The organism is Micromonospora endophytica, from assembly GCF_003236305.1.
Taxonomy (GTDB): domain Bacteria; phylum Actinomycetota; class Actinomycetes; order Mycobacteriales; family Micromonosporaceae; genus Micromonospora; species Micromonospora endophytica.
In genome coordinates this window covers 1-56,760 of sequence record NZ_POTX01000007.1, presented here as the reverse complement: position 1 = coordinate 56,760, position 56,760 = coordinate 1, and the positions used below count along the sequence as shown (strand labels likewise).

Sequence of the window (56,760 nt, the reverse complement as noted above, 5' to 3'; positions counted from 1 at the left end):
GGGCGGGACACCGGCCGGTCGAGGCGACGGAGTTGTTCATCCCGTTCCTCGAACGCAGCGGATACGCGGTACGGGTGGAGGGGTCGACGGATATCTACGCCGACGCCGCCGAACTGGCCGAGACCGACCTCATCGTGCAGTGCACGACGATGTCGCAGATCACCGCGGAGCAGGTGGCGGGTCTGGCGGCGGCGGTCGCCGCCGGGACGGGATTCACCGGCTGGCATGGCGGCATCGTCGACTCGTTCCGCGCCTGCGCGGAATACCTGCACCTGGTGGGCGGGCAGTTCGCCACCCATCCGGGCATCGAACCGGGTGACCGTAGCGGCGGGGAGGAGGACAACTTCCTGCCCCACTCGATCACGATCACCGAACTCGGCCGGGCGCATCCGATCACCGCCGGGATCGAGGATTTCGACCTGGTCACCGAGCAGTACTGGGTGCTGCACGACGACCTGATCGACGTGCTGGCCACCACCACCCACCCGACGCGGGCGTGGCACCCGTGGCACCGGCCGGTCACCTCGCCGGCGATCTGGACCCGGAACTGGGGTGCCGGGCGGATCGTGGTGACGACTCCTGGACACAGCCTCGACGTGCTGGAGCACCGAAGCGTCCGTACCGTCATCGAGAGGGGGATGGTGTGGGCGACCCGCACGGCGTCGGCGTCGTAGGGCTCGGGGTCATCTCCCGCGCGTACCTGAACATGCTTGCCCACCATCGCGCGGTGCGCGTCGTCGCGGTGGCCGACCTGGACGCGGCCCGGGCCGTCGCCGCCGCCACCATGATTCCCGGCGCCGAGGCGGTGAGTGTCGAGCGACTGCTCCACCACCCCGACGTGACCACGGTGCTCAACCTGACGATCCCGGCGGCGCACGCCGAGATCTCGGGCGCGGCGATCGACGCCGGCCGGAACGTCTACGTCGAGAAGCCGCTCACCGTCACGTTCCCGGAGGGCCTGTCGATCATCGACCGGGCGGCGGCGGCCGGAGTCCGCGTCGGGTGCGCGCCGGACACCGTCCTGGGCACCGGTACGCAGACCGCCCGAGCGGCGATCGACAGTGGACTGATCGGCCGCCCGCTGGCCGCGTCGGCCGTCATGGTCACCCCGGGACACGAGCGCTGGCACCCCAACCCTGACTTCTACTACGCCCCGGGCGGCGGCCCGCTGCTGGACATGGGGCCGTACTACATTTCCGCGCTGGTCCACCTGCTCGGGGGAGTCCGTGCGGTGACCGGGGCGGCGAGCCGGCTGCGTGACGCCCGAGTCATCGGCTCGGGCCCCCGCCTCGGGCAGCGGATCCCGGTCGAGGTGCCGACTCACGTGACAGGTGTGCTGGAACACGCGGATGGCGCCCTGTCCACTCTCACCACCAGCTTCGACGGTGTCGCGACGACGGCCGCGCCGATCGAGGTGCAGGGGGAGCACGGGACCATCGCCGTACCCGATCCGAACACCTTCGACGGCGAGGTCCGCCATCTCGCGCTCGACGGCCCCGGGTGGCGCGCCCTCGAACCGCGGGCCGGTTACGTCGCCGCCTCTCGGGGGGTCGGCCTGATCGACCTGGTCCGGGCCGACGAGAGACGTCCGCCACGCGCCAGCGGAGCGGTGGCGCTGCACGTACTCGACATCATGACCGCCCTGCTCCGCTCGGCCGCCGAAGGTCGTCGGGTCGAGCTGACGACGGCTGTCGAACGCCCCGCACCGGTCCCGCTCACCCCGGCGGAGGAGTGGCTGTCAGCCCTCGGGCCCGGTCTCCCGGCAGGCGGGTCGGATCGGACGAGCGCGCGTTCGTAAGCCGCATGCTACGTCCTGCTGCGTTCGCTGCCGGACATGTCAGCTTCGCTGCCGGACATGTCAGCCTCGCTGCCGGGCCGGGCGGACGATGATCTCGTTGACGTCGACCTCCGCCGGCTGGGCGATCGCGAAGGCGATCGCGCGGGCGATCGCCTCGGGCGGGATCGAGTTCCTGCGGTACTCCTTCATCGCGGCGCGGGCGCCCGGGTCGCTGATCGTCTCGGCCAGCTCGGACTCGACCACACCCGGAGAGATCGTGGTGACCCGCAGGCTCGGGTCAGCCTCCAGGCGCAGGCCCTCGGTGATCGCCCACGCGGCGAACTTCGTCGCCGAGTAGACCGCCGACGTCGGCACCACCTCGTGCGCGCCGACCGAGGCGACGGTCACCACGTGGCCGCTGCGCTGCTGCGCAAAGAGGGGGAGGACGGCGGCGATGCCGTGCAACAGCCCGCGCACGTTGACGTCGAGCATCCGGTCCCACTCGTCCACCAGCAGCGCGTCGAGCCGGGACAACGGCATCAGGCCGGCGTTGTTGACGAGCACGTCGACCCGGCCGAACTCGTCGACGGCGCTGCCGATGAACCTCGTGACGTCGGCGCGGTCGGTGACATCGAGTCGTCGTACGCGAATGTTGGGGTGGCGTTGTGCGAGGGCGTCCAACCGATCCTGGCGCCGGGCGCCTGCGACGATCCGATGTCCCTGCTCGGCGAGGTGCAGCGCGACGGCCTCTCCGATGCCGCTGCTCGCGCCGGTGACCAGAACGACCTTGCTTGTGGGTGTCATGCGTTCCACCCTCCGGGTCGGGCAGGCGGCCAACCAGGGTGCGATACGCCCTGGATACCGCGCCGAGCGGCGAGGCGGAACCTGACCCGGGCTAAGTTGGGAGGTATGAGCAGCGGCAACCCGCTCGGCGAATACCTGCGTGCCCGGCGTGAAGTGACCAGCCCGAAGCGACTGGGAGTGACCTCGTCGGGGCGTCGCCGGACGCCGGGGCTGCGGCGGGAGGAGGTTGCTCAGCTGTCCGGGATCAGCACCGACTACTACACCCGGCTGGAGCAGGGACGAGAACAGCACCCCTCGGGCCAGGTGCTGGACGCCGTGGCCAGAACCCTGGGGCTCGATCCGGAGGAGACGCGGCACCTGCACCTGCTGGGCCGGACCGGTCATGGTCCTGCTCGACCGGTGGTCCGGGCCACCGTACGGCCGAGCCTGCTCCGGCTGATGGACGGCTGGGCGCACACGCCCGCGCTGATCATCGACCGCACGATGGATGTGCTGGCCGGAAACCGGCTGGGGCGTGCGCTCTTCGCGGAGGTGTTCGCGCAGGAGGAACCCAATCTCGTGCGCTTCGTCTTCCTCCACCCGGCGGCCCGGTCCTTCTACCCCGAGTGGGACCAGGTCGCGCAGTCCAGCCTCAGCGCGCTACGTGCCGCCACCGGTAATGTGCCCGACGACCCCCGGCTCAAGGAACTCGTCGGCGAGCTTTCCCTCAAGAGTCCGGAGTTCCGCCGGCTGTGGGCACGACACGACGTACGGGGAAAGTCCCACGATGTGAAGCTCTTCCGTCACCCCGAGGCCGGGGAACTGACCCTGACATACGAGTCGTTCACCGTCGACGGCGCGTCAGGCCAGCAACTCGTCGTCTACCAGGCCGACCCGGGCAGCCCTTCGGCGCAGGCCCTGGCAACGACCCGATGGTCTGGTCTCGGCGATCACGCACTCTGCCGCAGGTAGGTCCGCACGCCGAGCAGCACCGACAGGGCGCTGATCGCCAGGGCGACCAGGACCGTCGTGAGTACGGTCGTGGTGAACACCTCGCCCTGAAACGCACTGCGCATGCCGTCCACGATGTACCGGAACGGAGTGAGCCGGGAAACCAGGTCCAACCAGCGTGGGGCGAACGACATCGGCAGCAACACCCCGGAGAGCAGCAGCAGCGGCATCAGGCCGGTGTTGAGCGTGGGCCCCAGGGTGTCCTCGCTCTTCACGGTCAGCGCGAGCGCGCAGGAGAGACAGGCCAGGCCCAGCGACAGCAGCGTGACCACGCCGAGGGCCGCCAGCACCCCCGGCACCGAGGCGCGCAGGCCCAGCGGCAGCGCTACCACGATCAGCAGCACCGCCTGGACCACCAGCAGCGCGACGTCCCGCAGTACCCGGCCGAGCAGCAACGCCGCCCGGCTCACCGGGGTGACCCGCAGCCGCTCGATCACCCCGCCGCGCCACTCGGCGATCACGCCGAACCCCACGAAGGCGGAGCCGAAGAGGCAGAGCTGCACGAGCACCCCCGGCACGTACGTCTGCCAGGCGCGCTCCGGCGCGACGCCGGTGACCAACAGGGTGCTTGTCATCAACGGGCCGTAGAGCACCAGAAAGGCCACCGGCTGGGAGAGTCCGATGACGATCCAGAGTGGGTTGCGCAGTGAGATGCGCAGGTGGCGCTGAAACACCAGCATGATGTCAACGAGCAGGGACATGCTCGGTCCCCTCGGTGGTCGGGATGGGTGCGGACGGGTGGCGCGGGTCGTCGCGCAGCTCGCGGCCGGTCAGGTTGAGGAAGACGTCGTCCAGGCTGGGCCGCGCCAGTTGCAGGGCGCGGACGCCGAAGCCCGCGCCGGACAGGGCGGTGATCACATCCGTGATCCCCTGTTCGCCGTCGGCCAGGGTGACCTGGATGTCGCCCGTGCTCGTCACCGCCGCTTGCCGCACGCCCGGCAATCCGGCCAGCAGCCGCTGGGCGGCGTCCGGATCACCGACCACCGCCACGGTCAGCACGTCCGCGGCCAGTTGACGTTTGAGGTTCGCGGGGGTGTCCTCGGCGACGATCCGCCCATGGTCGATCACGAGGATCCGGTCGCAGAGCGCGTCGGCCTCGTCGAGGTAGTGGGTGGTCAGGAAGACGGTGGTGCCGTTGTCGTCGCGTAGCCGGCGGGTGTGCTCCCACAGGTTGTTGCGGCTGTGCGGGTCCAGACCGGCGGTGGGTTCGTCGAGGAAGACCACCGGCGGCTCGTGGACCAGGCCGAGCGCGATGTCCAGGCGGCGGCGCTGCCCGCCGGAGAGTGAGCCGACCGGCCGGGCACCCAACCCGCCGAGGTCCAACTCCTCGAGCAGGGCGGCCACCCGGCGTCGAGCCGGGGCGGCCGCGATCCGGTAGAGGCGCGCCTGGAGGAACAGTTCCTCCTCCACCAGGGCGTTGGGGTCGGTACCGCCGTACTGGGCCACGTACCCGATCCGGCGGCGCACCTCGCGGGAAGCCGTGGCCAGGTCCGCGCCGGCGATGCGGGCCGTGCCGCTGGTCGGGCGCAGCAGCGTGGTGAGCATCCGCAGGGTGGTGGTCTTGCCGGCGCCGTTCGGCCCGAGGAACCCGACGATCTCGCCGGCTTCGACCCGCAGGTCGACCCCCCGGACCGCCGCGATGCTCTGCCGGCCGGCCCGGAAGGTACGGGTCAGCCCGTTCGCCTCGATGATTGTCATGGTCCTACCTCGCTTTTCGCCGCCGTGGACCGGCCGTCGCCTTCGGCCAGCACCGGCAGTTCCCGCCACGCCTGCGGGTCGGCTGGATCGGCGGGGGCGTCCGGGTGCAGGACGTACCGGTGTGGGGCGATCGCCGTGTGCGAGTCGGCGAGCCGTCGTACGCAGGCCGAGTGCGCCCGCGCGGGGTCGGTGATCTCGTCCCCGGCGACCAGGTGGGCGGTGATCGTCGCGCCGCTGGGTTCGTCGCCGAGCACGAAGGCCCGGGCCGTCCCGGGCAGTGCCGCCCGCAGCACCCGGTTGACCTCGCTGAGCTGGACCCAGCTGTGGTCGATGAAGTGCCAGTCACCGTCGGGGGCGAACGCCTCGATGCCGGCGATGTCGGCGACGTCGTCCAGCGGGACGTTGCCGGTGGCCGCTGCGGCGAGCACCCGGTCGGTGCCGAGCAGCAGCGCCTCGATCTCCGCGTCGGGAAGGTACCGGTTGTCCCCGGTGATGAATTCCAGGATCAGCGCCTGCTCGGTCCGTACCAGGTGGAACAGGAGCAGGTTGGTGAAGCCGGTCGGGGTCCACCAGTCGATGAACGTCTCCGCCGTGGCCACTCTCGGCAGGTCCGGCGGGGCGTTGCCGGAGATGTTGTTGAACACGCCGTCCCGGCTCATCGGCATGCCCCGCTCGTGCGCGATGCGGTCGTGCTCGCGCTGCAGTGCCTCGGCGTCGAAGACACTGTTTCGGTTGGCCCGCAGCAGCGCGGTCCCGGCGTGCCGCACCAGCGTGTCGTAGTCGGGCTGGTCGACCTCGATGCTGAGCAGGCCGTCCTGCGACGCGGTGCCGACATAGTCCCGCAGTCGTACGCCGAGCCGGTTTGCGGCGGGGGAGTAGAGCACCACGTGCCGTTGGCCGGACCGGGTGGCGAGCACGGCGGCGAGCGCGGCGAGCACCGCCATGGCCCGGCTCGCGCCGGTGCGGGCGGTGATCCGGTCCAGCGCGGCGGCCGCCCGTGGCGAGTGCAGGTCGGCGCTGCGTGGGGTACGCGGCGGCCCGCCGTCCAGTGCCTCGACATCTGTGGCGCGCCGGGGCAGCACGCAGCGGGGCCGCCGGCCCAGGATGCCCGACCAGTACCGCAGTGCCGCGTCGGCCTGCCGCAGACCCTGCGGCGAGCGCTCCCGCGCGGCCCGGTCCAGCGGCTGGTGGGGCGGCTCGTCCTCGTCGCTCGCGGATCCGGCGAGCAGCGCGGTGAAGCGCTCGCCCAGCACGGTCAGGCTCACGTAGTCGGCGGCCAGGTGCGAGACGACCGCGACCACCGCGTGTACCAGGTCGGCCTCGACCGCCACGGCGAAGCGCAGCGGAAGATCCCGGGCCAGGTCGAACGGGCGTTCGCGGAGTTGACCGATCAACTCCCGGGCCAGCGCCGTGCTCTCCGGTTGGGCCGGTCGATGGTGCACCTCGATCGGCAGCTCGACGGTGCGCGCCACGCGCTGCACCGGACCGTCCGGCCCGTCGTGGTACGTGGTACGCAGCGACTCGTACCGCCGGACCAGTGCGGCCAGGGCGGCGCAGGCGCGCTCCAGCGAGGTCCCGGCCGGCACCGTGAAGATCCACTGCACCAGGCTGAGGAAGTGGTCGTCGGTGAGCGTGGAGATCCATTGCCGGGCGTTGGCCTGACCCAACGTCAGCGGGCCCTGTGCCTCGCGGTCGCCGTCGACCCGCAGGTGGACGATCCGGACGGTGTCGCTCGGTGCTGTCATCGGTCATCCTCCGTGGTCGCGCGGCCGTCCCCGCAGGCCAGCACCGGCCGGGTACGCCAGGCCGCCAGGTCGGTGAGGTCGGCCGGAGCCGAGTCGTGCAGGACGTAACGGTGCGGAGCGGCCACGGCGTACCGGCCGCCGAGGTGCGCCATGCAGGCCGCGTGCGCCTGGTGCGGGGTCCGGATGCCGTCGGCGGCGACGAGGTGCGCGGTCAGTCGGTGCCCGGCACCGTCCGGCTCGGCGGTGGCGAGTGCCGGGGTGTCCAGCGCCTCGCGCAGCAGTTCCTGGACTCCACTGAGTTGCACCCAGCTGACTCCCACCCGCACCCAGTCGCTGTCGCGCGCCACCGGGGTCACCCCGCTGAGGTCGGGCACCTCCGCCAGGCGTACCGGCCCGGCACCGGCGGCGACCAGGACACGTTCCACGCCCCGCAGCAGTCCGGTGATCTCGGTCCGCGGCACGTGCCGGGTGTCACCGGTGCTCAGGCCGAGCACCACGGCCGGCGCGACGGCGATCAACTGGAGCACCAGGCGGTTGGGAAAGGGCGGTGCCGGTGTCCAGGTGAGACTGCTCTCCGCGTCCCCGGGCCCGGGTGACCAGCTCAGGTCGGCGGGATCCAACGCCGGCAACTGCACGTTCGCCGCCTCGCCGGCACCGGCGGGCAGGTGGGCGCTGATGTTGTTGAAGACGCAGTCCCGGCTGAAGTCGAGGCCCTGTTCGTGGTTGATCCGGACCGCCTGGGTCACCAGATCGGCGACGTCGAAGATGCTGTTGCGGTTGGCGCGCAGCATCGCCGCGCCGGTCTGCCGCACCAGATCGTCGAAGTCCGGCCCGGCCACGTCCACCACCACCAGACCGTCCTGGGCCAGGGTGCCGACGTAGTCGCGCAGGCGGGAGGTGAACCGGTTGCTGGACAGCGAAGCGAACACGCAGCGGGACTGGTCGACCCGTACCGACACCACGGCGGAGAAGGCGGCCAGTACGGCGGCGGCCGGGCTGGCCTGGGTCCGGGCGGCGATCCGGCCGAGGGCGGCGGTGGCGGCGGGAGAGCGCAGGGCCGCGCTGGCCGGGCCGGTGTCGCCGTCGTCGGCCGGCGGCAACGCCATCAGGCACTGGGGCGTCCGGCGCAGTTGGTCGGTCCAGTACCGCAGGGCCGCAGCGGCCCGGCGCTGCCCGCGCGGCGACGCCTCCTCGGCTGCCTGGTCGAGCGGCTGGTGCCGGGCCACCCCGACCAGCCGGTCGCCGGCGGCCTCGACCGGTCGGTCGCCGGCGGTGCCGACCAGCTCGCCGAACTCCCGGCCCAGAATGGCCATGCTTCCATAGTCGACAGCCATGTGCGAATAGACGGCAACAACTGCAAGTGCGCTATCGCCAGCCACCGCGATCGCCAGCCTCACCGGCAATTCATCGGCCAGGGCGAACGGTTTCTCGCGGAGCTGGTCAATCATCCGTTGGGCTGTCAGGTTCAGGTCGGCGGAGGTATTGACGTGGTGAATTTCGGCCGCGAGGACCCCGCTGCCCAGGATGCGTTGACGCAACTGGCCGTCGTGCTCCTGAAACGTCGTACGCAGCGACTCGTGCCGGGCCAGCAGGGTGGCCAGGGCGGCCACCACGTCGGCCACGGGAGTGCCGGGCGGTAGCGGCAGCCGCCACTGCAGCGTCGCCATCGGGTTGGACACGTCTGTTCGCATCCACTGCCAGGTGTTCCTCTGGCCGCAGGTCAGAGGCCCTTCGCCGGCCCGGTGACCCACGAACGCGATCTCCATCCGGTCGGCCAGCGTGGGACTGGACATCGTGCCTCCGGTTCGTCGGCGAGCGAGCTACGTGACTGTCGCCCACCCTCGCCCGCGCGGTGTCGTCGCCGGTAGTCGGGAAAACCCCACTGTTGGCCGTCCCTCGGGGTGAACCCGGCCCGTACGTCCCGTTCGGTATGGATTGCCGTTGGTTTGGCGATGAATGGTCGACAAAGCGAGTGAATTGTCTGCTCTGGATGAATATCGAGCCTGTTCGTCTTTTCGCCTGCCCGATTTACCGGTTTTCGAGATCCTGGGGATTACCCCATTGCTAGCCCTGTGATCGACTTTTAACGTAGTGGCGTCTGACGATCAAAAATGACCGGAAGGGATGCCCCATGACCTCGCTGGCGCCGACCCGGTCCGACGTCGTGCTGCGCCGCGTGGAGGCGTACGCGCCGGAGCGCTCGGTCACCGTGGAGGAGATCGCGGCGGGGCTGGGGCTCAATCGCTACCAGACCCGGTTGTTCCGCCGCATCCGCGGGCTGGACCGGCTGCGCATCGATCCCGACCTCGGGCTTCTCGACCTCGTCTGCCCGCCGGCCGAGGCCCTGCTGGCAGAGGTCGGTGACCGTGACCGGATCCGATACCTGATCTTCGCGCACACCGCGCAGGACCTCACCCCGACCACCCTGGTCGCGGCGGACGCGCTGCGGGAACGGCTCGGCCTCCCCGACGCCGAGGCGTTCGCGGTGACCCAGCACGCCTGCGCCAGCGGCCTGCTCGCCATCGAGGTCGCCGGCGAACTGTTGCGCGCCGCCGACGATCCGGACGCCCTCGCCCTGGTGCTCACCGGCGAGCAGCCGTTCACCCGGGCGATCCAGGTGCTCTGGAACACCTCGATCATCGGCGAGGCGTCCTCCGCCTGCCTGGTCGGGCTGGGTGGTGCGGGCACCCGGGTGCTGTCGTACGCGGCCCGCACGGTGGGCGAGTTCTTCGACGGATACCAGCTCGCCGGAGCGGCACTGCACCGCTTCGGCAGCACCTACCACACCTACCTGGTCGAGGTGATCCGGGAGGCGTTGGCCGCCGCCGAGCTGGAGTTGGCCGACCTCACCATGGTCATCCCGCACAACGTGAACATCTCCTCCTGGGTCACCATCTGCGCCACCCTCGGGCTGGACCGGGACCGGGTCTTCCTGGACAACGTCGGCGAGTACTCGCACTGCTCCTGTTCGGACCCCTTCCTCAACCTGGCGACGCTCGCCAGCCGGGGCGCGCTGGTCGCCGGGGGCCGCTACCTGGTCACCGCCGTCGGCCTGGGCGCCACCTACTCCGCAATGGTCGTCGAATGCGCAGGGAGTTGAGCATGTCCACCCGATACCTGCGCCGGCTGAAGCGCGCCCTGACGGGCTCGGCGGACACGCCGCTGGTGCTGCTGTGCAACTTCGAGGCCGAGGCCCAGTGGGCCCGTGGCCACGTGGGGCTGCCCGCACCGCCGGCGGGCGCCACCCGCCCCCTCGTCGCCGCCATGGAGGAGCTTGGCGCGCTGCTCGCCGGGGCGGATGACACCATTGTGCTCAGCCGCCCACTCGACCCTGCCTACCGGGACTACCTGACGCACCAGGGCCTGGCGTTACCCACCGTGCTGGTGCCCGAGAACTGCCGTCCCGAGCGCTCCACCACGGCGAACGCCATGGATTCGCCGCTGCTGCTCGATCGGCTCCGCCGGCTCGGCGCGGCCGGTGCCCACCTGCTGCCGATGGGCACCACCGTGGACGAGGAGAAGTTGGCCCGACGCTGCGGCCTGGCACTGGCCACCCCGGCGGCCACCGTGGTCGAGCGGGTCAACAGCAAGATCTACGGCCGGCGGTTGGCCGAGGCCGCCGGCCTGCGACCGGTGCCCGGCACCTGCTGCGAGACCCGGCAGGAGCTGACCGAGGTGCTGACCCGCTACCGGCACCGGCTGGAGTCGGGGGAACCACTCGTCGTCAAGGATGCCTACGGCGTCTCCGGCAAGGGACTGCTGGTGCTGGAGAACCCCACCCGGGCGGCGCAGTTGCTGCGCATGGTGGACCGCCGGGCCGCCCGTACCGGGGACGACCGGATCCACGTGGTCGTCGAGGAGTGGCTGCCCAAACGATGCGACCTCAACTACCAGATCACCATTGCCCGGGACGGGCGCTCCGGGCTCGACTTCGTCAAGCAGGCGCTCACCGCGCAGGGCGTGCACCAGGGCCACCTCATGCCGGCCGAGTTGAGCGCCGAGCAGTACCGGCAGATCGAGTACGCCGCCGGTGAGGTCGCCACCCGGCTGTACGCCGACGGCTACCACGGCGTGGTGGGGGTGGACGCCATCGTCGGCGTCGACGAGACGGTCTACCCGGTGCTGGAGATCAACGCGCGGCTGAACATGTCCACCTACCAGGGCGGGGTCACCGAGCTGTGCCAGCCGCCCGGGACCGTCGCACAGGCCCGGCACTACCCCCTGCGGCTCGCCGCGCCGCTGGAGTTCGACGCCGTACGGCGGGCACTGGCCACGGTGGCAGGCGACCGGGCCACGGAGCGGGTGCTGGTCACCTGCTTCGCCACCGTCAACGCCGACGCGCTGCTGCCGGTCGGCGCCGGTGGCCCGCCGGAGTCGTTCGACGGCCGGCTGTACGCCCTGCTGGTGGCCGTGGACCGCGACCGGCTCCGCGACCTCGACCGCGCGGTGCGGGCAACCGTGACCACCCTGTCCGTTCCGGAGGAGAGCCATGACTGAGCCGGCCATCGACTGCCACACCGTCCAGGGCGTACCCGTCGCCGAACTGGCCGACCGGTACGGCACCCCGCTGTATCTCTACGACGGCGAGGTCATCCGCGAGACGTACCAGCAGTTGCGCGGTCTGCTCGACGCGTCGGTCGAGATCTACTACTCGCTGAAGGCCAACCCCAACATCAGCATCTGTTCGTTGCTGCACTCCCTCGGCGCCGGCGCCGAGGTGTCGTCCCTGGCCGAACTGGTGACCGCCCGCCGAGCCGGGGTGCCGGCCGGCGACGTCATCTTCCTCGGGCCGGGCAAGTCGACGGCGGAGTTGGCCGCCTGCATCGAGCAGGGCATCGGTGCGATCGTCTGCGAGTCGCTCGACGAGGTGGTCACCGTCGACGCGATGGCGGGTACGCTGCGCCGCGCCACGAGCGAGCCGGTGCGGGTCGTGCTGCGGGTCAACCCGGCCTTCGTCACCAAGGGCTCCCGGCTGGCCATGGGGGGCAAACCCCGGCAGTTCGGCATCGACCAGGAACTGGTCGCCGACGCCGGGCCGACCCTGCGGGCGCTGCGCCAGGTACGGGTGATCGGCCTGCACGCCTACATGGGCACGCGCATCCTCGACGCCGCGGACATCGCGCACAACACCCACAGTGTGCTCACCGCGGCGGCGGACCTCGCCGCCGCGCTGGACCTGCGGCTGGACCTCGTCGACGTCGGTGGCGGCTTCGGCGTCCCCTACTTCGACAACGAGTCGTCGCTGGACATCGCGGCGGTGGCCGACGGCGTCAACTCCGCCGTGGCGCGATTCCGCGGCACGCACCCGGACACTCGGATCATCACCGAGCTGGGCCGCTACCTGGTCGGCTGGGCGGGGACCTACGTGGTCCGCGCGCGTTACGTCAAGGCGTCGCGCGGCGAGTGGTTCGTCGTCGCCGACGGCGGCACCAACCACCACATGGCGGCGGTCGGCATCGGCAGTTTCGTCAAGCGGAACTTCCCCATCCGGTCGCTGAGCCGACCCGCCGAACCAGCCGCGCGCGACTACACGGTCACCGGGCCGCTCTGCACACCCAACGACGTGATCGGCAAGAAGGTGCCGCTGCCCGAGGTCCGCCCGGGTGACCTGATCGGTGTCGAGCGCTCCGGCGCGTACGGGCCGAGCGCCTCGCCGGTGCTCTTCCTCAGCCACGGCCATCCCGCGGAGGTGCTCGTGCTCGACGGCGAGGCGCACCTGGTCCGCCGGGCGGACACCGTCGAGGATCTGCTCCGGCCGCAGCATCTCGTCGTTCCCGCCGCACCAGCGCCCGCCGCACCAGCGCCCGGGGTGCCGGTGCCCGCCGGGCCGGCGGCACCCTGACCCCCGCCCGCCGCCGTCGGTGCCGCCACCGCCGGCCCGAGCAGTCCACCCCCGTGTCACCCGGTCCGCGGACCGGGAATTTCGAGAGGAAGATCAGATGGAACGCCACGAGATCGTCGAGAAGATCCAGGCCGCGCTGGCCGAGGTGCTGATGCGTGACTTCGGCCCGCTGTCCGAGGGCACCCGGCTCTTCGAGGACATGCACCTGGATTCCACCGCCATCCTCGAACTGCTCATGGCCCTTGAGGACAACATCGGCATCGAGGTGGACCCCGAGAACCTGAACATGGACGACTTCCGCACGGTGGGCACCCTGACGGACTTCCTGGAGCGGGCCCGGAAGGTGAGTTCCTGACCGCCACGCCCACCGCCCCCCATCACGGAGGACGTGGCCATGTCCCTGACCCTGCGCGGCGCGGCAGCCCTCGTACGTCCCGACGGCAACGCGTACGAACGCGACGAGGCGCTGCTGGCCTACCAGCGGGATCTGCTCGCGCCGTACGGCATCGAGGTCGACGAGGACCTGATGAAGCAGTCCCGCAACATCGGGTTCCGCGAGCTGGCCGAGGAGCTGATGGACCGCTGTCCCAGCCCGTTCGGCACCCCCGACCTGTTGATCCTGGCCTACGGCCTGCCCGACCGCTATCCGCTGAAGACCGTCACCACACGGCTCAACGCGCTGTTCGGCGGCGGCAGCCGCAGCTTCGCCGTCTCGGAGAACGGCCTGCGGGCGCCGTTCACCGCGTTGCGGATCGCCGACGCGTACGCCCGGTCCGGCAAGGCGGCCAGCCTGGCCCTGTTCGTCTGCGAGCAGACCACGCTGCCGTACCGGGATCCGTTGGTGCACGACACCCCCCTGCTGGACAGCGCCGTCCTGCTCTACTTCGACACCGGCACGGACACCGGCTACCGCCTCATCGCCAGCCGGGCGGCAGGCTCGGACGTACCGCTGGGTGAACTGCTGGCCGGCCAGCGTCCGGCCCTGCCGCCCGGGCCGGCGCTGCTGGTCGCCGGTCCGTGGCCGACGGACGATCAGCTCGGCGGTCTCGACCTGCCGGTGCACCGGTGCCAGCCCGGCGGCTACTGCACGAGCGTCTGGCTGGACCTGGTGCGTCACCACGAGGAATGGGCCACCCAATACGCCAGCCTCGTCCTCTGTGACACCGATCCACGGACCGGCCGCAGCCAAGTCGCCGTCCTGTCGAACGCCGACGTGCCCGAGATCAGGAAGGCCCGACTGTGAACCCCGCACCCTCCGCGTCGCCGCCACCGGCGAGCACGCCGTACCCGCTCGTCCTGGACGCGCTGCACAGCCGGGCGGCACCCGGCCGGCTGGTCGCGTCTCCCACCGGCCATGTGCTCGCCTCCACCGTGACGCTGCCCGACGCGCCGCCCGGACCGCTGACCCGGTTCGGCCTCGCCGTCGCCGAGGCCACCCCCGAGTCCGCGTTCGGCGAAGGGCCAGCCGCCGACCGCTTCGCGGCGGCCCTGTTGACGGCGCACCGCGAACTGCTCGACGCCACCATCGCCCACGCGCTGCGGCACCTGGAAGGACGCACCTCGGGGGACACCACACTGCTGGCCAAGCAGCTCGTCGCCGGCCAGTTGGCCGACGTCGCGCTGCGGCTGGCCGAGGACGCGGCCGTTCCCGAGGCGCATCGGCACGCCGACCGGGACGCCCGGTGGCGCTGCCACCTGCGCCTGGTCGACATCGGCCGGGACCTGCTGCGGTTGCTGGGCGCCAGTGGCTTCCTCGCCGACGGACCCGCCGGTGACCTGCACCTCGCCGAGGTGCTGGGCAACGTCTACCTGCATCCCGACACGGAGTACGCCGATGACTGAGCTTCGCGAGGCCGCCCCGTCCGCCGGGACGGACCTGCTCGACGAGCGCACCCGGGAACTGGCCGACTACTGCGCGGCGATGACCGGCCGGTTACGCGTGATCGGGCAGCGGCTGGACCGGGATCCCGACGCCATCACCGAGTTCCTCCACGAGCCGCAGGTGCGGTTTCCGGTCCAGGGGATGCTGCCGCCGCAGTACCGGTCGGCGGGGGAGTTCCCGGCGCCGCTGGTGGCGGCGAGCAGCACCGTCCTCGGCCAGGTCGTCGCCACCGAGCAGGTGGCGTACGGCGATCCGAACGTGATCCTGGCTTCCCCCGGGCCGTCGCTCTCCGGCGGAGTGGTCCAGGCGCTCGCCGACGAGCAGCAACGGCAGCGCTACTTCGGCCGGCTGGCTGCCGCTCCCACCCACACCTTCTTCGCCCTGACCGAGCCGGCCAAGGGCTCCGCCGCCCTGGAACTGGAGACGACGCTGACCCCGGCACCGGGCGGCGGCTGGCTGCTCAACGGGGCGAAGTGCTACATCGGCAACGGCGCACGCGCCCAGCTCGGTGTGGTGTTCTGCCGCCGCGCACCCGGGCCGTGGGGCATCGAGGCGGTGCTGTTGGACACCAGCGCGCCGGGCTTCAGCGGCGAACTGCTGCCCACCGTCGGCCTGCGTGGCGCGCGGATCAGCCGGCTGCGCTTCCAGGACGTCGCGGTGGCCCCCGAGGACCTACTCGGCGCAGATCGCTCGCCCAGCCGGCGCGGGCTCTACGGCGCCACGTACATCCTCTACCGGTTCCGTCCGGGCATCGCGGCGATGGCGCTCGGCTGCGCCCAGGCCGCCTGCGACTACCTGCGTACGCACCGCGCGACGCTGCCCCGGCAGGACCGCCACCGACTCGACGGCGTGCTGGACCGCATCGCCGCGGTCCGGCACCGGACGTACGCGGTGGCCGCCGCGGTCGATGCCGGTGTCGTCGACGTGGCCGGCATCGGCGCGGTCAAGGCGCGGGCGGCGCGCGTCGCCGAGGACGCCACCCGGCTGGTGGCCGAACTCCTCGGTCCCGCCAGCCTGATCGAGCATCCCTGGCTGGAGAAGACCTACCGCGACGTGCGGGCGTTCGAACTGATGGAGGGGACGACGAACCTGCACACCATGGCGGCCTTCCAGAGCCTGCTGCGGAGCAGGACGGCCTTGCAGCCGGCGGCACAGCGGGCGGTCGACGGTGCGGCTCGGCATTGACCTCGTCGCCCTGGACGAACTGGACCGGCTGCTGGGCCGGGGCTGGTTCGTGCGCTATGTCTTCGCCGCCGAGGAACTGGCCCATGCCGAGACGCTGGGCGACAGCCGGCGCCGGGAGTACCTGGCGGGGCGGTTCGCCGCGAAGGAAGCGGTGCTCAAGGTCCTGGGCGCCGGCCTGTTCGAGGGGGTCACGCCCCGGGACATCGCGTTGCTGCGCCACCCCGACGGGTCGCCCAACGTCACGTTGCGGGGCAGCGCGGCCCAGGCAGCACGGTCGGCCTCGATCACCCACGTGACCGTCTCGGTCACCCACAAGCGGGACCTGGTCGCCGTGGTCGCCGCCGGATGGTGACCCGGCACCGCCCGTTCGGCGACCTCCGCTGGTGACCAGCACCGCAATCCCCCCGTACCGCCCCGAGGAGCACGAATTGACCCGATCCCTGATCAGCTCCGGCCCCCCGCACCATCGAAGAGCGGAGCTGTCCCGACCGGCAGGGTGGGAGCTGCCGTCCCGTCCGTCCAGCCCGCCGGCGGTCATCGACGGCCAGCGCCGGCCGCTGGTGGGTCGGGAGAGGGAGAGCGAGGCCCTGGCGGCGGCCGTGACCGCTCTGCTCGGCGGTGCGGGGCGGATCGTCGAAGTGGCGGGTGAGCCGGGGATCGGTAAGAGCAGGCTGCTCGACCAGATGGCCCTGGTGGCGCGGGAACACGGGGTGCAGGTGCTCGCCGGCCGGGCTCCGGTACCCGGTTCGGACGTGCCGATGGCGGCGATCATCGACGCGCTGGACCCGTACCTGCCCGGGGTGTCCCAGGCACGCCTGGCCGAACTCCGGTCCGATCACGCGCAGTTGCTCAATGCGCTCTTCCCGTCGCTGCGCCTGGCGGGCGCCCGATCACTGGCCCCGGCCGGCGTGCCGGTGAGCGCCCGGCAACTGCGTGCCGTACGGCTGTTGCTGGAGACGCTGGCGGCCGAACGGCCACTGTTGATCATGTTGGACGATGTGCACAACAGCGACCGGGCCACCGTCGACCTGCTCTGCCACCTGCTCGACGCACCCCCACGTACGCCGCTGCTGCTGGTCATGGCGCACCGTCGTCGCCAGTCACCGGCCCGGCTGCGCCTGGCACTGGACACCGCCGGGCAGGTGACCCGGATCGAGGTCGCGCCGCTCGCCCGGGACCACGTCGACGCACTGAGCGATCTGCCGCTCTCGGCCAACCAGCGCACAGTGCTGCATGAGCTGTCCGGGGGCAACCCGCAGTACCTGTCGGTGTTGCTGGCCGCGGTGCCGCTACCCGGCACGACGAGCGAACGACTGGAGCTGGGAGCGCTCCCAGCGGAGGTGGACGCCGCGTTGGCCGCCGAACTCGAACTGCTGTCCCGGCCGGCCAATCTGGTGGCCTCGGCCGCAGCGGTACTCGGACCCGAGCCGGTCGACACCGGTCTGCTGGCCGAGGTGTCGGGGATCGCCACCGAACGGATACCTGCGGCCATCGACGAACTCGTCGCCGCCGACCTGCTGCGGCCGGTGGCCGGCAGCGGGTGTTTCGCCTTCCGGCACCGGGTGGTCCAGCACGCGGCGTATCTCACCACCGACGCCGGCTGGCGCCTGACCGCGCACGCCCGTGCGTTGGCGGAGCTGCGGCGTCGCCGGAGCAACCCCGAATCCCAGGCACCGCACCTGCTGCGGCTGGCGGTGCCCGGTGACGTCGTCGCCGTCGAGGTGCTCGGTGCGGCGGCCGCCGCAGTGCTCGACCGGGCCCCCCACACGGCCGTCCGGTGGCTCAGCACCGCCATCAGGCTCCTGCCGGGCACCGCGGAGCCCGCCGGGCACCGGGTAGCGCTCGCCGTGCAGCTCGGCCGGGCACTGGGTGCGGTCGGCCATCCGAGAGCCGCGCGGGCCGTACTGCACGAGGCGCTGCGGCTGCTCGACGAGCAGCCGTCCGCGCACCGCACCGCGGCGACCCTGCTCTGTGCCCAGCTCGAACGCCAACTCGGCCGGCACGAGGAGGCCGCCGCGTTGCTGCGCACCGGTCTGACGCCGCCGCACGCCGCCCGGCCGGCGGACCAGGCGGCACTGGCGCTCGCGCTGAGCGCGGTGGAACTGACAAGCGGCCAGACCGGGCAGGCGCGTCGGTGGGCGGCAGCCGCGCTGGGTGCCGCCCGCCGCGCCCCCGGCCCGCCGGCTGCGGTCCGGGCGCATGCGTTGGGCCTGCTCGCGGCCGCGAGCCAGCTGCGGGGGAATCGGGTCGCCGGCGGCGAGACCATCCGGGCCGCCGCGCTGCTCGACGCCACACTGGACGCCGAACTCGGTGCGCAGCCGGAAAGCGCCCTCTGGGTGGGCTGGAGCGAGATCCTGCTGGACCGCTTCGCCGACGCCGTGCACCACCTCAGCCGGGCCATCGACGTCTCTCCCGGGGCCGGGAGTTACTTTCCCCTGCTGCACCTGTTGGGTGCCCGGATCCTGGCCCACCGGTACGCCGGGCGGCTGGCGGAGGCGGCCGACGACTGCGCCGCGGCGCTGCGGCTGGCGTCCAGCACGCAGTTCCGGGAGCTGCACGCCGCGGCCGAGGCGATGGACCAGCTGCTGACCGTCTGGACCGGAGCCGAACCGGTCGGACCGGCCGAGGCGCCCCGCACCCTCGACGTGCCCGTCTCCGGTTGGCCGGGCAGGCTGGCGCTGAGCGCGTACGCCGAGACGCGGCTCGCGCTGGGGGATGCCGCCGGTTGCCTGGCCGTGGCCGCGACGGCCGGAGTGCCCGACCTCGAACCCTGGACACAGGTCGGCTGGTACGAACTGTTGACCCGGGCCTGCCTGGCCGAGGGTGACCCGGACGCGGCTGCCGAATGGGCGCAGCGCGCGTACGAGGTGGCCGAACGACTCGGACGGCCGGGCCGCACTGCGTTGGCCGCGTCCGCGAACGCCAGGGTGCTGGCGTTACGGGATCCCACCGCCGCGGCCGTGGCAGCCGGGGCTGCCGCGGCGGCGCTCACCCGGGTCGGAATGCCGCTGGAGGCCGCGCAGGCGCACGTCGTGGCCGCGAGAGCGCTGGTGGCCAACGGTGACCGGGATCAGGCCGGTGCGACGTTTCGGCTGGCCGAGGAGATCTTCGGCCGCTGCGGAGCGGGCTTGTTCGCCCGCCAGGTGAACACCGAACGGCGGCGGCTGCTGGCCGGCGGCTCGGCCGGCGGTCGGCGGGCCCGCCGCCAGGGCGGGGCCTCGACCCTGACCCGACGGGAGACCCAGGTGGCGACGTTGGTCAGCGAGGGCCTGACCAACCGGCAGGTGGCAGCCCGGCTGTTCGTCACCCAGAAGACCGTGGAGATGCATCTGTCCCATGTGTTCACGAAGCTGGGCGTCACCAACCGGGCCGCGCTGGTGCGCTGCTTCCACCTGGACGGGCTGGCTCGGGCGCAGTCCTTCTGACCTCGCCGAGCCATGCACCACGCCGCCGGCCGGTCCCGCGAACGACGGCACGACGACGGCGAGGGATCTGAGGAATCCGCGCGGTTCAGGTGGCCGAAGCGGGCACCGTCGAGGGGGACGGGACCGGGGCGGTCCGGCCGGTGGGTGGCCGGAAGGACGTCGCCAGTTCCACGGCGAAGTTCCGGATGTCGCTGGGGACCCCGTCGCGGATCCACGCGGCGTACAGGTCGAAGCTCAGGGGCCTGCCGCTGGCGTCGAGGAGTTGATGCCGGCGCAGGGCGAAGCCGCGTAGGTCGGCGGTGTCGCCGAAGACGGCGACCCCGAGACCCGCCTCGGCGATCGCCGCCAGCGTCTGTCCCGCGCTGCACCGCGACCGAACTGGCCCAGGCCATCGCCCGAGCCCGGGCAGCGGCGCTTCCCCACTGCTCCCTCCTGGCGTTCCTTTGCCCGGTGGTGCGGTCACGGTGGCGGTCGTTGCGCGACGCGGTTCGCTCCGCCACGTAAATCGATTGGTGATCCTGCCCTCGTTTTGCCGGCCCGGCGCGGTTATTGCTGCAACGATGCAAGGCGTGGGAACTGTGCAGACTACGACGCCCGTCATCTCGCCCCTTTCCGGCGAGCCGATCAAGCGTGCCGATGCCGAGCGGCTCGCGGGAGTGCTGAAGGCCATCGCCGACCCGGCCCGGCTGCGGCTGCTCAGCCTGATCCAGTCGTCCCCGGAAGGAGAGGCGTCGGTCAGTGACCTCACCGCGCCCCTGGGGCTTTCTCAGCCGACCGTGAGTCATCACCTGCGGATCCTCACCGAGGCTGGCCTGCTGGAGCGGGACAAGCGCGGCGTCTGGGCGTACTACCGCCTGGTGCCGTCCGCCATCGCCGCGATCGCCGACCTGTTGACGCCACCGCGCAAGCGAGCAACGAAGAAGACTCGCTGACCGCACCGCGCCTGACCCGAATCCCGGGAGCCTCGGCGGAGTCATCGTGTCCGCCGACGCAACGGCTCGCCACCGGGCGAGCTGCGCCTGCGGCAGCTGCTGGCCAACCTGTTGTCCAACGTACGCCGGCACACCCCGCCGGGTACGGCCGCCGAGGTCCGGCTCTCCGCATCGGGCGCATGGAAGATTGACTAACATCGCTCGGATGTTAGGATTCGTCGAATCGTTTCGACTTGCTGATCTTGGCTTGGCTTGGCTTGGCCTGGCCTGGCCAGGCCAGGCGATGGCCGCGGACGTGTGCGTGACAAGGAACCGGGATGGCTGATCTGCCCGCGGCGGCGGCGTCGGGGGGCACGCTGCCCGAGCGGGGGATCCACGACACCAGCGCCGCGACCGTGTGGACTGACGGCTTCCTGACCGGCAACGGTGAGTACGGCGCCGTCCTCTACGGCACGCCGACACGGGAAAAGGTGATCTTCAATCATCACCGCTTCGTGTTGCCCAACGGCAGCCGTGGCGTGACCCCGCCGGTCATCTCCGGCCGGTTGGACGCAGTGCGGGACAAGGCGTTGGCGGGAGACTGCGACGGCGCCAACGCGGACTTCGCCGCAGGCTGGAGTCTGCGCTGGACGCAGACGTACCATCCTGGCTTCGAGTTGCAGATCAGCACCCCCGGCATGACCACCGCAGACGGGTACGCCCGCCGCACCGACTTCCGCACCGGCGAAGTCACGTCCACCTGGACGGACGGCAGCGGCACCTGGACCCGCCGGGCCTTCGCCTCCCGCGCCGACAAGGTCATCGTGCACGAGTTGACCCCCGCCTCCGGCCGGTCGATCGACGCGACGTTGAGCGTCAACACCTCCCTGGCCGGCGTCCCGAGTTCGGTCCGCTTCCGCACCCTTGCCACCGTCAGCGACGGCTCCGGCTACCTGAACCTGCGCGGCACCTACCCGCCCGGGCAGGGGGCGTTCGGCTTCGAAGGCGTCACCCGGATCGTGCCCACCGGTGGGACGGTGACCGCGAACGGGTCGACGATCGTCGTCGCCGCAGCGACCAGGCTGGTCCTGCTGACCAAGCTCGACAGGTACGAGTCGTCCACCGCGTGGGACGCCAGAGGGCTGCACGCGGCGCTGGCCGCGGTGAGCGCGGACTACGGTGCGCTGCGTACCCGGCACGTCGCTCAGCACGCGGCGATGTACGACCGCTCCCGGCTGGACCTGAACGTCGCTGCCGCCGACCGTCAGCTCTCGACAACCGAGCTGATCGCGAGGCAGAACGCCGATCGCGAGACGGTGGACCTGGCGTTGCTGGAGCGGCTCTACGACAGCGGCCGCTACCTGTTTCTCAGCTCCAGCGGGGTGCTGCCGCCCCGACTGACCGGAATCTGGGCCGGCACCTGGGACGGTGCCTGGGCCGACGACTTCACCACTGACGCCAATGTCAACCTTCAGGTGGCCGGCGGCAACATCCTCGACCTCACCGACGCCATGCAGGGCTACGTCGATCTGGTGCTCGGCCAACTCGACCACTGGCGGACCAACGCCCGCAACCTGTACGGTGCCCGCGGCTTTCTCGCCCCATCCCGCACCGACGGCGAGTACGGGCACATGCTGCACTTCGACGCCGGCTTCCCCGGCCACTGCTGGACCGGCGGCGCCGACTGGCTGTTCTACCCGTTGCTGGAGTACTACCAGGTCACCGGCGACCGGACGTTCCTGGCGGAGAAGTTGGGCCCCGCGCTCATGGAACTGGCGCTGTTCTACGAGGACTTCCTGACCCGTACCGACGCATCCGGCCAGGTCGTGTTCGTGCCGTCGTTCTCGATGGAGAACTCGCCCGCCGACACGGACGTCCTGCTGGCGATCAACGCCACAGGTGACATCCAGGCCGGCAGGCACGCCCTCCGTGCGGCCATCGACGCCGCCGACGCGCTCGGTGCCGAACAGGGCCCCGGGCAGGGTGTGGCGCGCTGGACCGCCCTGCTGAGGAAGTTTCCGCCCGACACCATCAACGGCGACGGCGCGCTCGCCGAATGGTCCTGGCCCGGCCACCCGGATCGGTACGACCACCGGCACGTCCACCACCTCTACGGTGCCTGGCCGCTGCACGAGATCAACCCCGAGGACCAACCGGCGCTCGTCACCGCCGGGCTGCGGGCGCTGGCGCTCCGGGACGACGAGAACATCTCGGCCCACGGCAGCCTGCACCGGGCGCTGGCCAGCGCCCGGCTGAAGGACGGAACCGGTGTCTACCGCAACCTTCGCAAGATCATTGGCAACAACATGCTCTTCCGTTCCCTGATGACGTCGCACAACCCGAACCTGGAGACCTACAACGCCGACGCGGCCAACGCCCTGCCGGCCGTGCTCAGCGAGGCGCTGATCTACACCAGGCCCGGCATCGTCGAGCTGCTGCCCGCCGTGCCCGACCAACTCGCCAAGGGCACCATCACCGGCGTACGTGGCCGCAACCAGGTCCGGATCGACAGCCTTGCCTGGGATCTGCCCGGCCGCACCACCACGGTGACCCTCACCTCGGCGGTCGACCAGGCGATCACACTCATCAGCCGGCGAGGGATCGCGTCCCTCACCACCACCGCTGCGGTCGCCTCGTCCCCGCTCGGCTCGCCTGCCCGGGTGATCTCGTTGATCGCCGGGCAGCAGGTCCAGGTGACAGTCGCCCTGTCCACCGGTGGGTCGACAGACCGGTTCCTGACTTGACGATCAGCGGTGAAGAACGTATAAATATCATCGCTACCCTGAGTCGGCCCTAAGCCTCGTATTGCTGGCCCAGCGCACTCGGGTGCAGCTTCCGCTGGTGGCGCCACTCGCGCCGATGCTCCGGGTCTGGCCTCATCCAGTTTTTCCGCAGCGCGGAGCTGGCTTGTCGCGATCGGACACCCGACTGCATCGATCCTCGCGGGCGTCGGCGCGGACCGGCTACCGCACAGTCTGACCACCGTCGAAGACGGCGCGCAGTTGCGCGCCGTCTTCGTCCCGTTCCGCCGACTTTCCAGTCAGTGAATCCCGCGAGGAGCGCTCAGCGACGGGAACGACAGCATCCAAGGGCCGACCTCGATAGAAGTGGATCCCTCATATGCCAAGGCTATGCAAGCCGTCGGTGAGTGTGCCGGAAAATGTCATCACGATTGAGGAGACGCTCAGACTCGCTGAGCGGCTCCACGGCGGGAAGCCGCAGCTCCCCTTGGCGCTGCGCTTGATTCAGAACACCGGAGTGCAGAAGAGGCACATCGTCCGCCCGCTCGAGGAGACGATAAATCACCCCGGCTTCGAGAAACGCAACCAGATCTACGAGTACGAATCGAAGAAGCGGTGCCCCGAGGTCATCGATCGGGCCCTGGTCAATGCCGGCGTCGCGCCCGCCGATATCGATGCGATCATCTATGTGTCCTGTACCGGGTTCCTGATGCCGTCGTTGACCGCATGGTTGATCAACACGATGGGCTTCCGGTTCGACACCAGGCAGATTCCCATCGCGCAACTGGGTTGCGCGGCAGGTGGTGCGGCCATCAACCGCGCATACGACTTCTGCGCGGCGCACCCCGAGGCCAACGTGCTGATCGTCTCCTGCGAGCTGTGTTCGTTGTGCTACCAGCCGGTTGACGACAACATCGGCTCGCTGTTGTCGGACGGGTTGTTCGGCGACGCGGTCGCGGCGGCCGTCATGCGGGGCGTCGGTGGCGTGGGTGTGGAGGTGGAACGCCACGGCTCGTACCTCATCCCGAACACCGAGGACTGGATCTCGTACGCCGTGCGGGAAACGGGCTTCCACTTCCAGCTGGACCGGCGGGTGCCCGGCACGATGGAACCGCTCGCACCTGTCCTGCGCGAGCTCTCCGCGGGCCATGGATGGGATGTCCGCGACCTCGACTTCTATGTGATTCACGCCGGCGGGCCGCGCATCCTCGACGATCTCGCCAAATTCCTCGACGTCGACCGGGAGATGTTCCGGCACAGCTGGGCCACCCTCACCGAGTACGGCAACATCGCCAGCGCGGTGGTGCTCGACGCGCTCCGGCGGCTGTTCGAGGAGAAGCCGCCGAAAATCGGCGCCACCGGCCTGATCGCGGGTTTCGGACCAGGCATCACCGCGGAGATGGCGCTCGGTCGCTGGGCCGCGTCGAAGGTCACCGACTCGATTCGACCGAAGAACACCGAACCGATGACGAGGAAGCAGGTCGCATGAGCGGACTGGTAGTCCCACCGGGGCAGGGTCGAAGGCTGGTCACCAGAATGCAAGAGATCACCTTCAAGGCCACGGCGGCGGACGGCTCGGCCATCTCCTGTTTCGAGGTCGTCGTGCCGCCCGGGTTCGATGTCGGGGCGCACGTTCACCATCGGTCACAGGAGTTCTTCTACGTCTTGGACGGGGAACTGGACCTGATGGCGTTCGAGCCGGTCGAGCGGACCGAGGACAGCTGGCACGACTGGACCTCCGTCGAAGGCGATCGGGTCCTGCGCGTCGGCCCCAACAGCTGCATGTTCGTCCCACCCGGATGCCCGCACGCGTTCCGGAACGCCACCGACCAGCCGGTGCGCATGCTGTTTCAGAGCTATCCGTCGCCCGACCACGAGCGGTACTTCGAGGAGATCGCGGAGATCTTCTCGGCGGGCGGGCCGGTGGACCGCGAGGCCGTGCAGCAACTGCGCGACAGGTACGACGTAACCCAGCTCACCCCGCTGCGCTTCGAACCGCCGCAGGCTGCGCCCGCTGGTCCGGCCCCGACCGCCGCGAACGGGAGGCGACCATGACCGATGAGGTCCCGCTGGTGCACGCCAGCCTCGGTGAATCGGAATTGGCCGCCGTCGCGGAGGTTTTCGCCTCCGGATGGCCCGCTGGCCAGGGACCGCAGGGCAAGGCGCTGGAGGCGGAGCTTGCCCAGCGGTACGACATGCCGGGCGCCGTCGCAGTCAGCAACTGCGGCGCCGCGCTGCACCTGGCCCTGCTCGCCCTCGGTGTCAAGCCGGGCGACGAGGTGATCGTCGCCGATTACACCTTCCCGGCCCCGGCCCACGCGGTGCGGTACGTCGGTGCCGAACCGATCTTCGCCGATGTGCGTGCCGACACCGGTACGGTCGACCCGCAGGCCGTGGCGGATCTGATCGGGCCGCGAACCGTGGGGCTGCTGGCGGTGGACACCGTTGGCCTGCCCGCCGACTACGCGGAGTTGCAGTCGTTGGCGGACCGACACGGACTGTTCCTCGTGGAGGATGCCGCCTGCGCGGTCGGGGCCACGTACCGTGGCCGCGAGGCGGGAGCCCTGGCTCCGGTGGCCTGCCTGTCCTTCCACGGACGCAAGGGGGCCACCAGCGGCGAGGGCGGAGCGTTCCTGGCCGCCGATCCCGCGCTGGCGGCACACGTGCGGCTGATGTCCTCGTTCGGCATCGGGAGCATCTTCGAGCAGGCGAAGGTCGTCGGCCTGCCGATCCCGGTCTTCACCGACATCGGCTACAACTACAAACTCTCCGACATCGCCGCCGCGATCCTGCGGGTGCAACTGGGCCGGACCGGCGAGCTGTTGCAGCGGCGCCACCACGTCGCGGCACGCTACGGCGAGCTGCTCGCCGATGAAGAACTCGTGACGCTGCCGCACGTGCCGGCGGATCGTACCCATGCCTGGCAGTCCTACGTGGTGACGCTGGACCCGGCCGTGGACCGGTCGGCGGTCGCCGCCGACCTTCGTGCTCAGGGGATCGGCTGTGGACATGGCACCTGGGCATGCCACCTGCAACCGGTGTACGAGACGAAGCAGTCCTGCCCGGTCTCGGCTGATCTCTTCCACCGCAACCTGGCGATCCCCATGCACGCCGAGCTCACGACGAACCAGGTGGAACGGGTGGCGAGCGCCCTGCGCCGTGCGGTCCGTGACCATGCGCGTCCGCGCGTCGCCTGACCCGCCATGCCGAGATCAACACGGGAGGAAAGCATGTCGCGCAACGACCTCGAGGAGCTCAGCTCCGCCATCGAGGATTCCGCGAGACTGATCGGCGCACCCTTCTCGCGGGACCAGGTCTGGCCGGTGCTGACCGCGTACGGGGACGCCGTCCCCAATGCCATGATCGCTTTTCGGGTGGCCACCGACGCCCGGCACGAGGGGGAGCTCGACTGCCGGATCTCACTGCCGGCAGACGCCGATCCGTACGGCGTCGCCGTGGCGGAGAACTTCGTCACCGAGACCGGCCACCCCATCGATTCGCTGCTCGCCGACATCGCCAAGCGGTGCCCGATCGACAGCTACGGCATCGACTTCGGGGTTGTCGGTGGGTTCAAGAAGATCTGGGCCTTCTTTCCGCAGGGCGATTTCCAGTCGCTCGCCCGGCTCATCGACGCACCGTCGATGCCGGCCGCCTTGGCCGGTAACGCGGAATACTTCGCCCGCCACGGCCTGGACGACCGGATCGGTCTGGTCGGTATCGACTACGACCGCAGGACGCTGAACGTGTACTTCGGCGAGCTACCGGAGGAATGCCTTCAGCGGGACAACCTCCTGGCGATGCACCGGGAGATCGGGCTGACCGACCCGAGCGAGCAGATGCTGCGGTTCTGCGCGCACGCCTTCGGCATCTACGCGACGTTGAGCTGGGATTCGGCGCAGGTCGTCCGGCTCGCGTTCAGCGTGATGACGCCCGACCCGCTGGCTCTTCCCGCCCGGCTCGGCCCCAGGATCACGCACTTCGTGCGCAACGTCAGGTACGGCGTCGACGACCCCAAGATGGTCCACGCCGCCGTGACGTCGACAGGCGAGGAGTACTACAAGCTCCAGTCGTACTACCGGTATCGGCCGCACATGGTCAACCTGGAGTCGTCGCCCGACGCGGGCGCGGAGCTCGCCTGATCCACACGCGTCTCGCTGGCCGCTGCACCTCAACCGCAGCGGCCCAGCCGGTGTGCCCGTTTCACGTCTGCGCTGCTCGTGCCGGTGTGCAAGGGAGCGGTCGAGCCCCGTGAAGGAGAGCCGTGCTGAATGTCTGTCTCATCGGGGCAGGACCCCGCGGGCTTTCCGTCCTCGAACGGTTGTCCGCCAACGAGCACGATTCCCCGGCCCACGAGGCGGTCACCGTGCACCTCGTGGACCCGTACCCGCCAGGCCCGGGCCGGGTCTGGCGGACCGGGCAGTCGCGGCACCTGCTGATGAACACAGTGGCCTCGCAGGTCAGCATCTACACCGACCACAGTGTGCTGATGAACGGCCCGGTACGACCCGGACCCAGCCTGTACGAGTGGGCGACCGGCCTCGCCTCGGACGCGCATCGGCCGCAGCTACCCGCCCGGTTCTCGGCCGAGACTCTGGCGGAGGCGCGGCGCCTCGGCCCGGACGACTTTCCCACCCGCGCGTTCTACGGCGACTACCTGACCGACGCCTTCCGCCGGATGATCGCCGACGCACCCGACCACGTCACCGTCGTCGAGCACCGCACCAGCGCCGTGGCGTTGTCCGACGAACCAGGGCCCGGGCGCCTGCAGTGCGTTCGTCTGTCGGACGGCGGCGTACTGACCGGTCTGCACGCCGTGGTGCTGTCCCTGGGCCACCTGCCGGCCGCGCCCACCCAGGAGGAACGCGCGTTGGCGGGCGCGGCGGCCACGCGTGGCCTGACCTACATCGCGCCGGTGAATCCCGCCGATGTCGACCTGTCGGTGATCGAGCCGGGCGAGACGGTGTTCGTCCGAGGGCTCGGGCTCACCTTCTTCGACGTGGTGGCCCTGCTCACCGCGGGGCGCGGCGGTGTCTTCGAGCGCAGTGGTGAGGTGTTGCGCTACCGGCCGTCCGGCCGTGAGCCGCGCATCGTGGCCGGCTCCCGGCGCGGTGTGCCGTACCACGCCCGAGGGGAGAACCAGAAGGGGACGAGCGGCCGGCACGAACCGCGGCTGCTCACCACCGAGACCGTCGCCCGGCTGCACCGGCGCAGCGTGGCGACCGGCGGTTTGTGCTTCCGCACCGACCTGTGGCCGCTGATCGCCAAGGAGGTGGAGAGCGTCTATTACGGCACCCTGCTGTCGGCGCGGGGACGCGGGTCGGATCGCGAACAGTTCGTACCGCGTTACCTCACCGCGCAGGGGCCTGTCGCCGAGGCTCGCCTGTTGACCGAGGTCGACATCGCTCCGGCCGACAGGTGGGACTGGAAGACGATCGCCCGACCGTACCGGGGTCAGGTGTTCACCGGCCCCGCCGAGTTCCGCGCGTGGCTGCTCGACCACCTGGCCGAGGACGTACGTCAGGCACGTGCCGGTAACGTCGACAGCCCGGTGAAGGCCGCGCTTGACGTGCTGCGTGATCTGCGAAACGAGATTCGTCTGGCCGTCGACCACGGCAGGTTGGAGGGCAACTCCTACCGGGATGACCTCCAGGGTTGGTACACACCGCTGAACGCCTTTCTGTCCATCGGACCGCCGGCCTCCCGGATCGAGGAGCTGAGCGCACTGATCGTGGCGGGCGTGGTGGACGTGCTCGGCCCCGAGATCCGGCTGCGCGCACCTTCCGGGAAGGATCCCGACGTCGAGGTGTTCACAGTCAACTCCGACCTGGTGCCGGGCCCACCGGTGTCGGCCACGGCCCTGATCGAGGCGCGGCTGCCCGCGCCGGATCTGGCACGCTGCGCCGATCCACTGCTGGCGGACCTGCTCGGGAGTGGTCAGGCCACCAGCTATCGGATCAGGTGCGCCGACGGCACCGGATACGAGACGACGGGATTGGCTGTCACCGAGCAGCCCTACCAGATCCTGGACGCGGCAGGGCGTGTTCACCCGCGCCGGTTCGCCTATGGTGTGCCCACCGAGGCGGTGCACTGGGTGACCGCCGCCGGGCCCCGTCCAGGTGTCAACTCCGTCACGTTCGCCGACTCGGACGCTATCGCCCGCGCCGTGCTCGCACTGGTCGGAGGCGCTGCGCGCGGCGGGACCGCGACAGACGGTGTAGGTGTGCTACCAACCGATTGCATCGAGGTGAACGCATGACGGAGTCGATTCCGCAGCACGTCGCGGAAGGTGGGTACGGGCCGGACGCCGGGTTGCTCTCCCCGGTCCGCGCCGGTACGCCCGCCGAGGCGGCCACCTCCGACGTCGCCTGGCTGCAGGCGATGCTGGACGCCGAAGCGGCCCTCGCCCGGGCGCAGGCCACGGTCGGGCTGCTGCCCGCCGCAGCGGCGGCCGGCATCACCCGCGCCGCCCAGGCCGACCGACTGGACGTACGCGAGTTGGCAGTGGCCGCACGGGAAACCGCGAACCCGGTGGTCGGCCTGGTTCGTGCGCTCACCCGCGTGGTCACGGCCGAGGCACCAGAGGCCGCCATGTACGTCCATCACGGCTCCACCAGCCAGGACATCTTCGATACCGGGGCGATGCTGGTCGCCGCCCGGACGCTGAGGCTGATCCACGCCGATCTCGACCGGGCCGCCGCCGCGCTGGCGGTCCTGGCCGGCCGGCACCGGGACACCGTCATGGCGGGGCGTACCCTCGCTCTGCACGCGGTTCCCACCACTTTCGGGCTGAAAGCGGCCGGCTGGCGCCGGCTGCTGCTGGACGCGCGGGACCGGGTCGCCGCAGTGCTCGACGGCGGCCTGCCGGTGTCGTTGGGTGGGGCCGCGGGAACCCTCGCCGGCTACCTGGAGTTCGCCGAGAACAGCGCTGACGGACCCGCGCCGGACGACTACGTGGATCGCCTCCTGGACGCCTACTCGGCCGAGACCGGCCTGGCTCGTCCGCCGTTGCCGTGGCACGCGCTGCGGACCCCGATGGCCGATCTCGCCGCGGTGCTGGCCTTCGTCACCGGCGCCCTGGGCAAACTGGCTGTCGACGTGCAGGTGCTGACCAGGACCGAGGTCGGTGAGGTCGCCGAACCCACGGTGGCAGGGCGGGGTGCCTCCTCGGCCATGCCGCACAAACGCAATCCGGTGCTCGCCACCATGTTGCGTACCGCCGCGCTCCAGGTGCCGGTCCTCTCCGCAGGCGTCGTGCAGTGCCTGGTGTCTGAGGACGAACGGTCGGCGGGCACCTGGCACGCCGAGTGGCAACTGCTGCGTGAGTGCCTGCGGCTGGCCGGAGGTGCGGCGCACACCGCTGTGGAACTGGCCGAGGGCCTGATCGTCCGGCCCGAACGGATGCGGGACAATCTCGCACTGACCGGCAGCCAGGTCGTCTCCGAACGGGTGTCGATCGTGCTGGCCCCGATGCTCGGCAAGGCCCGCGCGAAGGAACTGCTCAGCCAGGCGTCCATCGAGGCGGATCAGACCGGCCGCTCGCTGGCGGACGTCCTGGCTGCCGTGCCGGAGGTGGCCGAGCAGCTGACGGACGGCGACATCAAGCGACTACTGGTGCCGGAGAGTTACGTGGGTGCCGCGGGCATCCTGGTGGATCGGGAACTCGGCGCCGACAGCCACCGCGGTGCTGTCGAGAAGCGGGGGACCGACGGCGTGCTCGCTCGCGAATCGCAACTGGTGGAACTCGTGGACACTGCCGGTAACGCCACCGGCTCCTGCACGGTCGCCGAGGCCCATACCGCGCCCGGCCGGACGCACCGGGCATTCTCGGTGCTGCTGATCGATGACCTCGGTCGCGTGTTGATTCAGCAGCGCGCCGCGGAGAAGACGCGGTTCGCCCTGCGCTGGGCCAACGCCTGCTGTGGCCATCCGGCACCCGGACAGAGCGTGTCCGATGCGGCCACCGAGCGGCTGGTCGAGGAGCTCGGGGTACGACTGACCACGCTGCATCCGGCCGGGGTGTACCGGTACCGGGCCGAGGACCCGGAGACCGGGCGGGTCGAGGACGAGTACGACCACGTGCTGCTCGGCCGGGTGTCATCGGACTGCCGGCTGGCCCTGAATCCGGCTGAGGTGGCCGGCGTCCGCTGGTTGGCGCCGGACCGGCTGCGCGGGGAACTGGCCGACCATCCGGACGGGTACGCACCGTGGCTGCCCGGCGTACTGGCGGCGGCTGCCGAGTCCGCCGACCGCCTGCCGGAGGCTGCCGCCCTCGCCCTCCCGTAGCTCCGCGACAAGGAGAAGCTGACTATGAAACCGGTGAACACGGCCGTCATCTACTACAGCGCGACGGGGACGGTGCACACTCTGGCCCAAGCCGTTGCGGAGGGAGCGGACAAGGCGGGTGCCGTGGTCCGGCTGCGCAAGGTCGCCGAGACCGCCACGTCGGAAGCGGTCAACGCCAACCAGGCCTGGGCTCGGCACGTCCAGGAGACCGCCGAGGTGACCGAGGCGAGCCTCGCCGACGTGGATTGGGCGGACGTGGTGCTGTTCGGCACCCCGAGCCGCTTCGGGAACCCGGCGGGCCAGCTCAAGGCGTTCATCGACGGTGCCGGTGCCCTGTGGCGGCAGGGTCGGCTCGCGGGCAAGGTGTACTCCGCCTTCACCGCCAGCGGCACGCCGCACGGTGGTCAGGAGTCGACGATTCTGGCTCTCGCCAACGTCTTCTACCACTGGGGCGGCATCATCGTTCCCCCCGGTTACACCGCTCCGGTCCAGTTCAAGTCGGGCAACCCGTACGGCACCTCGCATGTGGCTGCCGACGGTCCGCCCGGGGAAGTGGCCTGGGAAGCGGCGCAACACCAGGCCCGCCGCGCTGTGGAGACGGCTGCCGCGCTGAAGGCCGGCCGCGTCGCCTGACGGCGCTACCGCACACACCCGAACACCGCAGACACCGGACGCGCTCGCGCGTCCGGTGTCTGCTGTCGCGTTCTTTCCACGTCACCCGGTCGGTGACGGCCCACCAGGTCCGAGGCGACCGCGCGAATGCAAGAGGAGACAGTCTCGATGAACGGTTCTGTGGCCTTCAGGTCAGCTCAGAAGCGTGGCCTCCACCTCGGCATGGTGCCGCAGTTCGCTGCCGCCGTCGACGGTTCGACCCGGCTCACCCTCGATCACGACCTGGACGTTCTGCCCGAGGCGGGACGGTCGTTGACCGTGGCCGAACTCGCCCACCACGTGGACGACCTGGCCGGCCGACTCTGGGCGGCCGAGGTCCGCCCCGGTGACCAGGTCGTCATCTACAAGACCGCCAACTCCGACGTCTGGGTTCTGGCCACGGCCGCGTCGCGGATCGGCGCGGTTCCCGTCATGTTGTCTCCCGCGCTGGACGCGTCGACCGTCGCCGCCCTGCTGGGCCGGCTGGACCAGCCCACACTCCTGACCGATCTGCACAAGCTCGACGTGCTGAGCGACGTGGCGGTGAGCACCCTGGCGAGTCGCACCGTCATCGTTCGCGGCAGCCGGCCCGCCGTGGTCTCGCTCAGTGAGCTCGCGGGCGCTCCCCGCGTACCGCCGGTGTGCCGGCAGCGGGACGAGCCCGCCATGATCACTCATACCTCCGGCACCACGGGCGTGCCCAAGCTGGTCGTGCACACGCCCCGCACCATGGCGGAGCGGCTCGTGCCCCAGTGGCGCCTGTTGGCGTTGATGCGCAGGCGGGAGACGGTCGCGATTCACATCTCCTTCGTGCATTCCCGGATGTTCGCGGCGATGGCGTTGGCCCTCTACAAGCGGATGCCGGTGCTGCTCATGAACGACGCGCATCCGGACCGGGTGGCCGAGTTCTTCCTCAAGAACCAGCCCGGGTTCATCGAGGCGGTCCCCAACTCCTTCATGGAGTGGGAAGGGCTCGCCGATGATCCTCGTAGGCCGTTCGCGTCGGTGAAGTACTTCAGCAGCACGTTCGACGCGATGCATCCCCGAACGATGAGCCGACTGACGAACTCCTCCGAGCGGCGTGGTGCGCTCTTCTTCCAGATCTACGGGCAGAGTGAGGTCGGCCCGGCGGTCGGTCGGGCCTACTTCCGCAGGTCCGCCCACCGGGCCAACGGCCGCTGCGTGGGTTGGGAGATGCCGGGCTGCGCGAGGGTGCGCGTGGTCAGTCGGGACGGGCAGCCACCGTCCGAGTCGAACCCGGGCTTCATCGAGGTCGCGTGGCCGGGCCTGGCGAAGACCTACTTCGCCGAGCAGGACCGCTACGACACCAACAGGTTCGGCGACTGGTGGCGCACCGGGGACATCGGATACCGGACCAGACTCGGCTGCCTGCACATGTACGACCGGGAGGTCGACATGATCGCCGGGATACGCAGCGTCCTGGAGGTCGAAGACACCGTACTGGGCAAGCTGGGGGAGCTCAGCGAACTCGTCGTGGTGCGGGGTCCGAAGTCGGAGCCGGTACCTGTGGTGTGCACGGTCGACGACCGACCGCTGGACCAGGACCGCTGGTACGGGGCCGTCACCGATTTTCCGCAGTTGGCCGCGCCGGTGCAGATCCCACAGGCCGAACTTCCCCGGACCGCCACGTTGAAGGTGCAACGCCTCGAACTGGCCCGTCGGCTTCAGGAGCAGGCGGAGCACTGAGCGTGACCGACCACCAGCCCGACACATCGGCCACCCGGACACCTGGCTCGAAGGAGACGACGGCATGAAACCCGAAGAGACACTTGCGCGATTCCGCGAATACATGGTCGGACCCACCCGATTCATGACCCTGCTCTCCTGTTTCGAGCTGGGTGTCGTCGATGCTCTGCGCGATCGGCCCGGCCGCACCGCTGCCGAGTTGGGCCAGGTGGTCGGTGCGAAGCCGGACGCGGTGGAACAACTCCTGCACCTGCTCGTCAAGGAGGGTTTCGTCGGGTACGACGAGGGCGCCGGAACCTACGTCCTCGACGGGCTCGCGGAGGTGCCGGAGAAGGACCTCCGGCGGGCGCTCACCTACATGAACATGATCAAGGTTGTCGCGCTTCGTCAGTTGTTCCACCTGACCGACAGCGCCCGTAGCGGCACCCTGGTGGGGCTCAAGGAACTCTACGGCTACCAGGGAACCCTGTACGGCGCCGTCGCCGAACACCGGGACCTGCGCGAGGCGTGGGCGACGCTGATGGACACCGTCACGGCCAACATCGATCCCTGGTTCTTCGGGGTGATCGACGTTCCGTCCGGAGCGCGGGTGCTCGACCTCGCCGGCAACACCGGCCTCGGGGCGATCAACACGTATCGGATGAAGGCATCTCCCGGGTTGCGGGTGACCACCTTCGACCTGCCGGAGAAAGAAGCGGAATGCCTGGCGAACTTCAAACTCCAGGGAGTTGAGGAGCACTGTTCGTTCATCGGCGGAGACGTCTTTGACGGGGTGCCCGAGGGCTTCGATGTGGTGCTGATCAAGCACTTCCTGGACATGTTCGACAAGGATGACGTGTTCCGCATCCTTCAGGCGGTCAACCGATCACTCGCCCCTGGTGGGCAGGTCAACATCATGGTCCCGGTCTATCCGGAGGACATCCGCGACTCCACCAACTACAACGTCGACTTCTTCCCGGCGTTCTTCATCGGCGCCACGATGGGTCAGGGCGGTCCGCAGAAGCTGTCGACCTATCGCAGGTGGCTGGTGGAATGCGGCTTCGAGGTGACGAAGACGGTCACGAAGGACTCCGCAGCGGTGCCCCCGGACGTCATCCCCGTCCAAGCCGTTCTGTGTGCGACGAAGACCCACTGACAACACTCAGTTCGACATCTGGAGGATGCGTGTCCGACGTCGCGGCCGTGGACGGCGTGTACCAGGCCATCGAAGAATCTGCCCAGCTGGTCAACGCGACCGGTTCGGGTGACAAGCTCCGGTCGATCCTGACCGCGTACCAGGATGTGCTCGCCCAAGCCGGAATCGTGTTCACGGTGCAGACCGGTGAGCGCAACGCGGGGGAGCTCGACTACACCATCTCGTTCGCGTCGGGCTGCGACGACCCGTACGGAGTCGCCGTGGCGCACGGTTTCGTCGTGCCGACCGGTCACCCTGTCGACAACCTGCTGTCGGATCTCCGAGACCGGTACCCGATCAGCGAGTACATGATCGATTGCGGCGTCGCCGGCGGCTTCAAGAAGGTGTACGCGCACTTTCCGCTGGAGCTACGGACCGTACGCGAGCTGACCGATATCCCGTCGATGCCGCCGGCACTCGCCGCAAACGCCGATCTGCTCGCTCGACACGGTTTCCACGAGGTCGCGATGATCGCGATCGACTACCGGCGGCGGACGATGAACGCGTACTTCACCCGGCTTTCCCCCGCGAGTCTCGACCCCGCCAGTATCCGATCGTTTCTCAGGGAGATCGGGCTGCCGGAGCCGGACGAGGCGTTGGTGGAGTTCGCTGCCCGTTCCTTCCGGGTCAATGTCACCATCGGCTGGGACACACCCGGGATCATGCGGGTCTGTTTCGCCCCGGCGCCCGGACGCGGGCTGCTCGCCGCGGCACCGCCGGCCATCACCGACCGCCTCGGGCCGCACATCGAGAAATTCGTCAGGAACGCGCCCCACTCGTACGGTGGTGCGTCCATAAACTTGTTCGGCGTCAAGTGGACTCCCGAGGGGGAGTGCCTGGACGTCGCATCGTACTACCAGGCATCGCCATTGATGCGGAAGATGTGGATGGCCTTCTACAAGGAAGAGCTCTGAAAGCCATCCTTGCATCGAATCCTTGATTTCCGGGGTGCCAGGCCATTCATACGGCTGCGCCTCGGACTGTTTATCAAACTCCTTGAAAGGCAGGTTCATGTCGAATTCTGAGCGTTCTTCCGCCTCAGGTTCTTCATTACGGCGCAGGTCGCTGCTGTTAGCGGGCGTCGGTGGTGCCTCGACCGTGGGGCTGGCCGCTCTGGGCACGACCGGAGCGGCTGCCGCCGGTCCAGCCACCACCGCCCAAACACCACCTCCGGCGCCTGACTTCAACCTCGACACCGACAACTTCATCCGCGATCTGATCGCGAAGAACGACCGCTCCCTGGTGCAGGAAGTCATCGCTCCGATGGACGTGACCCACCTGGCCCGGGTCACCCATCTGACGACGACGGCCTGGTTCGACGCGGTGGCGCCGTACCACCCCACCGCCGTCGGTGTGCACTCCCGGCTCGGCCGCCGCCCATCCAGCGAGTCCACCACCAACCGGAACAAGAACATCGCCGCCCTGCATGCCTCGTACCAGGTGATGAAGGGGGTGTTGCCGCACCGGGAGCCGCTCTTCCGGGCCATGCTGACCTCGCTGGGCCTCAACCCCGACGACAATTCGTCCGACCAGACCAGCCCGGTCGGCATCGGCAACCTCGCCGGCAAGGCGATCGTCGCGGTGGCCCTCAAGGACGGGATGAACCAGCTGGGCAACGAGGGGGGCCGCAAGTACAACCCGGTCCCCTACGCGGACTACACCGGTTACCAGCCGGTCAACACCGCCTACAGGCTGACCAATCCGTCGCGGTGGCAGCCGCAGCTCGGCCCGCACAGCCGCCGCCTCGGGCCGGCAACGGGTGACCTGGGTGTCTTCACCGTCCAGCAGTTCATCACGCCGCAGATGCGACTGGTGAAGCCGCACACCTACCGGGACCCACGCCAGTTCACGATCGCCGCACCCCAGCATTCCGACCACACCCGGGTGCAGGACTACAAGCGCTCGGTCAACGAGATCCTGGAGGCATCGGCCGCACTCACCGCCGAGCAGAAGGTGATGGCCGAGTTCTTCGACAACAAGCTCCTGGGCATCGGCCTGTCGGTGAACGCCGCTGCCCTCGCCCACGGCCAGCTCGACCTGGACGGCTGGGTCCACCTGTTCATGACCAACTCCGTGGCGATCTACGACGCGTTGATCGCCGCCTGGCACCAGAAGACCGTGTACGACACGGTGCGGCCGTTCAGCGCGGTGAACCACGTCTACGGTCGCACCAAGGTCCGGGCGTGGGGCGGACCGGGCGTCGGTACGGTCAACGACATTCCGGCCAACGAGTGGGTCAGTTACCTGAAGGTCGGTGACCATCCCGAGTACCCGTCCGGGTCCACCACGCTCTGCTCGGCGGAGGCGCAGGCGACGCGGCGCTTCCTCGGCTCCGACGTGCTGAACTGGCGGCATCACGTTGCGGCCGGCTCGACCCTGGTGGAGCCCGGGATCACCCCGGCCACCGACATCGAGCTGCACTTCCCCACCTGGACCGACTTCGTGCAGAAGTGCGCCACCAGCCGGGTGTGGGGCGGGGTGCACTTCGCCAAGACCGTCGAGCGTTCCATCCCGTTCGGGGCGCAGTTCGGCGATCTGGCCTACGAGTGGGTGCAGGGGTACATCCAGGGCACCGCCCAGAGCTGATCACATGCGTCACGGCGGCGGGCCGTGGTGACCCGGCCCGCCGCCCGCGCGGAAACCGCCTGCGAGCGCTCAGCGGAAAGGACGACCGATGCGACAACTCGAGGAGATCAGCGGCCCTGGTGACCTGCGTGACCTGACGCTGGCCGAGGCCGAGCAGCTTGCTGGCGCCATCCGGCGGTTTCTGGTGGAGAAGGTCGGCCGTACGGGCGGGCATCTCGGGCCCAACCTCGGCGTGGTCGAGCTGACGCTGGCCCTGCACCGCGTCTTCGACTCTCCTCGTGACCGGTTGCTGTGGGACACCGGTCACCAGAGTTACGTACACAAGATCCTCACTGGCCGGGCGGCGGCCTTCGACACCCTCCGTCAGCCCGGGGGGCTCTCCGGTTATCCCTCGCGTGCGGAATCGGAGCACGATCTGATCGAGAACAGCCACGCATCGACAGCACTGTCGTACGCCGATGGGCTGGCAAAGGCGTACGAGCTGCGCGGGGTCACAGATCGGGCGGTGGTCGCGGTGATCGGTGACGGGGCGCTGACCGGCGGCATGGCCTGGGAGGCGCTGAACAACATCGCTGCGGCCAGGCACCGCCCGTTGGTCATCGTCGTCAACGACAACGAGCGCTCCTACGCGCCCACAATCGGTGGGCTGGCGGTTCACCTGGCCGCACTCCGCACCGCACCCGGCTACGAGCGTCTCCTGGAACGAGTCCAGACCCAGCTGCCGAACATACCGGTGGTGGGCAGCCCGTTGTACGAGGTGCTGCACGGCGTGAAGAAGGGGCTGAAGGACGTGTTGGCCCCGCAGGGCATGTTCGAGGATCTGGGCCTCAAGTACGTCGGCCCGGTGGACGGCCACGACCTCGCGGCCCTGGAGGCCGCTCTGGCCAGCGCCAAACGTTTCGACGGCCCGGTGCTCGTGCACTGCATCACCGAGAAGGGGCGTGGTCACCTACCTGCCGAACAAGACGAACTGGACCGCCACCACGTGGTTCGCCCTTCGTCTGCGGGAGCGGGGCAGCCGGCCGCCGCGAAAGCGTATCCGTCGTGGACCTCGGTGTTCGGTGCGGAGTTGGTCAGCCTGGCTGCCACCCGGCCGGACATCGTGGCGGTCACCGCCGCGATGCTCGAACCCACCGGGCTGAGTGAGTTCGCCCGGCGCTATCCGGAGCGCACCTTCGACGTCGGAATCGCCGAACAACACGCGATGACCTCGGCGGCCGGCCTCGCCCTCGGCGGCCTGCATCCGGTCGTGGCCGTCTACGCGACCTTCCTGAACCGTGGTTTCGACCAGCTCCTGATGGACGTGGCGCTGCACCGCGCGCCGGTCACCATCGCGCTCGACCGGGCCGGCGTCACCGGCGACGACGGGCCGTCGCACAACGGCATGTGGGACCTGTCGCTGCTCCAGCTTGTTCCCGGCGTACGAGTGAACGCCCCTCGCGATGCCGCCTCGCTGCGTCGCGCCCTGGCCGAGGCGGTGGCGGTCGACGACGGACCCACCGTGATCCGTTACCCGAAGGGTGCCACCGGTCCGGACATCGCGGCCGTGGACACCGACGACGGGTTGGATGTGCTGTTCCGCTCCGGGCGGGCGGACGTGCTGATGGTGGCGGTCGGGCCGATGGCGCCGATCTGTCTCGAGGCGGCCGGCCGTCTGGTGGACGACGGCTACGGGGTGACAGTCGTGGACCCACGGTGGGTCCTACCCGTGCCACGTCGGTTACTGGAACTCGCGCGAGAGCACCGCCTGGTCGCCACGGTCGAGGACAACGGGTGCGCCGGCGGTGTCGGTAGCGCGGTGCGGCACGGGCTGGACCAGCAGGGGTGCTACCTTCCGACACGTCTCTTCGGCCTGCCCCAACGTTTCCTCGACCAGGGCAAGCGGGCCACCCTGCTCGCCGACCACGGACTGAATGCCCGCCACATCGCCGGGACCATCGCTGAGGATCTGCTGGCACTGCGGCACGACGGTGCACAGGACACCGTGGCCGATGGCCGCCTGCGTGCCGAACAGCTGGCGCACTGACCTCCGCTCCGGCGAGCCGGGCACGGCACTGCCGTAGCCGGCTCTCCGATGCACGGGCCGACTACGATTCACATCGGAACGCTTCGCCGGCGGCTAGGCTTCTAGGGAGTTCGCGTGACCAAGGCAGAGGAGTTCGAGCAGCTGCGATCGCTGCTGTTCGCGATCGCCTACCGGATTCTCGGGGTGGTCAGTGAGGCCGAGGACGCGGTGCAGGAGACCTGGCTGCGCTACGAGGCCACCGAGACGCAACCCACATCGACCAAAGCGTTCCTCTCGGCTGTCGTCACCCGCATCTCGATCGATGTCCTGAGATCAGCGCGGGTCCGGCGTGAGGAATACGTGGGGCAGTGGCTTCCCGAGCCGCTGCTCGCGGATCCGTACGAGGACCCGGCGCGGGCGGTGGAACTGGCCGACTCGGTGTCGATGGCCGCCCTGCTGCTGCTCGAACGGCTCAGTCCTGTGGAGCGGGCAGTCTTCGTGTTGCGCGAGGTGTTCGGTTTCGACTTTCGCGAGATCGCCTCCGCGGTCGGGCGGTCCGAGGCGGCGTGCCGTCAGTTCGCGGTGCGGGCGCGACGTCACATGGATGCCGGTCGTCCGCGGTTCGAGGTGAACCGGCGCGCACGCGAGGAGTTGGCGGCGCGGTTCTTCGACGCGCTCCGCGAGGGCGACGTCGACGGCCTACGGGAACTGCTGGCAGCCGACGTGCAGATGGTGGGCGACGGCGGCGGTAAGGCGCCGCAGCTGGGCCGGGACGTCGTCGGTGTGGAGAGCGTGGCCCGGCTGCTCGTGTCGATCTTCCCGTGGTTCGCCCGCATCGGTGTGGAGCTGGAGGAACGCCAGGTGAACGGCAACCCGGGGGCGATCTTCCGTGATCGGGAGAACAAGGTCCTCACCGCTCTGACGCTCGACGTTCTCGACGGGCGGATTCAGAAGATCTGCTCGGTCATCAACCCGGACAAGCTTCGTCACGTCGGGCCGGTCGCTGATGCCTGGGCGCTCAACCGAGAGTTCACCGAGACCAGGCATCGCACCAACTCTGCCACTCCAGAGACACGCCAACCCTGACACGTGATCGTCGAAGCCATCATCTTTACCCGCGCCGGCCGTTGAATTCTTCCGAATACTGGGTGGCCTTTGTTCAAGGAAGTGCCTTCCGACAGGAGTTGGACTCTCGGTTGGTCCCAGCTCTCCTGATCGGAAGGCACTTCCTTTTTTCCGGCCCGGATGGTTCTCGAACTCAGCGCTGATCAGACCTTCTTCTCGCTGAGAGTGTCGAAGGTCGCGGCGACATCGTTGGGATGATAGTAAGTCCCGCCGTTCTGGATGTAGCGACGCCACCGGTACTTGTGTGCATACCGGTATATCGTCCCCTTGGGGACTCGCCAGATGGTGGAGATTTCATCGACCCTGAGGCCGGCCGCGACGGTCTCCCGATTCATGCGGGATTTCCCTGGCTGGCGCGGATCTTGTGGGCGAGTCGCGCCCACTGCGCTGCTGGCCATGAATGGCTGGGGGATTTCGTGCATACAATCTCGGACGCCTGGAAAGTGCTGTCCGGATGAATGACAGCGACGAGTTGCCCGGCGCAGTCGTCGGGGCAGCAAGCTATCTGAACCCGTCTCGTGCCATTCGGGTAGGCGATGCTCCGGGCGGTACGAGTGAGCTCTCGTACCTCATCCGCCAGGTCTGCTGCGGCGTCGTGGCGCGCTAGCCAGGCGACGTGGAGTGCCAGAAAGCGAGCGAGCGTCGGGACATCCCGGACCGGCGGATTCAAGTGGCGTTCGGCGGCGACGAGGCCGGCCCAAGAGGCGAGCACGCTGCGAATCGAAGATCTGATCTCGGTGGCTGCCGGGCTCATGGCGTCAAGTGCGGAGCTTTTCCTGGGCCCCTTCCGGATCGCCAGAACTGATTCCTGTCGTGCGCTCTTATTGCAGTCTTCATAGAGGCCCGGCAGGCGTAGCAGGTCGCTCTTGAGGTGCTCCCGGCAAGAGTTGCAAATGCTGTCTCTGTCATTTATCTGGCTGCGCGCGCGTCCGCTGACCGCGCACGACGCAGATCGACAAAGTTTAACCATGTCGTCCCCCCGACTTGGCATTAACTTGGTGAGAAACCAACGCTCTCCCGTCCGCCTTTGTTGCGGCAGCAACTTTGGTGGATGGAGATCGAGTGAAGCGTGCGGCAGTAAGTTCCATTGCGCAACTTCCCTCCCAGGCTGCTTCAGCCCGACAGTGCCTGTCAAGGGCGCTCCGACATCCACATATTTTGATGTAAAGAGACCCTTTGTGGTTCGCTCGAACCCTTTGCCCGTTCCGCGCGTGGGGGCTAATCCGATAGGAGGTGTCAGCCCTGTTGGCGGGGCGTTGAGCGCCCTGTGATTCAGGTCACATGCCTCAGGTGTCACAGGCCGGAATGCCTACCTCGTCTCGGGTACGAGCCATTCCAACCCAGGAGGCGGAGCATGAAGGTTGTCGTGGTGGGCGCCGGTTACTCCGGTACGCTCGCGGCAAATCGACTGGCGAAGAAGCTGCCCGAGGCGCAGATCACCGTGGTCAACCCGCGGTCCGATTTTGTCGAGCGAGTACGGCTGCATCAGCAGCTCGCGGGCACCGGACGGGCGGCGACCCCTCTTACCGAGATGCTGCGTGAGGGGATTCAGTCACGGCTGGCCTCGGTGCACAAGATCGGCGACGGGATCGTGACTCTCGAGACCGGCAACTCCTTGGAGTTCGACAACCTCTTCCTGGCCGTGGGCAGCACGACCCGCCCGCTGGCGGGCACGATCGCGATCGGCACATGGGAGGGTGCGGAGCAGGCCCGGGCAGCGCTCGGAAGGCTGCCGGCGGGCAGCACGGTCACCGTCATCGGTGCCGGCCTGACGGGCATCGAGACCGCTTCCGAGATCGCGGGCGCCCGTGCGGATCTGCGGGTGCGGCTTGTGGGACAGAGCCTGGCACCGACCTTCGGCGAGGGGGCACAGCGGCGAGTGCGTGCCGGCCTGGAGCGCCTGAATGTGTCGGTGCAGCTGGACACCGTGGAGGAGGTTCGGCCCGACGAGGCCGGGCCCGGCGCGTCCACTGTGCGGTTGGGCTCGGGCGAGGAGTTCAGCTCGGATCTCACGCTGTGGGCCGTCCTCGGTGCTGTTCCCGAGTTGGCCGCGCGCAGTGGTCTACGCGTCGACGCCTCGGGGCGTGCCGTGGTCGACGAACATCTCCGCAGCGTGACCGACTCGCGCGTCTTCGCCATCGGCGATTGCGCCGCCATACCCGGCTCCCGTCAGGCCTGCCAGACCGCAGGTCCTCAGGGCGCGTATGCGGCAGACACCCTGGCTGCCCTCGTCAAGGGCAGCAAGTTGAAGCCCTACTCCCAGGGATACACCGGGACAGCCCTCAGCATCGGCCGGAAAGACGCCGTGATCCAGTTGACCCACCAGGACGACAGCCCCACGCGCTTCTTCCTCACCAACCGTCTGGCGGTGCTGGGCAAGGAGCTTGGCGCCCGCACGGCGAAGCACTGCGCCCGCACCGCCAACATCGCCTGGCGGTCGGGTCCGAAGTGACCTGACCGTCGCATCGGGCCTCGCAATTGTTGGACGACGGTGACCGACGCGGCCCTCCACCGTGTCCGATAAGCACCTGATCCTCCACTCTCGGGACAGCGCCACGTGGACCCGATCGCACCGGGGCGGCGCGCTAACATTGCCGCGTTCTGAGATGGCTGCGGAGACGAGGCTGTATGGGGTGGCTCCAGCGTGTGCTGGGTGGGCGACAGGTCGAGCACGATCCGGGTCGACAGGAGGCGCTGCTGCAGGAGGTCCGGCATCGGTTCGGCATCCGCGTCCAGCTCCGCGCCCGCGATCAGATTGAGGCGATCACGCAGCTGCTGGACAACGAGGACGGTCTCGTCGTCGCGACATGGGTCGTGCGGGAGGTCGCCGACCAGGCTCACACAGACCTGCTGTCTCAAGCCGCCGACCTGCACCGGCGTACCGGTTACCGGCTGATGGTCGATCGCCGCAACTATCGTCCGTTGTGGCGGGAGGCCGGGTCGGAGCTGCGCTGGCCGCTGTTCGATCCCCCGGGCGGCCTGCATCCGTACGTGCAGGTGGTCGCGGCGGCCACCGTGATCGGAAATCGGGCGTCTCGGGTCGTGAAGGCCACCGACCCCGAGCCGGTCCTGTCCTCCGTCTTCGAGCTGTTCGACCTCACCTCTGCCGGTTGGGAGTACGGCCGGGTACGGCCGGACACCGACGGCGCCGAGTTGGCCATGCGGCTGATCGCGGCGGCCCGGGAGATCAACGCGGCGTTGCCGGATCCGCCGCCGCTGCCGCAGTCGGTACGGGAACTGATGCGCCGCAACAACACGGTGCACGTGTACGACCCGGCCGGTGACCGGGTGGTGGGCGGGATCAATCTCGGTGCGGAGCTGAGGCCGGCCCTGCTGTCCTGAGCAGCATGGCTGCTCCGGCCGGTGGCGGGTTCCTCAGGTGAGGGTGGCGCGATCGGCGGCCTGCCGGCCGGATTCCCAGCCCTCGCGGCTGTCCACCCGGCTGGCCCGGGCCCGGATCGTGTGGGGGAAGACCCGCCGCATGGTCTCGCGGATCTGCTCGTCCCGGGAGGCGAGCACCGGCAGCAGGTCGGCCGCGTCGGTCACCCCGTTCTCGTCGCCCCCACCGGTGACCTGTGCCAACGCCAGACGTGCGGCGGTGGCCAGTCGTTCGTCGATCCGCACCGCGAATGCCACCAGGAAGGACCGGCGGAACGCCTTCAGGCGGTGGCGACCGGCCTTGCCGCCCGGTGGCTCGGCTCGGGCCATCGCCCGGTGCGCCTGCACCAGCAGCGAGGTGTAGAGCAGGTCGACTGCGTCGATGTCGGTGTCGAAACCGAAGACCGTGCTGAACGCCAGCTCCGGTGACGAGACCGTGTGGCAACGGTTGGCCCGGGCGACGGCGTCGAGCAGTGACGCCTTCTCCTTCTCGTGCGGGTGGTCCACCCCGATGCGCCGCGCGTACGGCACCACCGGCACCGCGTCACCGCCCCGGGCGGCCAGCAGCGCCTCGTCCAGGCTGTGCCGGGTGACCAGTTCCTGGGCCTTGGCGGTGTACGCCTCCGCCTCTGCCGGGAAGGTCGTCGACTCCGCCTTGGCGAGCAGGGCGCGTACCCGGTCCAGCAGCCGGGCGTCGATCCGGGACGATCCGACGACGCCCGCCCCGTCGGTAGCTGCGGCGGCGGACCCCGGCGGGGGAACGAGCACCTCGATCGGCGGGAGCGTGGCCAGGATGGCGAGCAGACCCAACATCAGATCGAGTACGGCCACCCGGTCGAGCCGCCAGCGGGCCGCGAGTTCGTCGACGTACGCCGCGTCGCTGGTCCACCAGACCCGGGCGTCGAGGTTGTCCGCCTGCGCCAGCCACCGCTCGTCGACCGTGGCCCGGGGAAACAGCCGCAGGTACGCGGCGACCGCGTCGGTCACCAGATCGGCCTGGTGCGGCCGGCCCCGCCGGGCGACCACCCGGTGCAACTCGGCCGGCTGCCACCCACCCCGCCACAGCCGCGTGCACGCCTCGTCCCGCGCGGTCACCAACTCCCGGTCGACCTCGGCCGACGAGGTGACGGTCAGGGCGTCCAGCCCGGATTCGTAGTCGGTGGTCCCGGCGAGAACCGCCCTGATCAATTCCCGCACAGATGTCATCGCCACCAGGCTACGGCGTCCGGACCGGGAGCTTCCGGTGTCCACCTGATCAACGGACGGCCCGGCAGTGTGGGCCGAGGCTCCTACTTCCGCGGTGCGGGGTACGGCGGCGACGCCAACCGGGCCTACGACGCCGGTGTCACCAGCGACAGCGGTGGCATGCCGTGATCCGACTACGCCACAGGTTCCAGCACGACGACAGGGATCTGACGGTCGGACTTCCGCTCGTAGTCGGCGAAGCCAGGATACGCGTCCTTCTGCGCGCTCCAGATCCGGTCCCGTTCGTCGCCGGCGGCGACTCTGGCGACCAGCTCGACCTTGCTCGTACCGATCTCGGCTTGGACCTGGGGATGAGCGAGCAGGTTGTGATACCAGTCGGGATTGGTGGGAGCACCGCCCTTGGACGCGAACACGGCGTAGCCGCCCTCCACCTTCTGGTACATCATCGGGTGCACCCGAGGCTGGCCGCTCTTGGCGCCGACCGTGTGCAACAGCAGCAGCGGCGCGCCGGCGAACTGACCGCCCACCTGTCCACCGTTGGCGCGGAACTCAGCGATGATCTTGTCGTTCCAGTCGCTCATGATTCTCCTTGCCCCGGGCATCGGTCCTTCACCACGATTCTGGCAGTTCCGCCGATGCGGGACACGGCGACGCGCGCCGGGCCCTGGACAGACGCCCAGCCAGGACGAGCAAGCCTCTGGCTGGGCGTTAGGATCAGTTGTCCGTCTTGTAGATCTCGATCAACCAACCGATGATGGCGCGCGCCAGTCCGGCGAACGCCCCTTGCACGGCTGCGGCCGCAAGGGTCAGCCTTTTGCGGTCCGGGGAATTGGAGGGGGTCATGGAGTATCACCTTCTCTGTGTCGGAGTGGGGAATCCGGCGCAGAACCCATAGTCAGGGACGAAAATCGGCGAGTTCCAGAATCTGACAGGATTCGCGCAATCAATTACAGAACCTGACATGCCGGCCCGATGGTGTGGCCTGACGAAAAGTGGCGAGGACGAGAGAGTTTTCATGCCAGGGATCGAACTGCCAGGCGAAGGCCAGCTTCCGCCTGGCCCGCTACGGGCGTTGATAGCGGAAGTCCACGACCTCTACCGGAATTCGGGCAACCCCAGCACTCGCGTGATCAGTTCAGCGATTCAGGGCCGCGATGACTTCCCCGACACGGTGAGCCACGACTTGGTGTCGCTCATCCTGCGGGGCAAGGTGTTGCCCAAGTGGTCGAAGCTGGAGGTGTTGGTTCGATTTCTGGTCGAGCGTTCGGTGCAGCGACCGGACCTGGACGCCACGTTGCGCCGAGTGCACGAGCTGTGGATCTCCGCGGACAAAGAAAAGAAGGAAACCGAAACCGGAAAGATCAGCAAAGAGGAACTCAGGCGCGCCGGTATCGAGGTATCGCGGGATGGCAGCGTGGTGCCGGCGACGAGTGCCGTGGCGCAGAACCTGCAAGAGGAGATGTGGGGTCGCTGGAAGGAGGCCGGGCAGCCCCTGTTCGACTCCACCGGCGGATTGTGGCGCAGCGTCGAGTACGTCCATGACCTGCCGACAATTCCTGTCCCGCCGCCGGGCACCGCATTGTTGGTCGTCCGTTACGGCGCTTTTCGCGGAAGCTGGTATCCACTCATCCCGGGCCGGAGGATCATCATCGGTCGGCATCCGGAGTGCGAGATCGCGCTGGATGACAATACCGTTTCGCGGAGACACGCCGAAATCAACACCAGGGGAGTCGACTTCGCGGTCAGAGACGTTGGTAGCACGAATGGCACCTGGCTGAATCGCGAGCGGCTGGCCGAGGAGGCCATTTTGCGGCCAGGCGACGAGTTGCAGACCGGGAAGTTCAGGTTCGCCTTCCTGGCACCGCGCCAGGACGACGATGTCTCGTAGGAAACGTCTAGCCCTCAGGGACGATACGCGCGGCGGCCGTGGCGATGCCGGGTTTCGCGACCGGCACGGCGGGGGTAGAGGTGACACCGCTCACCACCCACTCCTAAGGAGACTGCCATGTCGGTGCAGGCGTTCCTCTATATCGTCGCGGTGATCCTGCTCGTGCTCGCCGCGTTGCCTCTGCCCACCCGGGGTGTCTCGCTCGCCCTGCTCGGCGCGGCGTGCGCCCTGCTGGCCTACGCCTGGCCGGTGATCACCGACTAGCTGCCGCGGGTACGGGCGCGCCTCGACTAACCTCGCCGCCGTGGACACTGCGGAGATCGATGCACCAGTCGTCGGGATCACCGTCTATCCGGACCGGGCCCGGGTCACCCGGCGCGGCGGCACCCGACTGGCCGCCGGCCAGCACCGGGTGCGCGTCGCGCCGCTCCCGCTCGGCCTGCGGCGGGACTCGGTCCGGGTCGGCGGTCGGGGCGCGGCCACCGTGCTCGGCGTGGACGTGACCACCTGGCGGCAGGCCCGCAGCACCGACGCGCAGGTCGTCGGGCTGGAGCAGCGGCGTCGTGAGCTGGCCGACGAGTTGGCCGAGGTCGACGACGCGGACGGGATCGAGGAGCAGCGCGGGGAGTTCCTCACCCGGCTGGCCGAGCGGGCCGGTGGCACGTACGCCCGTGCGCTTGCCGCCGGCGACGCCGCGCCGAGCGACGTGGCCGCCTTCACCGACTCGGTGGCCGCTCAGCTCGCCGACTCGCGTGCCCGGCGGCGCGGGCTGGCCCGGCGGCGCACCGAGCTGACGGAGGAGTTGGCGGCGGTCGGGCGCGACCTCGACGCCGCGCACGGCAAGCGGGAGCCGGACCGGCTGGCCGCCGAGGTGATCGTGGCCGTGGAGGTCGACGACGCCGAGGTCGAGCTGGAGCTGACCTACCTGGTGGACGGGGCCCGGTGGCAACCCTCCTACGATCTGCGGCTGGTCGACGACACCATGACCGTCACCTGGTTCGGGGTGGTCAGCCAGAGCACCGGGGAGGACTGGCCGGAGTGCGAACTTCGGCTCTCCACCGCCCGGCCGGCGGCGACGGCAGGCGTACCCGAACTCTCGCCCTGGTATCTCGACCGGCTCCGGCCGCCAGCGCCGCGCGTGATGGCGGCGGAGGCGCTGGTCGGGATGCCGGCACCCGCCGCGGCCCCGGCCGGTGGCCCGGCCCGTGCCGCGGCGGCCCGACCGAAGCTGCGGGAGAGCGTCGCCGAGGTCGAGCAGGGGGTCAGCGCGGCCACCTACCTACCGTCGCGGCCGGTGGCGGTGCCGGCCGACGGCGCCGCGCACCGGGCCACCATCGCCGTGCTGGAACTGCCGGCCCAGCTGGACCACGTCACCGCACCGGTCCGCGCCGCCGAGGCGCATCTGCGGGCCACGGTACGCAACACCTCCGCGCACACGTTGCTGCCCGGCCCGGCTGCGGTGTTCCACGACGCCGACTTCGTCGCGTCCACCCGGCTGCCGATGTGGGCACCGGGTGAGCAGAGCGAGTTGGCGCTCGGGGTGGACGACCGGCTCCGGGTGCAGCGGAAGCTGCATCGGCGTGCCGAGACCAGGGCCACGCTCGGGTCGACCCGGCGGCGGGAGGTGGAGTACCGCATCACCGTGGACAACCACACGCCCCGCCCGGTGACGGTCGAGGTACGTGATCAGCTCCCGGTGTCGCGCGACGAGGCGGTGGTGGTGCGGGAGACGACAGTCGTGCCGCCGCCGGACGAGCGTACCGAGCTGGGTGAGCTGACCTGGCGGCTGTCGCTCGCGCCGGGGGAGAGCGGTGAGATCGGGTGGGGCTTCCGGGTGGAACTGGCCAAGGGTGTCGAGCTGACCGGCTGGCGGGAGTAGGCGCAGGCCCCTCTCGCGCCGCCTCGGCGCACATCCGATAGAAGTGGCGCGCGAAGTGTCGGGTGGTCGGCACCGAGATCACCTGATCATGGGCGCATGGACGACACGACGTTGGTATCCCGCTTTCTTCGCGACGGCTTCGTGAAACTGGAGGGTGCTGTCGCGCCGCGGGTTGCCGCGGACTGCGCGCGACTGCTGTGGCGGGAGACGGGCTGCGACCCGGACGACCCGGCGACGTGGACGAAGCCCGTGCACTGGGTGGGCGGATTGGCCCAGGGGCCGTTCGCCGCCGCACCCAACTCGCCGTTTCTCCATCACGCGTACGACCTGCTGGTCGGCGCGGGACGCTGGGAGCCCCGCTACTCGCTTGGTTCGTTCCCGCTGCGCTTCCCGCACCACGAGGAGCCGAACGACGCGGGCTGGCACATCGAGGGCAGTTATCTGCCGGAGGGCGAGACCTGGCACTTCACGAATGTGCGCTCCCGGGACCGGGCGCTGCTGATGCTGTTCCTGTTCAGCGAGGTCGGCGAGGAGGACGCCCCGACCCGGATCCGGGTCGGCTCACACCTCGACGTGCCGAAGGTGCTGGAGAAGTACGGCGAGGAGGGGGCGAGCGTGCTGGACCTCGCGCCCGAACTGGTGGCGGCGTCCGACCACCGGCCGCTCGCCCTCGCCACCGGATCACCGGGCGACGTCTTCCTGTGTCATCCGTTCCTGGTGCACGCGGCGCAGCCGCACCATGGGACGAGGCCGCGTTTCCTGGCCCAGCCGCCACTGATGCCGGCCGTACCGTACGAACTGGAGCGGGCCGACGGCGCGTACTCACCTGTGGAGATCGCGATCCGCCGAGGTCTCGGACTGGACCCCGCCGCCACGGACGGAGGTGGCACCGACGATAGTGCCGGGTAGCCGCGGCAGTCGCGGCACGGGTGACCGAGGTACGGGAGGCGGGGGCGACGGTGGGTCTGCGGGTCAGTGGCCGCAATGCGCGGTTCCAGCAGTGGGAAGCTCTCCTGCACAACCGGAACAAGCGGCAGCGCCGCGGCGAGTTCCTCGTGCAGGGCGTACGCCCGATCGCCATGGCCGTCGAACACGGCTGGCAGATCCGGGAGTTGCTCTACGACAGCAGCGCTCAGCTGTCGAGCTGGGCCCGTGAGGTCCTGGACACGGTCCGGGCCGAGAAGGTCGCCGTCTCCCGGGATCTGATGCACGAGCTGGGAGGTAAGGCGGAGAGCGTTCCCGAGCTGCTGGCCGTGGTCGCGTTGCCGGCGGACGACCTGAGCCGCATCCCGGTCGGGCCGACCATGCACACCGTCGTCTTCGACCGGCCCACCAGCCCCGGCAACATCGGGACCCTGGTCCGGTCCGCGGACGCCTTCGGTGCCTCCGGCGTCATCGTCACCGGCCATGCCGCCGATGTGTACGACCCGAAGGCGGTCCGGGCGAGCACCGGTTCGCTGTTCGCGCTACCCGTGGTCCGGGTGCCCGCACACCAGGCCGTGCTGTCCTGGGTCGCCGACGTCCGCGCCGACGGCATCGGCATGAGCATCGTGGGAACCGATGAGCACGGTGCACGGGACGTCGCCGAGTACGACTTCACCCGACCCACGCTGACCCTGATCGGCAACGAGACCACGGGTCTCAGCTCCGGTTGGCGTGCGGCCTGCGACCAGCTCGTCCGGATCCCGATGTCCGGGGCCGCCAGCTCCCTGAACGCGGCGACCGCCGCGACCGTCGTGCTGTACGAGTCGGCACGCCAGCGGAGCGCTACCGCCCGCCGGTAGCGCTCCGGCCGGTCCCTCGACCAGACCAGGATGTCTTCCTAGGACGCTTTACGCGTGGTGTCCTGGCTCCTGCGCGTGGTGTCCTGGCTTCCCGACCTGGCGAATTCCGCTGGTCAGCTCAGCGTGAAGGTCACGTCGTCGACGTCGAAGGCGGTGACGCCGTTGCCGGCCGTCTCGCTGGCGAGGAAACTGACGGTCGCGGTGCGCTCGGTCGTCGCCGTCCCGGTCGACATGCTGTACTGCCGCCACTGCGCCCCACCGTCGAAGGCCAACGAGAATCTCGTCTTCGGGGGGATCCCGGTGACCGCCAGCCCGACGTTGAGGTAGTCGCCGCGACTGATCTCCGTGGTGGTGGTCCGGACCCAGAAGCGGACCGTCAGCTCGCAGTCGGCCGGCACCGTGACCGTGGTGCGCAGCAGGTCGGTGTGCGTCACGTCCAGCCCGGCGAAGGTGGCGTACGCGCGGCCGCTGTGCGCCGGCCGGGTCGGGTCACCGAGCACGATGATGCGGGGGCCGGCGGTCCAGCCGGTGGTGCCGCGTTCGAACCCCGGGTTCGCGTGGATCTGCCCGGTGCAGGGTGCGTCGGCCGCTGGCGGGGCGTAGGGCGCGCTGCCCGTGGTCAGTAGTAGCAGGGCCGCAGAGACGGTGGTGGCGAAGCCCTTCATCAGTCCTCCCGTGCCATTGCATTGGAGATTGTCGATATAAATTGACAGTGTGTGATGGGCGTCGGCGCGTCAAGGCTTTCCCGCAGGCCCGGTTGACCTCAACCTGGGTGCAGGTGTTTCCCTGTGGTCATGAATCTTGACGGCCTGCGGGTCGCCATCACCGGCGCCGCGCGTGACACGGGACGACTCCTGGCCGAGGCCTTCGCCGAGCGTGGCGCACAGGTCTTCCTGTCGGCCCGCGACCTCTCCGCAGCCGAGCACGTCGCGGACGTGATCAACAGGCGGGGGCCGGGTCAGGCGGAGGCGTTCCGTTGCGACCTCGCCGTGCCGCATTCCGTGCGGACGTTCGCCGCCGCGCTGGCCGACCGGACGGACCATCTCGATGTGCTCGTCAACAACGGCGCGTCCTATCTCGACGGCAGCGATCTGGGTGACGCCACGGACGGCGAGATCGAAGTGGTGCTGGCGGCGGGTGGCACCGGCACGATGTTGGTGACCAGGCATCTGCTGCCGCTGCTGCGGGCGTCGACGCGGCCCGACATCGTCAACATGATCTCCGCCTGCGGCGAGACGGGGCACCACCGCTCGGCGGCGCATCCCGCGTTCTACGCCGCCAAACACGCCCACGCCGGGCTGGCGGAGATCCTGTCGTACCGGCTGCGGCCGGCGGGGATCCGCGTGATCTCACTTTTTCCACCGGACTTCGTGCAACAGGGGCCCCGGCAGGCGGAGCACGACCTCACCGCGCGGTCGGTCGTCGACTGTGTGCTCTTCGCCGTCGGTCAGCCGCGGGACTGCTTCATCCGCGAGTTCCACTTCGAGCAGGTCCGGCAGGCACAGCCCTGAACGTGGCGAGAACCCGGTCGCGCCGGCCAGCGGATCCCCTGAGCGGATCAGCATCCGCTCAGGGGATCACGGCGGGGACCGGCCGGCGGTCCGGGCAGGTCAGGGCAGCGTCACCGTTGCCTCGTTGCCCGGCATCCGGGTCACGCTGGGCAGCTGCTGCGGCACTGCCTCGGCCGAGCGGCTGTTCGTCTCGCTGGTCGGGCACATCGCGGTGAGCAGGAACGTCTGCCAGGCGATGTCGATCGGGTGCGGATCAGGCAGACCGATCTGGTAGTGGCTGAGGTTGATCCCGGACGACACCTGGCGAGTACCGTCCCGGCTGTGCAGCGAGTACGTCAGGTGGCCGATGACCGCTCCATCGTGGCCCCAGAACTCACCGCACGGGGTCCGCAGCGAGTAGATGCCGAGGCCGTAGCCGGCGGCTTCGGGCAGGTCCGGCAGCATCGGCACCACGTCGAGCATCTCGTCGAGGGTGGCCTGGCTGAGCAGGTCGCCGCGGAGCAGCGCCCGGAAGAACGTGTTCAGGTCCGCCGTGGTGGAGATCATCTCGCCTGCCGTCCACGCCCAGCTCATGTTGAACTCGCTGAGGTCGCGGGCCCCGAACGAGGCGAAGTAGGCGCCACCGTGCGGGCCTCGGATCGTCGGATCGGTGCCGGGGAAGGAGGTTCCGGTGAGCTTCAGTGGCCGCAGGATACGCCGCTGCACCTCGGCCGCCGCACCGTTGCCAGTGACCTTTTCGATCAACAGTCCGGCCAGGAGGTAGTTGGTGTTCGAGTAGCTGAAGCGGGCGCCGGGGGCGTTTGTCGGCGGCATGGCCAGGCCCATGGCGACCAGGTCCGCCGGAGCGTACGTGGTGACCTGCATCCGGTTGATCGCCGCGTACGAGTCGATCATCGCGTTGGTGTAGTTGCCGATGCCGCTCGTGTGGTTCAGCAGCATCCGGACGGTGACCTGGGCACCGGGTTCACCCGGCACGAGGTCGGGCAGCCACGTGCCGATCGGGTCGTCGAGGCCCAGCCGGCCCTCGTCGACGAGCTGGAGCACGGTGGTGGCGATGAACGTCTTGGTGATGCTGCCGATGCGGTGCCGCATCTCGGGCTTCATCGGTTGGGGCTTGGTCAGGAAAGCCTGGCCGGCGGCGTCACGCCACTCGTGCCGGCCGTCGCGCACGGCGGCCAGCGCGCCTGGCGCGCCGGCTTCGGGCACCGCGGCGAGTGCGGCGCGCAACTCGGCGCGATCCAGACCGCCGGCGGACGCGTCGGGCTGCGCGGCGGCGGATGCGGGTACGACAGCGATCGTGGCCACCAGCGTGACGCTGGTGGCCACGCTCTTCAGTGTCCGAAAGATACTAGACATATTTACATGTTCGTGGAGTCATCGGTCGAACGCATCCTGCTCAGGCGCTAGATGCGACTCCCACTGCGGGGGGAGCCGGCTCCCCCCGGGGGCTATCGCGGTGGGCGTCCGCTTGGCTGCGGTGGGCGCGGCACGTGGTGCAGGGTGACGGATTGACAGTGCTCGGGTGGGCGGACGAGACTGGCGCGACAACTGAACAGCCGCGTGTGCGTGCGGGGGAAGTCCGGTCGAAGTCCGGCGCTGGCCCGCAACGGTAGGCCGCCGGGGTCATTCCTGGTGGCGAGCCCGAATACCTGCCGTACCCGCGATTTCCTGCTCCTCACCCGTCGTGGCCCACGGGTCGGAGGCCGGCCAGCCACGGCACCGCCGGGGCGGGTCGGGTTTCTGACGACCGCCGGGCCGGAAAGGCGCTTCCGATGGTCGTTCGCCTGAGCCGGCACCGCCTGCCCGCTCTGCTCTGCGGCATGCTCGCCGCCCTCACACTCGTCACCCCGGCGGCAGCCGCCCCCGTTCCGGCCGGTGCCGTCCGCGCGGACGCGGCCGCTGGCTGGTTGGCCCGCCACCTTGTCGACGGGGAACGCTTCGAGGCCGTCTTCGACGGCGTCGCGTACCCGGACCAGGGGTTGGCCCTCGATGCGGTCTTCGCGTTCGCCGCCGCGGATGTCGCCGACGATTTCGGCGCGCGGGCGCTGGCCTGGGTGACCCGGCCGGACGTCCGGGACGGGTACGTCGGTGACGGTGTCACCGAGGCGTACGCCGGCGCGACCGCCAAGCTGGCCCTCGCCGTCGCGGTGCGTGGCGGCGACCCGACCGACGTCGGGGGAGTGGATCTCATCGCCCGGCTGCGGTCGCTCCAGTCGCCCGGTGGCCGGTTCGCCGACCTGTCGGCGTGGGGTGACTTCAGCAACGCGTTCAGCCAGTCCTTCGCCATTCTCGCGTTGAACCGCAGCGCGCAGGGTGTGCCGGCGGTCGCCGCCGAATGGCTGGCCGGCACCCGGTGCCCGGACGGCGGTTATCCGCTGCTGCCGGCGCAGCCGGTCTGTGTCTCCGAGGTGGACGCCACCGCCGTCGCGGTACAGGCGTTGCGGGCCGCCGGCCGGTGGGCCGATGCCGCGGCTGGGCTGGGCTGGTTGGTTTCCGTGCAGCGTGCTGACGGTGGATTCACCAACGCGGACGGGACCGCGAACGCCAACAGCACCGGTCTGGCGGCGCAGGCGCTGCGCGCCGGTGGACGACCGCTGGCCTGGGCGCGGGCCCGGGTGTTCCTGGCCGGTCTGCAGGTCGGCTGCGCCGCACCGGTAGTCGATCGGGGCGCTGTCGACTTCGACGGCGGCGTCTTCGACCCCGCTACCGCCACCCGGGCCACCGCCCAGGCCGTTCTCGGGCTGACCGGCACCGGATACGCAGAGCTTTCCCGCGCCACCGCGACCACCGGCGCTCCCACCTTTCCCTGCCACTGACCGGCGACAGATCTCGTTCCACCCGAAGGAGTGCTCATGTCCCGTGTCCATAATCCCGTCCGTCGGTGGCTCGCGAGCATCGTGGCGGCGGCTGTCGTCGCCGTCGGGCTGATCGCTGCCGAACCGTCTCCACCAGCCGCGCAGGCCGCCGCCTGCACCGGGACGTCCGGGGTGACAGTGGTGGTCGACTACGGCCCGCTCGGCGGCGGTGTCCAGGTCGGCTGCGCGCTCGGTGACCCGGCCACCGGGCTGGCCGCCATCCAGGGCGCCGGTTTCACCGTGGCCGGTACCCAACGGTGGGGGTTGGCCTTCGTCTGCCGGATCAACGGGCAGCCGACCGCCGCGACCGAACCCTGCATCAACACTCCGCCGGCCAGTGCGTACTGGTCGTACTGGCACGCCTCCGGCAGCGGTGCCGCCTGGACCTACAGCACGCTGGGAGCGGGCAGCTACGACCCGGCCCCCGGCAGCGTCGAGGGCTGGTCCTTCGGTGCCGGTGCGGCACCCAGCATCACCGCCCCCTGACCTGCCGGTGTCGACCGGAACCCAGAGCTTTCACCGACCGCTCTGCGAAAGGCACCCCTCATGCCCACCTTTGCACTCCGGCGCGTCGGCGTCGGTCTCGGCGTCGCCACCGCCACGGCGCTCGCCGTCATCGCGGCCACACCCCTCGGCGGGGTCGCCGCGCCATCCCCGCCCCACACCGCCGCTGCGCGTGACGCCGCGCGCTGGCTCGCCGGCGAGTACGCCGACGGGGTGCTGCCGGGCCCGTTCGGTGGCGCGGACTGGGGGTTGAGCATCGACGGGGCGATCGCCCTCGCGGCCACCGGGGTGGCCGGCTCGACCCGGCAGGCGGCGACGGCCCAGATCGCGGCGCACGTCCGGTCCTACAACAGCTACGACGACTGGGGCATCACGGGCTTCACCGACGGCGGTGCCACCGCGAAGCTGCTCTACGTCGCCTCCGCCGTCGGCGCCGACCCCACTGATTTCGGCGGTTGGGACCTGCGTGCGGAGACCCTGAGCCTGATCGCCGGGGCGGACAGCGGTCACCAGCACGGTCGGATCACCAGCCGCACCACCGCGGAAAGTGGCTCGGATCCGAGCAACACCTTCGACCAGTCCTTTGCTGTCCTGGGTCTGGTCCGCAGCGGTGGCGTACCGCAGGAGAGCGTCGACTTCCTGATCCGGCAGCAGTGCGCGGTGGGTGGCTTCCGGCTCTATCCCGACGCCGACGGCGCGCCGTCGGCGTCCTGCGACGCCCAACGCAACGCCACGCTCGACGTCGACTCGACCGCGATGGCGGTGCAGGCACTGCTCGCGAGCGACGCCACAGGTGCCGACGAGGCGGCGCAGCGCGGCGCGGACTGGCTGGTGGCGCAGCAGGGCGCCGACGGATCGTTCGGCGGATCGGGACCGACGAGCGGCGCGAACTCCAACAGCACCGGACTGGCCGGGCAGGCACTGGCCGCGGCCGGACGCGACGCCGAGGCGGCGCGGGCCGCGCAGGCCCTGGCGGCGTTGCAGCTCACCGCCGGCAACGGGGGCGCCGCGGCAGCGGAGGCCGGTGCCATCGCCTACCACGCCGCCACCCTGGCCGAGGCGGTCACGAACGGGATCGGCGAGAACTTCCGGGACCAGTGGCGTCGGGCCACCGCCCAGGCACTGCTCGGGTTGGCCCAGGTGCCGCTGGGCCGGATCGGCCTCGACCCGCCGCCCTCCGGCGAACCCACCCCGACGGGCTCGCCGAAGCCGACCGGTTCACCC

General features: G+C 70.0%; 50 protein-coding genes, 1 pseudogene and 1 riboswitch. Of the genes and pseudogenes, 39 read left to right on the top strand and 12 right to left on the bottom strand.

The window, feature by feature from the left end:
- Positions 1 to 674: ThuA domain-containing protein (locus tag C1I93_RS02315; RefSeq protein ID WP_111241529.1), on the top strand; the 674-nt coding region annotated here is incomplete at its 5' end.
- Entirely contained in the window at positions 644 to 1,798 is a 1,155-nt protein-coding gene (locus C1I93_RS02310; RefSeq protein WP_111241520.1) for a Gfo/Idh/MocA family protein, read from the top strand. The genes C1I93_RS02315 and C1I93_RS02310, both read left to right, overlap by 31 nt.
- A 60-nt stretch (positions 1,799 to 1,858) precedes the next feature.
- Here the strand turns inward: C1I93_RS02310 and C1I93_RS02305 are convergent, their stop codons facing one another.
- Positions 1,859 to 2,581, bottom strand: coding sequence for an SDR family oxidoreductase (locus C1I93_RS02305; protein WP_111241519.1), 723 nt, complete (start codon positions 2,579 to 2,581; stop codon positions 1,859 to 1,861).
- Positions 2,582 to 2,686: 105 nt separating this feature from the next.
- Between C1I93_RS02305 and C1I93_RS02300 the strand changes: the two genes are divergently transcribed.
- Positions 2,687 to 3,532 carry a helix-turn-helix transcriptional regulator gene (locus C1I93_RS02300; protein WP_111241518.1) on the top strand — a complete coding sequence of 282 codons (846 nt, stop codon included), beginning with the start codon at positions 2,687 to 2,689 and terminating at the stop codon, positions 3,530 to 3,532.
- On the opposite strand, the gene C1I93_RS02295 is transcribed toward C1I93_RS02300, so the two are convergent.
- Genes C1I93_RS02295 through C1I93_RS02280 form a run of 4 tightly spaced genes read right to left on the bottom strand, consistent with a single transcriptional unit; the run spans position 3,511 to position 8,807 of the window.
- On the bottom strand, positions 3,511 to 4,272 hold the full coding sequence (locus tag C1I93_RS02295; RefSeq protein WP_111241517.1) for an ABC transporter permease: 762 nt from the start codon (positions 4,270 to 4,272) through the stop codon (positions 3,511 to 3,513). The genes C1I93_RS02300 and C1I93_RS02295 overlap by 22 nt on opposite strands.
- Positions 4,256 to 5,263 (bottom strand): ATP-binding cassette domain-containing protein, encoded by a 1,008-nt coding sequence (locus C1I93_RS02290; RefSeq protein WP_111241528.1) that lies wholly within the window; start codon positions 5,261 to 5,263, stop codon positions 4,256 to 4,258. The genes C1I93_RS02295 and C1I93_RS02290 overlap by 17 nt, the downstream gene beginning before the upstream one ends.
- Positions 5,264 to 5,265: 2 nt before the next feature.
- Positions 5,266 to 7,014: a condensation domain-containing protein gene (locus C1I93_RS02285; protein ID WP_111241516.1), complete on the bottom strand. Its 1,749-nt coding sequence runs from the start codon at positions 7,012 to 7,014 to the stop codon at positions 5,266 to 5,268.
- A complete protein-coding gene (locus C1I93_RS02280; protein WP_111241515.1) occupies positions 7,011 to 8,807 on the bottom strand; it encodes a condensation domain-containing protein in 1,797 nt (598 codons plus the stop codon). Before C1I93_RS02280 ends, C1I93_RS02285 begins: the two co-directional genes overlap by 4 nt.
- A gap of 338 nt (positions 8,808 to 9,145) precedes the next feature.
- Here C1I93_RS02280 and C1I93_RS02275 point away from each other — a divergent pair, with 338 nt between their 5' ends.
- From C1I93_RS02275 to C1I93_RS02235, 9 genes are all read left to right on the top strand, one after another.
- Positions 9,146 to 10,114 carry a 3-oxoacyl-[acyl-carrier-protein] synthase III C-terminal domain-containing protein gene (locus tag C1I93_RS02275; RefSeq protein ID WP_111241514.1) on the top strand — a complete coding sequence of 323 codons (969 nt, stop codon included), beginning with the start codon at positions 9,146 to 9,148 and terminating at the stop codon, positions 10,112 to 10,114.
- A gap of 2 nt (positions 10,115 to 10,116) precedes the next feature.
- Positions 10,117 to 11,511: a preATP grasp domain-containing protein gene (locus C1I93_RS02270; protein ID WP_111241513.1), complete on the top strand. Its 1,395-nt coding sequence runs from the start codon at positions 10,117 to 10,119 to the stop codon at positions 11,509 to 11,511.
- Positions 11,504 to 12,856: a type III PLP-dependent enzyme gene (locus C1I93_RS02265; RefSeq protein WP_111241512.1), complete on the top strand. Its 1,353-nt coding sequence runs from the start codon at positions 11,504 to 11,506 to the stop codon at positions 12,854 to 12,856. Before C1I93_RS02270 ends, C1I93_RS02265 begins: the two co-directional genes overlap by 8 nt.
- Before the next feature lie 97 nt (positions 12,857 to 12,953).
- A complete protein-coding gene (locus C1I93_RS02260) occupies positions 12,954 to 13,211 on the top strand; it encodes an acyl carrier protein (protein ID WP_111241511.1) in 258 nt (85 codons plus the stop codon).
- A gap of 39 nt (positions 13,212 to 13,250) precedes the next feature.
- Positions 13,251 to 14,099 (top strand): hypothetical protein, encoded by an 849-nt coding sequence (locus tag C1I93_RS02255; RefSeq protein WP_111241527.1) that lies wholly within the window; start codon positions 13,251 to 13,253, stop codon positions 14,097 to 14,099.
- The gene (locus C1I93_RS02250) at positions 14,096 to 14,698 is read left to right on the top strand and encodes an acyl-CoA dehydrogenase family protein (RefSeq protein ID WP_111241510.1); all 603 of its coding nucleotides are present in this window, start codon (positions 14,096 to 14,098) and stop codon (positions 14,696 to 14,698) included. Before C1I93_RS02255 ends, C1I93_RS02250 begins: the two co-directional genes overlap by 4 nt.
- The gene (locus tag C1I93_RS02245) at positions 14,691 to 15,923 is read left to right on the top strand and encodes an acyl-CoA dehydrogenase family protein (protein WP_111241509.1); all 1,233 of its coding nucleotides are present in this window, start codon (positions 14,691 to 14,693) and stop codon (positions 15,921 to 15,923) included. Before C1I93_RS02250 ends, C1I93_RS02245 begins: the two co-directional genes overlap by 8 nt.
- Positions 15,907 to 16,275: a holo-ACP synthase gene (locus tag C1I93_RS02240; RefSeq protein WP_111241508.1), complete on the top strand. Its 369-nt coding sequence runs from the start codon at positions 15,907 to 15,909 to the stop codon at positions 16,273 to 16,275. Before C1I93_RS02245 ends, C1I93_RS02240 begins: the two co-directional genes overlap by 17 nt.
- Before the next feature lie 31 nt (positions 16,276 to 16,306).
- Complete coding sequence (locus tag C1I93_RS02235; RefSeq protein ID WP_111241507.1) at positions 16,307 to 19,348, top strand: helix-turn-helix transcriptional regulator; 3,042 nt, start codon at positions 16,307 to 16,309, stop codon at positions 19,346 to 19,348.
- A gap of 85 nt (positions 19,349 to 19,433) precedes the next feature.
- Here the strand turns inward: C1I93_RS02235 and C1I93_RS31110 are convergent, their stop codons facing one another.
- Complete coding sequence (locus C1I93_RS31110; RefSeq protein WP_146603405.1) at positions 19,434 to 19,811, bottom strand: hypothetical protein; 378 nt, start codon at positions 19,809 to 19,811, stop codon at positions 19,434 to 19,436.
- Positions 19,812 to 19,908: 97 nt separating this feature from the next.
- On the opposite strand from C1I93_RS31110, the gene C1I93_RS02230 reads away from it, so the two are divergent.
- The 16 genes and pseudogenes from C1I93_RS02230 (at position 19,909) to C1I93_RS02160 (ending at position 40,492) form a co-directional block, all read left to right on the top strand.
- On the top strand, positions 19,909 to 20,280 hold the full coding sequence (locus C1I93_RS02230; protein ID WP_111241526.1) for an ArsR/SmtB family transcription factor: 372 nt from the start codon (positions 19,909 to 19,911) through the stop codon (positions 20,278 to 20,280).
- 317 nt (positions 20,281 to 20,597) lie between these two features.
- Entirely contained in the window at positions 20,598 to 23,003 is a 2,406-nt protein-coding gene (locus tag C1I93_RS02225) for a glycosyl hydrolase family 95 catalytic domain-containing protein (protein ID WP_223256391.1), read from the top strand.
- Between the two features lie 400 nt (positions 23,004 to 23,403).
- On the top strand, positions 23,404 to 24,489 hold the full coding sequence (locus tag C1I93_RS02220; protein WP_275938108.1) for a type III polyketide synthase: 1,086 nt from the start codon (positions 23,404 to 23,406) through the stop codon (positions 24,487 to 24,489).
- Positions 24,486 to 25,055 carry a cupin domain-containing protein gene (locus C1I93_RS02215; RefSeq protein WP_111241506.1) on the top strand — a complete coding sequence of 190 codons (570 nt, stop codon included), beginning with the start codon at positions 24,486 to 24,488 and terminating at the stop codon, positions 25,053 to 25,055. The genes C1I93_RS02220 and C1I93_RS02215 overlap by 4 nt, the downstream gene beginning before the upstream one ends.
- Positions 25,052 to 26,197, top strand: coding sequence for a DegT/DnrJ/EryC1/StrS family aminotransferase (locus C1I93_RS02210; RefSeq protein WP_111241505.1), 1,146 nt, complete (start codon positions 25,052 to 25,054; stop codon positions 26,195 to 26,197). The genes C1I93_RS02215 and C1I93_RS02210 overlap by 4 nt, the downstream gene beginning before the upstream one ends.
- Before the next feature lie 33 nt (positions 26,198 to 26,230).
- The gene (locus C1I93_RS02205) at positions 26,231 to 27,139 is read left to right on the top strand and encodes an aromatic prenyltransferase (protein ID WP_111241504.1); all 909 of its coding nucleotides are present in this window, start codon (positions 26,231 to 26,233) and stop codon (positions 27,137 to 27,139) included.
- Positions 27,140 to 27,261: 122 nt separating this feature from the next.
- Positions 27,262 to 29,256: an FAD/NAD(P)-binding protein gene (locus tag C1I93_RS02200; protein WP_111241503.1), complete on the top strand. Its 1,995-nt coding sequence runs from the start codon at positions 27,262 to 27,264 to the stop codon at positions 29,254 to 29,256.
- Positions 29,253 to 30,653: pseudogene (locus C1I93_RS32220) on the top strand (nitrosuccinate lyase); the annotation flags it as partial. The gene C1I93_RS02200 and the pseudogene C1I93_RS32220, both read left to right, overlap by 4 nt.
- 57 nt (positions 30,654 to 30,710) lie before the next feature.
- The gene (gene idi / locus C1I93_RS32215) at positions 30,711 to 31,283 is read left to right on the top strand and encodes an isopentenyl-diphosphate Delta-isomerase (RefSeq protein ID WP_223256395.1); all 573 of its coding nucleotides are present in this window, start codon (positions 30,711 to 30,713) and stop codon (positions 31,281 to 31,283) included.
- Positions 31,284 to 31,307: 24 nt separating this feature from the next.
- The gene (gene wrbA, locus C1I93_RS02190; RefSeq protein WP_111241501.1) at positions 31,308 to 31,916 is read left to right on the top strand and encodes an NAD(P)H:quinone oxidoreductase; all 609 of its coding nucleotides are present in this window, start codon (positions 31,308 to 31,310) and stop codon (positions 31,914 to 31,916) included.
- A 147-nt stretch (positions 31,917 to 32,063) separates the two neighbouring features.
- Positions 32,064 to 33,641, top strand: a complete 1,578-nt coding sequence (locus C1I93_RS02185) for a class I adenylate-forming enzyme family protein (RefSeq protein ID WP_111241500.1) — start codon at positions 32,064 to 32,066, stop codon at positions 33,639 to 33,641.
- 64 nt (positions 33,642 to 33,705) lie between these two features.
- The gene (locus C1I93_RS02180; protein WP_220039552.1) at positions 33,706 to 34,776 is read left to right on the top strand and encodes a methyltransferase; all 1,071 of its coding nucleotides are present in this window, start codon (positions 33,706 to 33,708) and stop codon (positions 34,774 to 34,776) included.
- 29 nt (positions 34,777 to 34,805) lie between these two features.
- The gene (locus C1I93_RS02175; RefSeq protein ID WP_181444979.1) at positions 34,806 to 35,729 is read left to right on the top strand and encodes an aromatic prenyltransferase; all 924 of its coding nucleotides are present in this window, start codon (positions 34,806 to 34,808) and stop codon (positions 35,727 to 35,729) included.
- Between the two features lie 184 nt (positions 35,730 to 35,913).
- Positions 35,914 to 37,401 carry a DUF6851 domain-containing protein gene (locus tag C1I93_RS02170; protein WP_212808405.1) on the top strand — a complete coding sequence of 496 codons (1,488 nt, stop codon included), beginning with the start codon at positions 35,914 to 35,916 and terminating at the stop codon, positions 37,399 to 37,401.
- An 88-nt stretch (positions 37,402 to 37,489) separates the two neighbouring features.
- A complete protein-coding gene (gene dxs / locus C1I93_RS02165) occupies positions 37,490 to 39,427 on the top strand; it encodes a 1-deoxy-D-xylulose-5-phosphate synthase (protein WP_111241497.1) in 1,938 nt (645 codons plus the stop codon).
- Between the two features lie 114 nt (positions 39,428 to 39,541).
- Positions 39,542 to 40,492: an RNA polymerase sigma-70 factor gene (locus C1I93_RS02160; RefSeq protein ID WP_111241496.1), complete on the top strand. Its 951-nt coding sequence runs from the start codon at positions 39,542 to 39,544 to the stop codon at positions 40,490 to 40,492.
- Positions 40,493 to 40,674: 182 nt separating this feature from the next.
- On the opposite strand, the gene C1I93_RS02155 is transcribed toward C1I93_RS02160, so the two are convergent.
- Complete coding sequence (locus C1I93_RS02155) at positions 40,675 to 40,866, bottom strand: hypothetical protein (protein ID WP_111241495.1); 192 nt, start codon at positions 40,864 to 40,866, stop codon at positions 40,675 to 40,677.
- A gap of 1,019 nt (positions 40,867 to 41,885) precedes the next feature.
- Here C1I93_RS02155 and C1I93_RS02145 point away from each other — a divergent pair.
- Both C1I93_RS02145 and C1I93_RS02140 read left to right on the top strand, forming a co-directional pair.
- Positions 41,886 to 42,983 carry an NAD(P)/FAD-dependent oxidoreductase gene (locus C1I93_RS02145; protein WP_111241493.1) on the top strand — a complete coding sequence of 366 codons (1,098 nt, stop codon included), beginning with the start codon at positions 41,886 to 41,888 and terminating at the stop codon, positions 42,981 to 42,983.
- 176 nt (positions 42,984 to 43,159) lie between these two features.
- Complete coding sequence (locus C1I93_RS02140) at positions 43,160 to 43,873, top strand: hypothetical protein (protein ID WP_111241492.1); 714 nt, start codon at positions 43,160 to 43,162, stop codon at positions 43,871 to 43,873.
- Between the two features lie 33 nt (positions 43,874 to 43,906).
- Here the strand turns inward: C1I93_RS02140 and C1I93_RS02135 are convergent, their stop codons facing one another.
- The 3 genes from C1I93_RS02135 to C1I93_RS32210 form a co-directional block, all read right to left on the bottom strand.
- Positions 43,907 to 45,115, bottom strand: coding sequence for a DUF2786 domain-containing protein (locus C1I93_RS02135; protein ID WP_181444977.1), 1,209 nt, complete (start codon positions 45,113 to 45,115; stop codon positions 43,907 to 43,909).
- A gap of 173 nt (positions 45,116 to 45,288) precedes the next feature.
- A complete protein-coding gene (locus C1I93_RS02130) occupies positions 45,289 to 45,696 on the bottom strand; it encodes a nitroreductase family deazaflavin-dependent oxidoreductase (RefSeq protein ID WP_111241490.1) in 408 nt (135 codons plus the stop codon).
- Positions 45,697 to 45,829: 133 nt separating this feature from the next.
- Entirely contained in the window at positions 45,830 to 45,958 is a 129-nt protein-coding gene (locus tag C1I93_RS32210; RefSeq protein WP_258378251.1) for a hypothetical protein, read from the bottom strand.
- A gap of 172 nt (positions 45,959 to 46,130) precedes the next feature.
- On the opposite strand from C1I93_RS32210, the gene C1I93_RS31890 reads away from it, so the two are divergent.
- From C1I93_RS31890 to C1I93_RS02110, 5 genes are all read left to right on the top strand, one after another.
- Entirely contained in the window at positions 46,131 to 47,003 is an 873-nt protein-coding gene (locus C1I93_RS31890; protein WP_212808406.1) for an FHA domain-containing protein, read from the top strand.
- Positions 47,004 to 47,120: 117 nt separating this feature from the next.
- Positions 47,121 to 47,267 (top strand): hypothetical protein, encoded by a 147-nt coding sequence (locus tag C1I93_RS31325; RefSeq protein WP_181444976.1) that lies wholly within the window; start codon positions 47,121 to 47,123, stop codon positions 47,265 to 47,267.
- Positions 47,268 to 47,307: 40 nt separating this feature from the next.
- Entirely contained in the window at positions 47,308 to 48,882 is a 1,575-nt protein-coding gene (locus C1I93_RS02120; RefSeq protein ID WP_111241489.1) for a DUF4139 domain-containing protein, read from the top strand.
- 96 nt (positions 48,883 to 48,978) lie between these two features.
- Complete coding sequence (locus C1I93_RS02115) at positions 48,979 to 49,791, top strand: phytanoyl-CoA dioxygenase family protein (RefSeq protein WP_111241488.1); 813 nt, start codon at positions 48,979 to 48,981, stop codon at positions 49,789 to 49,791.
- A gap of 20 nt (positions 49,792 to 49,811) precedes the next feature.
- Complete coding sequence (locus tag C1I93_RS02110) at positions 49,812 to 50,666, top strand: TrmH family RNA methyltransferase (RefSeq protein ID WP_223256390.1); 855 nt, start codon at positions 49,812 to 49,814, stop codon at positions 50,664 to 50,666.
- Between the two features lie 113 nt (positions 50,667 to 50,779).
- On the opposite strand, the gene C1I93_RS02105 is transcribed toward C1I93_RS02110, so the two are convergent.
- Complete coding sequence (locus C1I93_RS02105) at positions 50,780 to 51,331, bottom strand: hypothetical protein (protein WP_111241487.1); 552 nt, start codon at positions 51,329 to 51,331, stop codon at positions 50,780 to 50,782.
- A 129-nt stretch (positions 51,332 to 51,460) separates the two neighbouring features.
- On the opposite strand from C1I93_RS02105, the gene C1I93_RS02100 reads away from it, so the two are divergent.
- Positions 51,461 to 52,177, top strand: a complete 717-nt coding sequence (locus C1I93_RS02100; RefSeq protein ID WP_111241486.1) for an SDR family oxidoreductase — start codon at positions 51,461 to 51,463, stop codon at positions 52,175 to 52,177.
- A gap of 99 nt (positions 52,178 to 52,276) precedes the next feature.
- Here C1I93_RS02100 and C1I93_RS02095 read toward each other — a convergent pair whose 3' ends face one another.
- Positions 52,277 to 53,503, bottom strand: a complete 1,227-nt coding sequence (locus C1I93_RS02095; RefSeq protein ID WP_223256394.1) for a serine hydrolase domain-containing protein — start codon at positions 53,501 to 53,503, stop codon at positions 52,277 to 52,279.
- Between the two features lie 223 nt (positions 53,504 to 53,726).
- A riboswitch (cobalamin riboswitch) is annotated at positions 53,727 to 53,847 on the top strand.
- A 102-nt stretch (positions 53,848 to 53,949) separates the two neighbouring features.
- Between C1I93_RS02095 and C1I93_RS02090 the strand changes: the two genes are divergently transcribed.
- The 3 genes from C1I93_RS02090 to C1I93_RS02080 all read left to right on the top strand — a co-directional run.
- On the top strand, positions 53,950 to 54,993 hold the full coding sequence (locus C1I93_RS02090; protein ID WP_111241484.1) for a prenyltransferase/squalene oxidase repeat-containing protein: 1,044 nt from the start codon (positions 53,950 to 53,952) through the stop codon (positions 54,991 to 54,993).
- A 30-nt stretch (positions 54,994 to 55,023) separates the two neighbouring features.
- Entirely contained in the window at positions 55,024 to 55,518 is a 495-nt protein-coding gene (locus C1I93_RS02085; protein WP_181444975.1) for an SCO2322-related protein, read from the top strand.
- 60 nt (positions 55,519 to 55,578) lie between these two features.
- On the top strand, positions 55,579 to 56,760 hold a 1,182-nt coding region (locus C1I93_RS02080), incomplete at its 3' end, for a prenyltransferase/squalene oxidase repeat-containing protein (RefSeq protein WP_111241483.1).

Coding starts and splice junctions, on each gene's coding strand:
- C1I93_RS02090 (WP_111241484.1), top strand. CDS start 53,950: ATGGTCGTTCGCCTGAGCCGGCACCGCCTGCCCGCTCTGCTCTGCGGC.
- C1I93_RS02270 (WP_111241513.1), top strand. CDS start 10,117: ATGTCCACCCGATACCTGCGCCGGCTGAAGCGCGCCCTGACGGGCTCG.
- C1I93_RS02260 (WP_111241511.1), top strand. CDS start 12,954: ATGGAACGCCACGAGATCGTCGAGAAGATCCAGGCCGCGCTGGCCGAG.
- C1I93_RS02155 (WP_111241495.1), bottom strand. CDS start 40,866: ATGAATCGGGAGACCGTCGCGGCCGGCCTCAGGGTCGATGAAATCTCC.
- C1I93_RS02145 (WP_111241493.1), top strand. CDS start 41,886: ATGAAGGTTGTCGTGGTGGGCGCCGGTTACTCCGGTACGCTCGCGGCA.
- C1I93_RS02130 (WP_111241490.1), bottom strand. CDS start 45,696: ATGAGCGACTGGAACGACAAGATCATCGCTGAGTTCCGCGCCAACGGT.
- C1I93_RS02305 (WP_111241519.1), bottom strand. CDS start 2,581: ATGACACCCACAAGCAAGGTCGTTCTGGTCACCGGCGCGAGCAGCGGC.
- C1I93_RS02245 (WP_111241509.1), top strand. CDS start 14,691: ATGACTGAGCTTCGCGAGGCCGCCCCGTCCGCCGGGACGGACCTGCTC.
- C1I93_RS02285 (WP_111241516.1), bottom strand. CDS start 7,014: ATGACAGCACCGAGCGACACCGTCCGGATCGTCCACCTGCGGGTCGAC.
- C1I93_RS02300 (WP_111241518.1), top strand. CDS start 2,687: ATGAGCAGCGGCAACCCGCTCGGCGAATACCTGCGTGCCCGGCGTGAA.
- C1I93_RS02180 (WP_220039552.1), top strand. CDS start 33,706: ATGAAACCCGAAGAGACACTTGCGCGATTCCGCGAATACATGGTCGGA.
- C1I93_RS02185 (WP_111241500.1), top strand. CDS start 32,064: ATGAACGGTTCTGTGGCCTTCAGGTCAGCTCAGAAGCGTGGCCTCCAC.
- C1I93_RS31890 (WP_212808406.1), top strand. CDS start 46,131: ATGCCAGGGATCGAACTGCCAGGCGAAGGCCAGCTTCCGCCTGGCCCG.
- wrbA (WP_111241501.1), top strand. CDS start 31,308: ATGAAACCGGTGAACACGGCCGTCATCTACTACAGCGCGACGGGGACG.
- dxs (WP_111241497.1), top strand. CDS start 37,490: ATGCGACAACTCGAGGAGATCAGCGGCCCTGGTGACCTGCGTGACCTG.
- C1I93_RS02205 (WP_111241504.1), top strand. CDS start 26,231: ATGTCGCGCAACGACCTCGAGGAGCTCAGCTCCGCCATCGAGGATTCC.
- C1I93_RS02295 (WP_111241517.1), bottom strand. CDS start 4,272: ATGTCCCTGCTCGTTGACATCATGCTGGTGTTTCAGCGCCACCTGCGC.
- C1I93_RS02225 (WP_223256391.1), top strand. CDS start 20,598: ATGGCTGATCTGCCCGCGGCGGCGGCGTCGGGGGGCACGCTGCCCGAG.
- C1I93_RS02255 (WP_111241527.1), top strand. CDS start 13,251: ATGTCCCTGACCCTGCGCGGCGCGGCAGCCCTCGTACGTCCCGACGGC.
- C1I93_RS02135 (WP_181444977.1), bottom strand. CDS start 45,115: ATGACATCTGTGCGGGAATTGATCAGGGCGGTTCTCGCCGGGACCACC.
- C1I93_RS02210 (WP_111241505.1), top strand. CDS start 25,052: ATGACCGATGAGGTCCCGCTGGTGCACGCCAGCCTCGGTGAATCGGAA.
- C1I93_RS02105 (WP_111241487.1), bottom strand. CDS start 51,331: ATGAAGGGCTTCGCCACCACCGTCTCTGCGGCCCTGCTACTACTGACC.
- C1I93_RS02265 (WP_111241512.1), top strand. CDS start 11,504: ATGACTGAGCCGGCCATCGACTGCCACACCGTCCAGGGCGTACCCGTC.
- C1I93_RS02275 (WP_111241514.1), top strand. CDS start 9,146: ATGACCTCGCTGGCGCCGACCCGGTCCGACGTCGTGCTGCGCCGCGTG.
- C1I93_RS02280 (WP_111241515.1), bottom strand. CDS start 8,807: ATGTCCAGTCCCACGCTGGCCGACCGGATGGAGATCGCGTTCGTGGGT.
- C1I93_RS02100 (WP_111241486.1), top strand. CDS start 51,461: ATGAATCTTGACGGCCTGCGGGTCGCCATCACCGGCGCCGCGCGTGAC.
- C1I93_RS31325 (WP_181444976.1), top strand. CDS start 47,121: ATGTCGGTGCAGGCGTTCCTCTATATCGTCGCGGTGATCCTGCTCGTG.
- C1I93_RS02140 (WP_111241492.1), top strand. CDS start 43,160: ATGGGGTGGCTCCAGCGTGTGCTGGGTGGGCGACAGGTCGAGCACGAT.
- C1I93_RS02230 (WP_111241526.1), top strand. CDS start 19,909: ATGCAAGGCGTGGGAACTGTGCAGACTACGACGCCCGTCATCTCGCCC.
- C1I93_RS32210 (WP_258378251.1), bottom strand. CDS start 45,958: ATGACCCCCTCCAATTCCCCGGACCGCAAAAGGCTGACCCTTGCGGCC.
- C1I93_RS02215 (WP_111241506.1), top strand. CDS start 24,486: ATGAGCGGACTGGTAGTCCCACCGGGGCAGGGTCGAAGGCTGGTCACC.
- C1I93_RS02115 (WP_111241488.1), top strand. CDS start 48,979: ATGGACGACACGACGTTGGTATCCCGCTTTCTTCGCGACGGCTTCGTG.